The sequence below is a fragment of the Bryobacter aggregatus MPL3 genome (assembly GCF_000702445.1).
Classification (GTDB): Bacteria; Acidobacteriota; Terriglobia; order Bryobacterales; family Bryobacteraceae; genus Bryobacter; species Bryobacter aggregatus.
This window is the reverse complement of the sequence record NZ_JNIF01000003.1, coordinates 2,644,572-2,702,242: the sequence shown is the minus strand read 5'-3', so window position 1 is coordinate 2,702,242 and position 57,671 is coordinate 2,644,572. Positions and strand designations below refer to the sequence as shown.

The 57,671-nt window shown below is 58.2% G+C and carries 47 protein-coding genes (2 of these 47 cut by a window edge); 18 read left to right on the top strand and 29 right to left on the bottom strand.

Translation table 11 applies throughout. The features are described from left to right. The 3 genes from M017_RS0112665 to M017_RS0112655 form a co-directional block, all read right to left on the bottom strand. Positions 1 to 557 carry the 5' end (the start) of an amidohydrolase family protein gene (locus M017_RS0112665; RefSeq protein ID WP_031498347.1) on the bottom strand. Its footprint begins 736 nt before the window's first position, so only the first 557 of its 1,293 coding nucleotides appear in the window; it begins with the start codon at positions 555 to 557; the stop codon falls past the left edge of the window. A gap of 19 nt (positions 558 to 576) precedes the next feature. After that, complete coding sequence (locus M017_RS30425) at positions 577 to 3,525, bottom strand: TonB-dependent receptor (RefSeq protein WP_031498346.1); 2,949 nt, start codon at positions 3,523 to 3,525, stop codon at positions 577 to 579. Between the two features lie 107 nt (positions 3,526 to 3,632). Continuing rightward, entirely contained in the window at positions 3,633 to 4,028 is a 396-nt protein-coding gene (locus M017_RS0112655; protein ID WP_155121387.1) for a hypothetical protein, read from the bottom strand. Positions 4,029 to 4,147: 119 nt separating this feature from the next. Here M017_RS0112655 and M017_RS0112650 point away from each other — a divergent pair, with 119 nt between their 5' ends. Further along, positions 4,148 to 4,855, top strand: coding sequence for a response regulator transcription factor (locus M017_RS0112650; protein WP_031498344.1), 708 nt, complete (start codon positions 4,148 to 4,150; stop codon positions 4,853 to 4,855). After that, on the top strand, positions 4,855 to 6,351 hold the full coding sequence (locus M017_RS0112645; RefSeq protein ID WP_051669993.1) for a sensor histidine kinase: 1,497 nt from the start codon (positions 4,855 to 4,857) through the stop codon (positions 6,349 to 6,351). Before M017_RS0112650 ends, M017_RS0112645 begins: the two co-directional genes overlap by 1 nt. A gap of 2 nt (positions 6,352 to 6,353) precedes the next feature. Here M017_RS0112645 and M017_RS0112640 read toward each other — a convergent pair whose 3' ends face one another. Genes M017_RS0112640 through asnB form a run of 7 tightly spaced genes read right to left on the bottom strand, consistent with a single transcriptional unit; the run spans position 6,354 to position 14,292 of the window. Continuing rightward, positions 6,354 to 7,844 carry a S10 family peptidase gene (locus tag M017_RS0112640; protein ID WP_031498342.1) on the bottom strand — a complete coding sequence of 497 codons (1,491 nt, stop codon included), beginning with the start codon at positions 7,842 to 7,844 and terminating at the stop codon, positions 6,354 to 6,356. Between the two features lie 23 nt (positions 7,845 to 7,867). Beyond that, a complete protein-coding gene (locus tag M017_RS0112635; protein WP_031498341.1) occupies positions 7,868 to 8,326 on the bottom strand; it encodes an MgtC/SapB family protein in 459 nt (152 codons plus the stop codon). A gap of 22 nt (positions 8,327 to 8,348) precedes the next feature. After that, positions 8,349 to 9,002 (bottom strand): hypothetical protein, encoded by a 654-nt coding sequence (locus M017_RS0112630; protein ID WP_031498340.1) that lies wholly within the window; start codon positions 9,000 to 9,002, stop codon positions 8,349 to 8,351. Beyond that, positions 8,999 to 9,415 (bottom strand): hypothetical protein, encoded by a 417-nt coding sequence (locus M017_RS0112625; protein WP_031498339.1) that lies wholly within the window; start codon positions 9,413 to 9,415, stop codon positions 8,999 to 9,001. Before M017_RS0112625 ends, M017_RS0112630 begins: the two co-directional genes overlap by 4 nt. Further along, positions 9,412 to 10,629: a tetratricopeptide repeat protein gene (locus M017_RS0112620; protein WP_031498338.1), complete on the bottom strand. Its 1,218-nt coding sequence runs from the start codon at positions 10,627 to 10,629 to the stop codon at positions 9,412 to 9,414. Before M017_RS0112620 ends, M017_RS0112625 begins: the two co-directional genes overlap by 4 nt. A gap of 4 nt (positions 10,630 to 10,633) precedes the next feature. Further along, complete coding sequence (locus M017_RS0112615) at positions 10,634 to 12,439, bottom strand: ArnT family glycosyltransferase (protein ID WP_080507706.1); 1,806 nt, start codon at positions 12,437 to 12,439, stop codon at positions 10,634 to 10,636. After that, a complete protein-coding gene (gene asnB, locus M017_RS0112610) occupies positions 12,373 to 14,292 on the bottom strand; it encodes an asparagine synthase (glutamine-hydrolyzing) (protein ID WP_051669992.1) in 1,920 nt (639 codons plus the stop codon). The genes M017_RS0112615 and asnB overlap by 67 nt, the downstream gene beginning before the upstream one ends. Positions 14,293 to 14,346: 54 nt before the next feature. Between asnB and M017_RS26620 the strand changes: the two genes are divergently transcribed. Continuing rightward, complete coding sequence (locus M017_RS26620) at positions 14,347 to 15,531, top strand: DNA recombination protein RmuC (protein ID WP_051669990.1); 1,185 nt, start codon at positions 14,347 to 14,349, stop codon at positions 15,529 to 15,531. 5 nt (positions 15,532 to 15,536) lie between these two features. Here the strand turns inward: M017_RS26620 and M017_RS0112600 are convergent, their stop codons facing one another. Beyond that, positions 15,537 to 16,388, bottom strand: a complete 852-nt coding sequence (locus tag M017_RS0112600) for a glycerophosphodiester phosphodiesterase family protein (RefSeq protein WP_031498332.1) — start codon at positions 16,386 to 16,388, stop codon at positions 15,537 to 15,539. A 56-nt stretch (positions 16,389 to 16,444) separates the two neighbouring features. Here M017_RS0112600 and M017_RS0112595 point away from each other — a divergent pair, with 56 nt between their 5' ends. Continuing rightward, positions 16,445 to 17,308: a M55 family metallopeptidase gene (locus tag M017_RS0112595; protein WP_051669988.1), complete on the top strand. Its 864-nt coding sequence runs from the start codon at positions 16,445 to 16,447 to the stop codon at positions 17,306 to 17,308. Here the strand turns inward: M017_RS0112595 and mqnE are convergent. Both mqnE and M017_RS0112585 read right to left on the bottom strand, forming a co-directional pair. Then, positions 17,305 to 18,432 (bottom strand): aminofutalosine synthase MqnE, encoded by a 1,128-nt coding sequence (gene mqnE / locus M017_RS0112590; protein ID WP_031498330.1) that lies wholly within the window; start codon positions 18,430 to 18,432, stop codon positions 17,305 to 17,307. The two genes, M017_RS0112595 and mqnE, sit on opposite strands and share 4 nt — an antisense overlap. Then, positions 18,425 to 19,321 (bottom strand): UbiA-like polyprenyltransferase, encoded by an 897-nt coding sequence (locus M017_RS0112585; protein WP_031498329.1) that lies wholly within the window; start codon positions 19,319 to 19,321, stop codon positions 18,425 to 18,427. Before M017_RS0112585 ends, mqnE begins: the two co-directional genes overlap by 8 nt. A gap of 52 nt (positions 19,322 to 19,373) precedes the next feature. Between M017_RS0112585 and M017_RS0112580 the strand changes: the two genes are divergently transcribed. From M017_RS0112580 to dgoD, 4 genes are read left to right on the top strand one after another with little or no spacing between them, the layout of a single operon-like run. Beyond that, the gene (locus M017_RS0112580; RefSeq protein ID WP_162179912.1) at positions 19,374 to 19,799 is read left to right on the top strand and encodes a DUF192 domain-containing protein; all 426 of its coding nucleotides are present in this window, start codon (positions 19,374 to 19,376) and stop codon (positions 19,797 to 19,799) included. A gap of 3 nt (positions 19,800 to 19,802) precedes the next feature. Further along, complete coding sequence (larB, locus tag M017_RS0112575; RefSeq protein ID WP_031498327.1) at positions 19,803 to 20,549, top strand: nickel pincer cofactor biosynthesis protein LarB; 747 nt, start codon at positions 19,803 to 19,805, stop codon at positions 20,547 to 20,549. A gap of 3 nt (positions 20,550 to 20,552) precedes the next feature. Continuing rightward, positions 20,553 to 21,539: a tetratricopeptide repeat protein gene (locus M017_RS0112570; RefSeq protein WP_031498326.1), complete on the top strand. Its 987-nt coding sequence runs from the start codon at positions 20,553 to 20,555 to the stop codon at positions 21,537 to 21,539. A gap of 10 nt (positions 21,540 to 21,549) precedes the next feature. Then, positions 21,550 to 22,713 (top strand): galactonate dehydratase, encoded by a 1,164-nt coding sequence (gene dgoD / locus M017_RS0112565; RefSeq protein ID WP_031498325.1) that lies wholly within the window; start codon positions 21,550 to 21,552, stop codon positions 22,711 to 22,713. A gap of 7 nt (positions 22,714 to 22,720) precedes the next feature. On the opposite strand, the gene M017_RS0112560 is transcribed toward dgoD, so the two are convergent. Next, the gene (locus M017_RS0112560) at positions 22,721 to 23,797 is read right to left on the bottom strand and encodes a M24 family metallopeptidase (RefSeq protein WP_031498324.1); all 1,077 of its coding nucleotides are present in this window, start codon (positions 23,795 to 23,797) and stop codon (positions 22,721 to 22,723) included. A 158-nt stretch (positions 23,798 to 23,955) separates the two neighbouring features. On the opposite strand from M017_RS0112560, the gene M017_RS0112555 reads away from it, so the two are divergent. From M017_RS0112555 to M017_RS0112535, 4 genes are all read left to right on the top strand, one after another. Beyond that, positions 23,956 to 24,735 (top strand): IclR family transcriptional regulator, encoded by a 780-nt coding sequence (locus M017_RS0112555; RefSeq protein WP_031498323.1) that lies wholly within the window; start codon positions 23,956 to 23,958, stop codon positions 24,733 to 24,735. Between the two features lie 18 nt (positions 24,736 to 24,753). Next, on the top strand, positions 24,754 to 25,551 hold the full coding sequence (locus M017_RS0112550) for a creatininase family protein (protein ID WP_051669984.1): 798 nt from the start codon (positions 24,754 to 24,756) through the stop codon (positions 25,549 to 25,551). 38 nt (positions 25,552 to 25,589) lie between these two features. Then, on the top strand, positions 25,590 to 26,096 hold the full coding sequence (locus tag M017_RS27690; protein ID WP_031498320.1) for a hypothetical protein: 507 nt from the start codon (positions 25,590 to 25,592) through the stop codon (positions 26,094 to 26,096). Positions 26,097 to 26,468: 372 nt separating this feature from the next. After that, a complete protein-coding gene (locus tag M017_RS0112535) occupies positions 26,469 to 26,888 on the top strand; it encodes a nuclear transport factor 2 family protein (RefSeq protein WP_238325875.1) in 420 nt (139 codons plus the stop codon). Here the strand turns inward: M017_RS0112535 and M017_RS0112530 are convergent, their stop codons facing one another. The 8 genes from M017_RS0112530 to M017_RS0112495 form a co-directional block, all read right to left on the bottom strand. Further along, the gene (locus tag M017_RS0112530) at positions 26,889 to 28,982 is read right to left on the bottom strand and encodes an alpha/beta hydrolase (protein ID WP_031498316.1); all 2,094 of its coding nucleotides are present in this window, start codon (positions 28,980 to 28,982) and stop codon (positions 26,889 to 26,891) included. Then, the gene (locus M017_RS0112525) at positions 28,979 to 30,880 is read right to left on the bottom strand and encodes a hypothetical protein (protein WP_031498315.1); all 1,902 of its coding nucleotides are present in this window, start codon (positions 30,878 to 30,880) and stop codon (positions 28,979 to 28,981) included. Before M017_RS0112525 ends, M017_RS0112530 begins: the two co-directional genes overlap by 4 nt. Positions 30,881 to 30,944: 64 nt before the next feature. Further along, the gene (locus M017_RS0112520) at positions 30,945 to 34,409 is read right to left on the bottom strand and encodes a TonB-dependent receptor (protein WP_031498314.1); all 3,465 of its coding nucleotides are present in this window, start codon (positions 34,407 to 34,409) and stop codon (positions 30,945 to 30,947) included. A 63-nt stretch (positions 34,410 to 34,472) separates the two neighbouring features. Further along, positions 34,473 to 36,407, bottom strand: coding sequence for an alpha/beta hydrolase (locus M017_RS0112515; RefSeq protein WP_031498313.1), 1,935 nt, complete (start codon positions 36,405 to 36,407; stop codon positions 34,473 to 34,475). Continuing rightward, positions 36,404 to 36,955 carry a hypothetical protein gene (locus M017_RS0112510; RefSeq protein WP_031498312.1) on the bottom strand — a complete coding sequence of 184 codons (552 nt, stop codon included), beginning with the start codon at positions 36,953 to 36,955 and terminating at the stop codon, positions 36,404 to 36,406. Before M017_RS0112510 ends, M017_RS0112515 begins: the two co-directional genes overlap by 4 nt. After that, on the bottom strand, positions 36,952 to 38,679 hold the full coding sequence (locus M017_RS0112505) for a glycoside hydrolase domain-containing protein (protein WP_162179910.1): 1,728 nt from the start codon (positions 38,677 to 38,679) through the stop codon (positions 36,952 to 36,954). The genes M017_RS0112510 and M017_RS0112505 overlap by 4 nt, the downstream gene beginning before the upstream one ends. Continuing rightward, on the bottom strand, positions 38,669 to 40,588 hold the full coding sequence (locus M017_RS0112500; RefSeq protein WP_031498310.1) for a DUF4910 domain-containing protein: 1,920 nt from the start codon (positions 40,586 to 40,588) through the stop codon (positions 38,669 to 38,671). Before M017_RS0112500 ends, M017_RS0112505 begins: the two co-directional genes overlap by 11 nt. A 78-nt stretch (positions 40,589 to 40,666) precedes the next feature. Beyond that, positions 40,667 to 41,878: an ROK family transcriptional regulator gene (locus tag M017_RS0112495; protein ID WP_031498309.1), complete on the bottom strand. Its 1,212-nt coding sequence runs from the start codon at positions 41,876 to 41,878 to the stop codon at positions 40,667 to 40,669. 95 nt (positions 41,879 to 41,973) lie between these two features. Between M017_RS0112495 and M017_RS0112490 the strand changes: the two genes are divergently transcribed. Genes M017_RS0112490 through M017_RS0112470 form a run of 5 tightly spaced genes read left to right on the top strand, consistent with a single transcriptional unit; the run spans position 41,974 to position 46,435 of the window. After that, positions 41,974 to 43,287, top strand: coding sequence for an APC family permease (locus M017_RS0112490; RefSeq protein WP_051669980.1), 1,314 nt, complete (start codon positions 41,974 to 41,976; stop codon positions 43,285 to 43,287). After that, a complete protein-coding gene (locus M017_RS27685; protein WP_162179909.1) occupies positions 43,284 to 44,576 on the top strand; it encodes a M20/M25/M40 family metallo-hydrolase in 1,293 nt (430 codons plus the stop codon). The genes M017_RS0112490 and M017_RS27685 overlap by 4 nt, the downstream gene beginning before the upstream one ends. Then, entirely contained in the window at positions 44,573 to 45,187 is a 615-nt protein-coding gene (locus tag M017_RS0112480) for a 3-keto-disaccharide hydrolase (protein WP_031498306.1), read from the top strand. Before M017_RS27685 ends, M017_RS0112480 begins: the two co-directional genes overlap by 4 nt. Continuing rightward, positions 45,184 to 46,074: a sugar phosphate isomerase/epimerase family protein gene (locus M017_RS0112475; protein WP_080507699.1), complete on the top strand. Its 891-nt coding sequence runs from the start codon at positions 45,184 to 45,186 to the stop codon at positions 46,072 to 46,074. Before M017_RS0112480 ends, M017_RS0112475 begins: the two co-directional genes overlap by 4 nt. Before the next feature lie 49 nt (positions 46,075 to 46,123). Next, positions 46,124 to 46,435 carry a hypothetical protein gene (locus M017_RS0112470; protein WP_031498304.1) on the top strand — a complete coding sequence of 104 codons (312 nt, stop codon included), beginning with the start codon at positions 46,124 to 46,126 and terminating at the stop codon, positions 46,433 to 46,435. Between the two features lie 87 nt (positions 46,436 to 46,522). Here the strand turns inward: M017_RS0112470 and M017_RS0112465 are convergent, their stop codons facing one another. Further along, positions 46,523 to 46,891: a four-helix bundle copper-binding protein gene (locus M017_RS0112465; protein WP_031498303.1), complete on the bottom strand. Its 369-nt coding sequence runs from the start codon at positions 46,889 to 46,891 to the stop codon at positions 46,523 to 46,525. Positions 46,892 to 47,028: 137 nt separating this feature from the next. Here M017_RS0112465 and M017_RS0112460 point away from each other — a divergent pair, with 137 nt between their 5' ends. Beyond that, positions 47,029 to 47,487, top strand: a complete 459-nt coding sequence (locus tag M017_RS0112460) for an RrF2 family transcriptional regulator (protein WP_051669976.1) — start codon at positions 47,029 to 47,031, stop codon at positions 47,485 to 47,487. On the opposite strand, the gene msrP is transcribed toward M017_RS0112460, so the two are convergent. The 6 genes from msrP to M017_RS0112430 all read right to left on the bottom strand — a co-directional run. Next, positions 47,484 to 48,368 carry a protein-methionine-sulfoxide reductase catalytic subunit MsrP gene (gene msrP, locus M017_RS0112455; protein WP_051670605.1) on the bottom strand — a complete coding sequence of 295 codons (885 nt, stop codon included), beginning with the start codon at positions 48,366 to 48,368 and terminating at the stop codon, positions 47,484 to 47,486. The two genes, M017_RS0112460 and msrP, sit on opposite strands and share 4 nt — an antisense overlap. Positions 48,369 to 48,418: 50 nt before the next feature. Next, positions 48,419 to 51,613: a TonB-dependent receptor gene (locus M017_RS0112450; RefSeq protein WP_031498300.1), complete on the bottom strand. Its 3,195-nt coding sequence runs from the start codon at positions 51,611 to 51,613 to the stop codon at positions 48,419 to 48,421. A 62-nt stretch (positions 51,614 to 51,675) separates the two neighbouring features. Next, positions 51,676 to 52,812: a hypothetical protein gene (locus M017_RS0112445; protein ID WP_051669973.1), complete on the bottom strand. Its 1,137-nt coding sequence runs from the start codon at positions 52,810 to 52,812 to the stop codon at positions 51,676 to 51,678. After that, entirely contained in the window at positions 52,812 to 54,470 is a 1,659-nt protein-coding gene (locus M017_RS0112440; protein ID WP_080507698.1) for an ankyrin repeat domain-containing protein, read from the bottom strand. Before M017_RS0112440 ends, M017_RS0112445 begins: the two co-directional genes overlap by 1 nt. Continuing rightward, entirely contained in the window at positions 54,451 to 55,821 is a 1,371-nt protein-coding gene (locus M017_RS0112435; RefSeq protein ID WP_031498295.1) for a DUF1552 domain-containing protein, read from the bottom strand. The genes M017_RS0112440 and M017_RS0112435 overlap by 20 nt, the downstream gene beginning before the upstream one ends. Before the next feature lie 2 nt (positions 55,822 to 55,823). Continuing rightward, positions 55,824 to 57,671, bottom strand: the 3' portion of a protein-coding gene (locus M017_RS0112430) for a DUF1592 domain-containing protein (protein WP_031498293.1). 387 nt of this gene lie beyond the right edge of the window; 1,848 of the gene's 2,235 nt are visible here — the last part of the coding sequence; its start codon lies off the right edge, out of view; it ends in the stop codon at positions 55,824 to 55,826.

Sequence of the window (57,671 nt, the reverse complement as noted above, 5' to 3'; positions counted from 1 at the left end):
TTGCCGACGGCGGGGTTCTCTTGATCGGCGGCAAGGACGTCCGGGAGATAACCGTTGGTGCTGTCACAATGGCCACCGGTGGTGCCGATCGAGTTCACCACAGTCAACATGCGCGGCCCTTCGATATAGCCTTTCTGGATCGCATCGCGCAGACCGATGTTGAGGAACTGACTGCCGCCCAGATCGCGAATCGTCGTAAAACCGGCGCGGAGCGTAACGCGAGCCATGGGCACGGCAGACAGCGCCCGCTCGGGCAGGCTCTGGGTGAGGCCGGAGAGCTGCCTTGCGTTGGAATCGCCGGGAGTGAGGCCGCGCAGGTGCGTGTGCGCGTCCATGAAGCCGGGCAACAGCGTGGCGTCGCCCAGATCGATGATGCGCGCCTCGGCTGGGATGCTGGCGTTAGGGCCAACGGCCTCAATGCGGCCTTGATTGACGACCACTAAGCCAGGCTGGACGAGTGCGTCCGAGCGGCCATCAAAGAGCCTTGCCGCCCGGATCGCAATCACCTCCGCGTGGAGGCAGAGCTGGATCAAAAACAAGGCGGCGAGCAATCGCATTCGATGAGTATAGCGGCAGCTAGAAGCTGAAGCGGACGGAGAGATCGATACGGCGATTGGCTGCCGCGCCGCCTCCCCCGCCCCCGCCAAAACCGCCGCCGTTTGCAGTGGAAGTTGAGATCCCAAAGAAAGGACTGGTGAGGTTGCCGTTGGGCGTCGCAAGGTTAACGGTGTTCAAAATGTTGCGGCCACTGGCGGAGAAGGTGAGCGAGTACTTGCGCGTGGTGGTTGAGCCGCCACCGCCGTCGGGCCCCATGCCCATGCCGCCTCCCATTCCTCCCATGCCTCCGCCACGTCCACCTCGCCCTCCACCGCCACGAGCACCACCCCCACCACCACCGCCGCCGCGCGTGGGTCGAGCAGTCGTCGATTCAGGCCCGAAGGCCCAGGTCTTGGCAAGGCGCAGGTTCAGCGAGTAGTTGACCGGACCACGGCCATAGTTGCGGGGAATGATGCGATCGTGCGGACCGGGATTCACATTGAAGTTGCCCCAGGGAGTGCGCACGACATCCGGTCCATTGAGGTCTGTGGCGAAGGCTGGACGTTCGTTGAACAGCGTGTCGCCATTGGTGTCGCGGCCTGTCGTGATGTTGAAGGGCGCGCCGGAATTGACCGTGAAATTCGGGCTCAAGCTGATGCCCCATTTGGCGGCGATCGAGCCCTGAAGCGTAAAACGATGGCGGATGTCCTGCCGGGCAGGACCGTATTCGCCGTGCAGATCGTAAGGATTCGCCGGGCCGCCACCATCCGTATCGGCACGCGCGAAGTTCAACGAGTAGTAACCGAACAGATTCACGCGCGAGGAGAAGCGCGTTCGAAAGTTCGTCATGAGTTGATTTTGGCGGCTGAAGCCCGTCGCCTCGTTCAGGAAGATGTTTCCCACGTTGCCATAGGGACGGAAGCCGTCGAAGTAGGGCGTATTGATATTGCGCTGGCGGAGCAGATGGACGCCACGCGAAAAGATATAGGTCACTGCAAGGTTCGTGTTGCGCGGCAAACTGCGCTCGATGCCCGCCGAACTCTGGATGAGATAGGGCGTACGCAGGCCAGAGTAGAGTTCGCGGATGGTGAGTGCATTGCGGGAAGGCGCCAGCGCTTCTGGAGACGGGATATTGGGGAAGTAATCTGGATCGCGCACCGTATAGCTCACCTGATTAACGCCATTGAAGCGAATCGCACTGAGGGTCAGACTGTCATCGATGCGGTCATAGAAGATGCCGGTGCCGAGGCGAAGCACGGTCTTGGTGACCTTCTTGGCGCCGCCGTCCAAGGCATAGGCAAGCCCGATGCGCGGGGCAATGTTGTTGTGATTGCTGATGTTGGTCTGATCTTCCCAGCGCAGTCCCGCAGAGAAGGTGGCGCGGGTGTTGATGCGCCAGTCCCAGGCGGTGAAGAGCCCGACGTCATATTGCTTCACGCCGGCAAAGGGATTGCCGAGATTGATGCTGAACTGGCTGGCGCCGCCGCCGAGACTGCGGATCTGCTCAGGTGAGTAACCAAGGCCTTGGAAGAGCAGAGTCCGGCGGTAGCGTTCGAGAGAAGTGGTCTGCTCGAATCTCTTGCTGCCATCGGGGTTGAGGATGGGATTATTGTTTGCATCGAGCACCGGCGCGAGACCACCCGCGAAGGTATAAGAGCCGCCAAAGTTATTGGGCGCCGTGCTTTCCTGATTAGAACGCCGCGCCCGGCCACCAAACTTGATGGTGTGAGAGCCCTTGACCCAGGTGGTGATGTTGGTCAGCTCATAGTGGATATCAATGGTTTTTGAAACACCGTTCTGCGGTCCACCGCCGGTGAAGGCGTCCTGCACACTGAGCGCGTAGAGCGCGTTGTTTCCAAGCTGCTCGGTATTCGAGTGGAGGTACTGGAAGCGCGTCTCGTTGATGGCGCGTGTCGAGAGAACGGCTGTCTCGGTGAGCTGGACGGTGTGGTCTGTATCTTTGGAATTGTAAGCACGCGAGAGCAGCGAGAACTGGCCGACGCCTTGGTTGTCGGAACTTGTCGGACTGAAGGTGTAACGGCCGACTAGTGTGTTCTTGTCGTTGATTGCGTAGTCGATGCGATTGGTAATGGTGAAGCGGCGCTGCGGGGTGACAACGGTTTGCTGGAAGGGTGTGGGGAGGAGAGAGGTGTTGAGAATGGTGGCGTTGATGATCGCGTTCTCATTGACGTTGCGGCCTTCGATGTCGATCGAAAAGGAGGCTTTCTTTGCCGTGAGGGGGCCTGAGAGCCGGCCGCCCCAGAGCTGCGAGCGGAAGGGCGCGCGGGTGGGAGAAAAAGGATTGCGCGAGTTCAGCGAACTGTCGGAGAAGTTATAGTGCGCATCACCACGGAAGCGATCGGTGCCGGGCTTGGTGAGAATCTCAATGCGGCCGAAACCGATGCGATCGTACTCGGCAGAATAAGGATTGCTGTTCACGCGAACTTCGCGAATGGAGGACTTGGGCGGCAGCTTGCCTCCTGAGAAACCATCGATAAAGAGCTGGCCGCCGTTGGGCCCAGCCCCGGGCCCGGCAAGAGCCATCAGTTCGTCGGCAAGCAGATCGGGATCGTCGGAGAAGGAGGCCAGGTCTTCTTCTTTGAGCACAAGCGCACCGGCGTTCTGGAGAGGGTCTGTCGTGACGCCCTGCACTTCGCTCTGGACATCAACAACCTGAGCCTGCGCGTTGAGCGACAACTGGATGTTGAACTGCGTCGCCCCTGAGACTTGCAGCTCATCCACCTGATACATCGAGAATCCAGGCTTTTCGACACGAATGGTGTACTTCCCCGCGACTAAGTTGCGGAACTCGAAGTTTCCACTCGCATCTGTATTCTTACGCTGCTCTTTGCCGCCGACAGGAGCGATGCGCACCACAGCACCCGGAACTGACGCAGACGAAGGATCCGTCACCTGCCCGCGAAAAGTGTTCAGATTCTGGGCCATGAGAGCTGCCGTGAAGGCAAGGAGTAACAAGAAAATCGGCATGGAAGAAGTCCTCAGAAAATAGGTCAGGAGTGCAGGGCGCGGGGGTGAGCGTCTTGCACTCCATCGTAGACCCTCCTAGGGGGGAAGGAGGGGAGCTTGAAAAAGTCTTAGTTATTGGGCGGGGGCGGGCCACCGGGACCGCGGCGCCGGCTCATGCGTTCCGCTTCGAACTTGTCATACTTCTCCAACTGGTCGTCCTTGAGAACTTTCTTGACCTTGTCTTTGGTCGCAGCCTGCAGCTTCTGCATCTCGGCGCGGGTTTCGTCGCTCATTCCATTGGCCATGAGCTCGCGCTGCTTCTTCTGCTGCTCCGCGAGAATCGGACGGATTGCTTTCTCCTGATCGTCCGTGAGACCAACAGCCTCTTTCATCATGTTGAGCTGACGAGTGAGCATCTGCTCGGGATCGCCGCCACGGCCACCGCCCGGAGGCTGTGCGTAGCTGAGAGCCGGAAGCAAAGTGATTGCCGCGGCCACTACCAATTGAGGAATGGAGTTTCGCATGAGTTGATTGTGAAGACCGCTCGTAAAGAGAGTGTGTCGATCTGGCATCAAAGTGTAAAGGTTGCGTAAAAGTGCCGAATTGCAATCGCTGGAGTGCTTAAGCTTATGCTTGGAAGTCGATGAGCGAAACTCCGCTGCTAATTATCGATGACGACGTCAAACTGGCCCGGCTCCTGAAGGACTATCTCACTCCCCTCGGCTACGAGGTGGATGTCGTGCACAACGGATCGGCCGGACTGAAAAAAGCTCTCGAAATGCCCTATGCCGCAGTGATCCTCGACGTGATGCTGCCGGGAATGAACGGGATGGAAGTGTTGCGCGAACTGCGCAAAGAGAGCACCGTCCCCGTGCTGATGTTAACGGCATTGGGAGATGAACCGGACCGGATTGCCGGGCTCGAAGTGGGCGCCGACGACTATGTTCCAAAGACCTTCTCCACCCGCGAGTTGCTGGCGCGGTTGCGAGCGGTACTGCGCCGCAGCCAGATGAATGCCCGCGTGCGGATGGAGGCAGAGAGCATGGTCACCGTCGGAGAGCTCAAAATCGACGTCGAAGCGCGCGCCGCAGAGCTGCGCGGCGAAGCGTTGCTGCTGACTCCGATTGAGTTCGACATGCTGCTCAGCCTGGGCCGTGCGGCGGGCCGGGTGAAGTCGCGAGAGCAGTTGTTGCTCGAGGTGGCGGAGCGGGATTTTGAGGTGTTCGACCGTTCGATCGATGTCCATATCTCCTCCCTCCGGCGTAAGCTGGGCGACGATGCGAAAGCGCCCCGGTGGATTGAGACGGTGCGCGGCGCGGGGTACCGCATTCGGAAGTCAGGGGGAGATTGATGCGAATTGAACCGCGTTTCCGGTTGACCACCAAGATTCTTCTGCTTGCCTTGTGCAATGTGGCGGTGTTGGGCATGATGTGCCTGGCCTTGCTTCGCTGGCAACTGGGGCAGGAGTTTGAGAGCTTCCTGATGGCGACGGCGCGCGAACGGATCGTATCGCAGACACGCAGCATTGCGCTCGAAATGCGCGATGTCGAACGTAGCACCTGGACGCAGATTTTGAGCGAGCACAGTGCACGCAATGGAGTGACTTTTGCGTTGTACAAAGGCGACGGCGAGTGGATTGCGGGGCCGGCGCTCAGTCTTCCCCATGAAGTGAAAGAGCGGATGTTTGTCCCGGGTGGCCGGGAAGGCGGACGCGAAGGGGGCTGGCCGCGCGAGGGCCCACCGCCGATGCTGCGCAAGGACGATCCGCGCAAAGAGGGTCCAGGACGTGGGTTGAACGCTTATGGTGGCGGGCCGTTTCTGATCAGTGCAAAGTCCGATTCAAAGTACAACTTCTGGGTGGCAATGCGTACCTTTGTGCCGCCTGGCGGGGAGGGCGAACGCCCGTCGCGAGGCATTCTGATCATCGCCTCGCCAACCTTGTTGACGAACCCATTCTTCTTTCAACTGCGGCCCTGGATTCTGATTGGGCTTGCCGCCGTCATTGTGAGCGTCCTATGCTGGGTCCCCCTGGTACGGGGATTGACGCGTTCGATCCATCAGATGACGAGTGCGACGGCCCGCATTGCCGAAGGCGATTTCGATGCCCAGGTTTCGGTGAAGCGGCATGATGAGCTTGGCTTGCTCGGTGCGTCGATCAACCGAATGGCCGCGCGGCTGGGCGCCTTTACTCATGGCCAGAAGCGATTTCTGGGAGATGTGGCTCATGAGTTGCGCTCGCCACTCGGACGCATGCAACTGGCCTTGGGAATTCTTGATCGCAAAGTGGACGAGAGTGGCGAAGCCTATGTGAAAGACCTGGCAGAAGACGTCCGCATCATGAGCGGATTGACCGATGGTCTGCTTGAATTCGCAAAAGCAGAGATGCGTCCAGAAACGATAGCCCTGGGTCCAGTGAACGTTGCAGATGTGGTGTGGCGAGCCGTACGCGCAGAGCAGCGGCCAGGCATTGCCATGGAGGTCAAAGTGGACCCGCTGCTGATGGTGAAGGGCGAGACCGAGTATCTGTTCCGTGCCTTGGCGAACGTCATTCGGAACGCGGTTCGCTATGCCGGACCGGAAGGGCCCATCGCCGTCGGAGCCAATAGCGCAAGAGGCGAAGTGAGCGTGGTGGTGACCGATGCAGGGCCGGGAGTTCCGGACGAGTCTGTCGACCGGATCTTCGAGCCGTTCTTCCGGATCGATGATGCCCGCGACCGGGAAAGTGGCGGCGCCGGCTTGGGGCTCGCCATCGTCAAGAGTTGCGTCGAGGCCTGCGGCGGGCGCGTCAGTTGCCGCAACCGGAAGCCCAGAGGGCTCGAGGTGAGCCTGGTGTTTGAGGCCGCGTGATCTTAGTGGCTGGCCTCATCGAGAAAGGCAGCGACATCCGACTTGAGTTTCATCAATGAGGGAACGCTGATGTACATCATGTGCCCCGCCTCATACTCCTTCATCGTGATGTTTTGCCGCAGCTTCGGCGACAGCCTCATGTGGGAAAAGGTATATTCGGTAGCAAAAAAGGGAGTGGCCAGATCGTAGTAGCCGTTCGCAACAAAAACCTTCATGAAGGGGTTGCGATCCATCGCGGAGCGGAGCGCGTCGCTCGTATCCACATAGCGATTCTGCACCATGGAATAGTCCCAGGGCATGATGCCGCCACCGAGCGCAAAGTACATGGCATCGGTTTTGTAGTTGAGCTCTTCGCGTACATACTGGTTCATCGCATGCGAGTAAGGCGGCATGATCGCCGACATGCTGGGATCGAACTCCGGATTGGTTGCGCCCTGGTCTCCATCGGTTCCGATGAGCCGCGAGTCGAGCCGGCCCACCGTGATGTCTTGATCGCGGCGCAGTTCCTTGGTGAAGCGCTGGATCTCGATGCGCAGATTGTTATTGAGCAGGAAGGTCTTCGAGAGGCCCGTTAACTTGGAGAGCTTTGTCGCAATGTTGTCGCGCTCGGCTGCGGTGAGCCGGTCCCCTTTCATGAGCGCAAGTGCGTACTCGCCTTCAGCAAAGGCGCGGGCTTCTTTGAGCGTGGCTTTCAGGTCTTTCTGGTAAACCGGGTCGATCTTCTTGTGGTACCAGGCGGTAGCGACGTACGTGGGGAGGAAGAGGGCAAAGGGCAGGTCGTTCGCTTTGTCGAAACGAGCCGTCTGGAAGTTCAGAATCGAGCTGATGAGAATGACCCCATTGAGCGCATAGCCACGAGTAGTCAGCGCGCCGGCAAGACCGGCAGCGCGCGTGGTGCCATAGGATTCCCCAGCAAGAAAGAGCGGCGACGAGAATCGATTGTTCCGCGCCAGATAGAGGCGGATGAATTCACCAACCGAATCGATGTCTCCAGTGAGTCCGTTAAACTTCCGAGCTGTTTCTGGCTTGGTGGCACGCGAAAAGCCGGTGCCCACCGGGTCGATAAAAACGAGATCGCACTTATCGAGCCAGGTGCCTGGATTGTCCTCTAGTCGATAGGGAGCCGGAGGCATGGAGCCGTCATCATTCATGCGAATGCGGCGAGGGCCAATGGCGCCGAGTTGCAGCCACAAAGTGCCGGCACCCGGACCGCCATTGAATGCAAAGCAAAGGGGACGCTTAGCCGTCGCATCTGTGGCCTCGACCGTGTAGGCAACGTAGAACATTCCTGCTTCGGGTTCTCCAAGAGCATTCTTAATGGGCAACATGCCAGCAGCCGCTTTGTACTTGAGAGGCTTGCCGTTCAAGGTGATTTCGTGAGCAGTGACAATCGGCGCTTCCTCGTGAAACGCCTGGGTAGGAACACCGGCGCCACCACCACTTTGCGCAAGGCTGAGGAGGGCCGCAAGGACAAAGAGAAAGACCAGCTTCATTGGGGCCAGCTTAGCAAAGGCGATCAGTCATCGGCCAAGGGAGTCCCGCGGTCGAGCGGCGACAGGATGCGGGTCTTGAAACGCCGGGAGTAAACCAGACTGATGTAGTTGAAGAGGCTCAGCCCGACAGCAACGTGATAGGCTCCCAACCCGACGGCAGCACCGACGATGCCGATGGACCAGACGCTTGCCGCCGTTGCCGTACCAGAAACCATGCCCCGATCTTTCAGGATGGCTCCGCCACCGACAAAGCCAATGCCCGTCACAAGCCCCTGGAGCACGCGGGAATAGGCGTCGGAAGTGCCACCGATATTCTTGACCAAAAGTGTCAGGCCACAGCAGGCGATCGCAACAATGGGAAAGGTGCGAACGCCTGCAGAGTGCTCTTCCCGCTCCCGGTCGAGGCCAATGGGAATCGCGAGTAGATAAGCAATCGTCAGACTGACAAGGTCCATGGCGTAGCCGCTCAGGGAAGTGGGCATTTGGAATTAGGCCGCTTTCGTTTTACTTTTTGGTTGGATCGTCTGGTACGACTTCACCCTTCTTACGAAGGGTGGGCGGCTTGCGTGTTTTCAACTTGGGATCGGCTTCAGCAGATTTTGCTGCAGCAGGATTGGCCGCTTTCTCGCCCGGTTCTACCGGGGCGACACTGGCTTCGCGCTCCTGCTTGTCGCGCTTGAACTCCTCAGCAACACGCTTCCCTCGGGCGGACATGTCTTCTTCGCCAGAACTGATGGAGTCCCGCGTGGTTTCAAGCGCCGTGGTCAGGACAAATTCATAACGGGAGCGATCCCGTGCTTCCGCGGCTTCGAATTTCTCCAGCTTGACGAGCATCGCCTTTTCAGCCTTGATGACAGCCTGAATGCCTTCTTCGAGCACAGCATTCCGGCGGAGCGCATCATCCGAAACAGTATCAATGGCTTCAATGATTTTGGAGTATTCCTCGAGTAAATTATGAATGAGAATCGAGCGGCCGGCTTTCTCCTTGGCAAAGAGTTGCTCCAGTTGATCGATCCGCTGGCGCGCGAAGAGCGTATAGAGCTTGAGCCGTTCATTCGGCTCCTGCGTCAGGCGGACGCGGTCCACCTCATCCTCTGTGAGGAAGTCCTTTTGCGCCTGCAAGAGGAGGGGGAGAAAGAAGAGCCAGCGTCGGGTCATTTTTTCTTACTCATCACTCCTTCGATTAGTGCTTCATGAACGGCATTCACACGCTCATGGGCCGATTGGAGAGCATCGCGGTCCTCCACGCTCGCATCTTTCAACAAAGTGTCGATACGGCGGAGGAACTCGCGGGTGCGAAGCTCTGCCCTCTTGTAGTTTCTGGTGTTCTGATAAGGCCGTTTCCCCATCGCCTCCAAAGACTTGAGGGAAAGCTCGGTCGCCTCAGCAGCCATCTCCAATTTTTCCTTTGTTACAGCGGTGGTTCCATTGGTAGAGGACAGGCGCGCCTCATCCAGGTTGGCAGACGCAAGAGCGAGCGCCGCCTGATAACGCTTCTCCGCATCCGGCAGATTCCGGATCTCCTCAAGAGATTGCGCAGCGAAGATGAGGAAGAGGAGAGAAAGGATCATCGGTTGACTTCTCGTTCGAGGATTTTGATTCGCTGGCGCGACTTGAACTCTTCATCCGGAAACTTGCCACCCGCGACGCTCAGGAAGTCCTGGTAGGCGGCCAGCGCGAGCTTAGCTTGGTTCCGATTCTGCTTGATCTTGTCTAAAGTGATCGCCCGGAGATACTTGTGGCCCGGTTTCTCGGCATGGAGCTCCTTCACTTTGTCGAGTGCGGTGAGTGCGATGTCGTAGCGATCCATCAGGACGGTGACCATCGCCAGATCCGACCAAGCTTCGGAAGACTTCGGGTCCAGCTTCACTGCCAGCGCAAACTGATTCGCAGCCAGATCGAACTTGCGGAGTTCGCGCAAGAGCCGTCCATAGAGCAGACGCAGTTCGCCGTTGTTCGGATCGAGGCGCAACGCTTGATCCATAATCGGCTGGCACTTCTCCGGCTGCTTGTTCTGCAGGTAGGCTGTGGCCAGCGCAGTGAGGTTCGCAAGGCTGGGGCTTTGCTGGACGGCTGCCTCCAATTCTGGAATCGCGCTGGCGGACTTTCCGGATTCAATCAGGAGTTCGCCGAGCCGTTCGCGCGTGCCGGGTTCATTCGGAAAGCGGCGATAAATCTTGATCGCTTCCTCGTAGTTTTTGTCGGCCTCGTAGACACTCGCCAGTTGGAGGAGCGCGGGTTGGAAGCTGGGATCGAGACTCGCAGCTTTCTCGATCCATACCGCGCCTTCAGCAGTCTTGCGCTGGTTGAGGAGAGACTGGCCAAGACCCTGTGCGGCTTCTGCCGAGTTCGAGTTGATTTGGAAAGCAGCGCGGAAGGCGGTCTCGGCCTCGACTCCGCGGCCGGCGTTCAAAAGCGCATCGCCGAGATAGTAATTGGGCCGGTACTGATCGGGCTTCGCTTTGGCAGCAGCCTCAAGATAAGGAATTGCATCTTGAGACAGCTTCTGGCGCAGCAGCAGAATCCCCAGATTCAATTCCGCTTCGTAAAGACCAGGCTTGAGCGCGAGGACTTTGCGGTAATTCGCAGTGGCCGCGGAATCCTTATTCAGGACCGACTGGGCAAAGGCCAGGTTAAAGAAGGCAGAGTAGTCTGCCGGGTCCGCCAGCGTAGCCTTGGTAAAAAGCAGTTCTGCTTCCGCAGGCTTGCCGGCATCAAGCGCTTTGATGCCATCCTCGACAGGGGATTGCATGGCAAGCGCGAGTAAGAGAAGCGGCCCGATCACGCCTTCAGGATAGCGGCAAATTCGTATAAAGGTGCTTGCCGCCGGACTCCTTCACCTCAATCAGATGCCCAGGCCCAAGAAGCTTTTCAATCCGCTCGACGGCCGGGTGCTCGATGGTCAAATAATAGCGGCCGGAACTGAGCCAGCGCTGCTTGAACTGCTGGTCGTCGATGAAGACCTGCGCCGCATTGGGGGCATAGCTGCCGTACTCGAGATTATTGACACGGCCGTTGAGCAGAAGCGCTGTTTTATTGGTGTAAAAGAAGATGCTCGAGAAAGCGTAGTACTGATTGTCCGCAATCCATTGGCCCGGAGGGGCCTGTACCAAAGCCGTGGCTAAGGAGCGCGACCCGAGGAAGGGATCAAAGGTGATGAGCGCGATGCGCGCCGCGTTGAGAAAGGTGACACTCATCAGCGCCAACGCCAAGACGGCAACGCGAGGCGGCAGCCAGGCGCCAATGCTTCCGATCAAGAAAGCAATGCCCGCGATGACGAGAGGCGTACGGAGATAGGCGAAAGCCGGGATCGTGAGGTCGCCCATGTGGCCGAGAGAGAGCGTATAGGCGTCCGGATTCTGTGCCGCAAGCGCACGCGAGATGTCGCCTGGAGTGGAAAGATTCCAGACCTGCGAAAGCAGAAAGAGGATCGCGAAAAGGGCGAGCGCAGAAACAATTCCGATGGCGCGCGTGGGCCATCGCGGAGGGTTGTGTTCGCGAGTCATCGCCGAGGCGATCAGAATCGCCAGCGCTGGGTAGCACGGCATCGAATAGTACTCTTGCGTGGTCGAGAAGGTGAAGAAGATGAGCAGGAAGCCCGCCCAGCAGAGGCAAAGCAGCGTCAGCCGGCGATGCCGTTCGGAATTCGCTCCGCGGAAGGCAAAAAGATTCAGAGACCAAGGGAAGAGCCAGGCCAGGTGGAGCAGCCAGAAATCGAGCCGCGGCACAGTATTGTAGTCACGCGGGTGGCGCATGTTCAGGAATCGGAAAACATGCTCATTGAGAAAGTAGAACCAGAAGAAGCCATGGTATTCGCCGGGAACGCTGCGCATGGTGAGGTCGAAGTAAGGCGGATTCGCCAGAGTGGCCGCGATGTGCCACGGGGCGGCGATGAGCAGAAGAATGGCGAGCCCTTCGACAATGCGGAGGCGGCGCCAGGTTTCTACCGCAAAGAGTTGGTTGGTGAAGACAAGAAAGAGGACCGCAGCAGCGCCAGGAAACAGAAAGGCAATGAGGCCTTTGAGCAACAGTCCGATCGCAATCGAGGCCGAGAAGACATTCGACCAGAGGCGCGGCGAGCGTTCCTCCCGATCCAAAACCCGCAGGAAGGCCCAGAGAGCGAGCGCAATAAAAAAGGTGAGGATGACGTCTGGAATGAGGATGCGCGTGAACAGCCAGAGGCCGAGGCTAGTAGCCATGACGAGGCCTGCGGTGAGGCCAAGACGCGGGTTGGCGGCCCAGGCGGCAATCCGCGCGGTCAGAAGAGAGAGCGCAATGCAAGAGAGGCCGATGGGGATCCGGGCGGCCCAGTCGTGGACGCCAAAGATCGCAAAGCTTACGGCCATGAGCCAATAGACCAGCGGTGACTTTTCCAGATAGGCAATGCCGTTCAGGCGCGCAGTGACCCAGTCGCCGGAGTCGAGCATGTTGCGTGCGATCTGTGCCTGCACCGCATCGACGTCATCCATCAAGCCTGGGGGGCTGACAATGGCGGGAATGTAAATGAGCGCTGCGAAGAGCAGGACGATCAGTAAGTAATTGCGGTCTGATGCCGAACGGGACTGGTAGGAACGCCCGTAGGTTGAATCTTCCATCGTTTCATCCAAAGGAACAGAGTCAGCAGGCCCCAAAGTTGGTAGCCGGCATTGGTGCGACGGGCCAGGTGACGCGCGATCAGTTGTTCTATCTCAGGCCAGGAGAAGATGCCGGTGTCGCGAACAGCCCGCTCCGTAACGGTGTCGAGCAGCAGCGGCTTGAGCACGGTGCGGAACCAGTGGTGGGTTGGAATATCGAAGCCTTGCTTGGGCCGCGACAAGACACTGGGCGGAATTTTATCGCGCACCAGTTCACGCAGAACGTGCTTTAGAGAGGAACCATTCCGTTTGAGGTGCTGCGGGAGCCGCCCGGCAAACTCGACAATGCGATGGTCCAGAAACGGCGGCCGCACTTCGAGAGAGTGGGCCATCGACATGCGATCACACTTGTAGAGAATGTCGTCCGGCAGGTAATAGAGTTGATCGAGCCAGAGATTGCGATTGAGCGCACCCACCGTACCGGATTCGGTGGGAAGGCGGCGATACAAGTCCGAGGCGGGACGATGTGCCATGCCAGGGGCGATCGCTCGCTTTTCGGCAAGCGAGTTGGTGCCGTTCCAATAGAGATGCGCGTCTTCTCGAGATTGCAACGACCCTTCCAGAAAACGCTTCGCCTTGTACTCCAGACTGATCTTGTCGTTGGAGGCCGGGTAGAGATTCGCGAGCGCCAGAGCAGACTTGCGCAGGAAGCGAGGTACAGTCTGAGACTGCGCGGCATACTCGTCTGCCAGATAGGTTTGATAGCCCGCAAACAATTCATCTGCGCCCTCTCCGCTAAGCGCCACAGTGACATGCTGCCGTGTCATGCGCGAGAGGAACCAGACAGGAAGAGCGCCAGCATCGGCACTGGGTTCGTCTGAGTAAAACGCGAGTTGTTCGATCGCATCAACAAGGCCCGATTCCGGGTTGACGTCGAACTCGTGGTGATCGGTGTTGTAGACCTTGGCGACTTCGCGGAACCAGGGCGATTCATCAAAATTGCGGCCAGTGAAGGAAACCGAGAAGGTCTTCAACTGACGGTCTGCCTGCTGCGCGGCGTAATGGAGAACCGTGGTGGAGTCGACGCCTCCCGAAGCCCATATGCCGAGAGGAACGTCAGAGACCAGATGTTCCTTGAGCGAAAGTTGCATCAGGTGGTCGAGTTCGGCCTTTGCGTCGGCGAGGGTCATCTGCTCGTCGGGACGCATCTGGAGAGTCCAGTAGGGCTCCTGGGTGAGCGTGCCGTCTTTCCAGCGGAGGAAGCAGCCAGGACGGAGCTTGTTAATGCCCGCGGCCAGGGTGTAGGGCTGGGGGACGTAGTTCAGGGAGAGATAGTAAGTGAGACCGTCACGATCGAGGGTGCGTGGGACTTCCGGATGCTCGAAGATCGTCTTGAGTTCAGAGCCGAAGTAGAGGTCTTCGCCTTGCTCGTGGAAGTAAAGGGGCTTGATGCCGAGGCGGTCGCGGACGACGTAGAGCTCCCGCGAGGGCTTGTGCCAGATCGCAAAGGCGAACATACCACGAAGCCGCTTGAAGCTGGCGATGCCCCAGGCCCGGAAGGCTTCGAGCACGACTTCGGTGTCGCAATGCGAGGTGAAGCGATGGCCGAGCGATTCGAGCTCGGAGCGCAACTCCATGAAGTTGTAGACTTCGCCGTTGAAGACGATGACGGTGTTGCGGTCCTGGGAATGAAAGGGCTGCGCACCGGCGCTGAGGTCGATGATCTTCAGCCGCACCGCGCCAAGAGAGACGGTTTCATCCTCGAAAACACCTTGCTGGTCGGGTCCCCGATGGGTGATGGAAGCAGTACACGCAGCAATGCGGCCCAGAGGAGGGGCCGTGTTGAGATGTGTAAAGCCTGCGATCCCGCACATCCTTCTATTGTCGCAGGGAAGCGTAGAAACGACGAAGTCTACAGTAAAGGAAGCATGGATTCCAATGTATGGCTGCTCGCCCTGCTGGCAGCAGGGCTGATTTCGACGCTTTTACTCCTGATCTTGCGCGGAAGTCGCGGGAGCGGGGGGATGCTCGACGAATTTTCGCGGATGCGGAAGGAATTCAGTGACTTGGGAGCCGGGCTGCGCTCGGATCTGCAGCAAGGATTGCGCACCCAACTCGAGCAGCAACGAGAGGAAGCCCGTGCGCTCGAGAGCCGGCTGTTCGACCTCCGGAGCGAGATGGAGAAGCGGCTCGGCGCGATCGAAGCCATGAATGCAAAGAAGCTGGAAGAGATGCGGGCCACCGTCGACGAGAAGTTGCAAGGGACGCTGGAAAAACGGTTGGGAGAGAGTTTTCGCTTGGTCAGCGAGCGGCTCGAACAAGTGCATCAGGGCCTGGGAGAGATGCAGACACTTGCCAGCGGTGTGGGTGATCTGAAGAAGGTGCTGAGTAACGTAAAGACGCGCGGCACCTGGGGCGAGGTGCAGTTAGGAGCGTTGCTCGAGCAGGTGTTGACCGCCGATCAATTCGAGAAGAATGTGGCGGTGACAGGGACGCAGGAGCGGGTCGAGTTTGCCGTAAAGCTTCCGGGCCAGGAGTTGCACGGCTTGCCGGTCTGGCTGCCAATCGATGCGAAGTTTCCGATGGAGGATTACCAGCGGCTGGTGGAGGCGAGCGAGAGCGGCGATGTTGCGGGAATTGAGTGGGCCATTCGCGAGATGGAGAAGCGAGTGCTTCATTTTGCCAAAACAATTCGAGAGAAGTATGTTTCGCCGCCGCTGACCACGGATTTCGGAATTCTTTATTTGCCCACCGAGGGCTTGTACGCCGAGATGATGCGGCGGACGGCATTTGTGGAACAGGTGCAGCGCGAGCAGCGGATTCTGATGGCGGGGCCAAGTACGCTGCTTGCCCTGCTGAATAGCTTGCAGATGGGCTTCCGCACGCTGGCGATCCAGAAGCGTTCGGGTGAGGTGTGGGAGTTGCTCGGCGTCGTCAAGGGCGAGTTTCTGAAGTATCACGATGTGCTTGGTAAGGTGCGGGAGAAGCTCGATCAGGCCTCAAAGACGATTGACCTGGCCGAGCAGCGGACACGGGTGATCCAGCGACGCCTGCGCAACGTGGAAGAAAGTGGGGAAAGAGTGGCACTCGGCGGGGAGATCAGCGACGAGTAGCAGCTTCAGATTGCCGGTTTCGCCTTCAGGAATTCCTGCAAGCCGGCCGGATCGTCCGTGAGAATACCATCCACACCCAAGGCCGTGAGACGCTTCCATTCTTGCCGGTCATTGGTAGTGCCACTAAAGACACGAATGCCTGCGCCATGCAGCGTTTTCACATCCCCAGGCTCAATCACGCGGAAGTTGACAAACTGGATGGCTCCGCCCAGAGCACGGGAGGGATCCACATAATTGTCGAGGTGCTTTGCCGGGTTCAAGAGGCACAGGGTGACGTCGGGGTTGATGCGGTGCATGACGGCGAGAGTCCGGTGATCGAAGGATTGCAGGATGATCTGCTTCGAGACCCCATAGCGGCGCAGTTGCCGATCAATCAGCGCAACAATGTGTTCCGGATTCACAAAAGTTGGCGAAGCATCGCGATCCATTTTCGTCTCCAGCATCAACTGCACATTCTGGCCTTGGACTAGTTCGAGTACTTCTTCGAGAGCAGGCATGCGCGCACCAGGAGCGAGCACTTGCCGCGGGAAGGCAGGATTTCTGGTGGAGCCGCAATCGTAGCGTTGGAGTTCAGCGAAAGTCAGTGACCGAATCGGGATGTCCTTCGCGACAGGCTTGCCGTCCAGAGAGCAAATCGCGCTGTCGATATTGAGATCGTGATTGATGATCACCCGATCATCTTTGGTCGCAATGGCATCGGCTTCGATTACGGTTACTCCCGCCTGTATGGCGTGCCGGAAGGCCGCCATCGTGTTCTCTGGCCGTTCTGTACGGCAGCCACGGTGCCCAATCGGAATCGGGGGAGCCGCGAAACCAGCGAGCGCAAGAGTGAAAGCCAATAAGCTACGGTGCAGCATGCGTCTTTTCAGTTTGCCGCAGCCGGGGCTGGCCTTGTGGTGTTAAGCTCTGCCTGATGTTGCTCAATTCCAGATGGATTCCCGTCCTGGCGCTCAGCGCCTTTGGCCTCTTCAGCGAGACTGCGATCGCACAAAAGCGCGTGTTTGTGATCACCGATGCAGAAGGCGTGGCTGGAGTTTGCCACCAGGACCAGACCGATCCCAAGGGAACCGACATGCCCGCATTGCTCACCGGAGAAATCAACGCGGCAGTGGAGGGATTTCTTGCCGGGGGTGCGACCGAAGTGATCGTCTGGGACGGCCACAGCATGGCACACAACCTCTCGGCGCTCACCATCCATCCGAAGGCGCGGCTGATCATGGGGGCGCTCCCCGCTGCGATGACCCTGGAACGGAAGTATGCCGCTATCGCCTTTGTGGGACAGCATGCCATGGGAAATGTCCCCGATGCGATCATGGCGCATAGCTTCAGCTCCCTGGGCATCCAGACGATGAAGGTGAATGGAAAGCCAGTCGGCGAAATCGATGTGCGGGCCGCGATGGCCGGACATTTCGGCACACCGGTGATCTTTTTGTCAGGCGATCATGCCGCAGCCGACGAGTTGAAGGCGATTGTCCCCAAGGCCGTCACCGCGGTAGTGAAGCAGGGCCTGCTGCGTAATAGCTGCGAGACGATGTCGGCCGTTGCCGCTCGCGAGCTCATTCAAGCCAAAGCCAAAGAGTCGATGAGCCAACTGACCTCGATCGCCCCTTATACGGTAAAAGGCCCGGTGACCCTTGAAATTGAGTACACCACTCGCAATTCACTGAACCCTGATGCCAAATACTGGCCCAATGCGAAGGTGCTGGGCGACCGCACGGTGCAGTTCTTCGGCAAAGACATCATCGAAGCCTGGACCAATTCCCGCATCTTCCGCTAAACCAGAATCGTGAACGCCGCCTCAGGGCTGGCGGCCATCTGGCTGCGATCAACCTTACGGTACAGCGTGTCGCGCTCGACAGGCTCGCGCCCCGCTTCGCGGATCAGGCGGGTGAGTTCTTCGCGGCGGAGGCTCTGGCTCGTTGTCGCACCAGCATCGTGGTAGATCTTTTCTTCCACCACGGTGCCATCGAGATCGTCTGCGCCAAAACGCTGGGCAATTTGCGCCATGCGCGGCGTCATCATGATCCAGTAGGCCTTGATGTGCGGGATGTTGTCGAGCATCAGCCGCGAGATGGCGATGTTCTTGATGTCGTCAAAGCCAGATGTCACCGGCACATGATGGAGCGGCGTGTTCGCCGGATGGAAGGCGAGCGGGATAAAGGTCTGGAAGCCGCCAGTCTCGTCCTGGAGCTCACGGAGCTTGAGAAGATGGTCCACTCGATCTTCTTCAGATTCCACGTGCCCATAGAGCATCGTGCAGTTGGAGTGCAGGCCGAGCTTGTGCGCTTCGCGCGCGGTATCAATCCACTGGCTGCCGTCGATCTTGTGGTCGCAAATGATGCGCCGCACCCGCTCTGAGAAGACCTCGGCTCCACCACCAGGCATCGAATCCATCCCAGCGTCCTTCAGCTTCTCGAGCACTTGACGGATGCTGAGCTTCGTACGCGTCGAGAAATAGCCGATCTCCACCATCGTGAAGGCCTTCAAGTGCACGGCGGGAAAGCGCTGCTTCAGGCCACGCAACAGATCGCAATACCAATCGAGGGTGAGAGTGGGATGGAGTCCACCAACGATGTGGAACTCCGTTACTGCCTCGGTGTATCCTTTGCCCGCGACTTCCCAGGCCTGCTCGTGCGACATCGTATAGCCATCGGGATCGCGCACCTGCTTGCCAAAGGCGCAGAGCTTACATTGCGCCACACAGACATCCGTTGGGTTGATGTGGCGATTGACGTTGTAGAAAGTCTGGTTGCCGTTGATGCGCTCGCGCACGAGGTTCGCCATCTGACCAAGGGCCAGGATGTCGGACGAGCGGTACAGCGTGACACCCTCGTCAAAGTTGAGCCGTTGTCCGGCAGCGACCTTCTCGCCAATGGGCCGCAGTCTGGGGTCACTAAACATTTCGATACACCTCGATTGCCATGGAAAGAAAGTAAGACATCCCGATGAAGCCGTTGACGGTAAAGAAGGCGATGTTCACCTTACTGAGATCGTGTGCTCGCACCAGCGACTGCTCATAGAGCAGCAGCGCGGCCACCGGGATGACGGGCCAGATGCTGAGCTGGAATTGCTGCGACAGGAGTGCGAGCAAAATCACCGTGAGGACATGAAAAACGCGGCTGACAAGCAGCGCGTTTGCGATTCCGATGCGGGCAGGAATGCTGTGAAGCCCTTCTTGCTGGTCGAAGTCTGTATCCTGGCAGGCGTAGATGATGTCGAAGCCGGCAGTCCAGAACAGCACCGCTAGCGTGAGCAGGCCAATGCGCCAGTCGAGCGTGCCGGTAATCGCAATCCAGGCCGCGCTGGGCGCAATGCCAAGACTGAGCCCGAGGACCAGATGAGCCAGCGAGGTAAAGCGCTTGGTGTAGCTGTAGAACAGCACGACGATCAGTGCCACCGGCGACAACAGAAAACAGAGAGGATTCAACAGGTAGCTGACGACGGCGAAGAGAACGCAATTGGCGACAAGAAAGCCAAGCGCAAAACTGCGGCTGAGCAGCCCGGCAGGAAGGTGGCGTGTCGCCGTGCGCGGGTTCTTCGCGTCGATCCGCTCGTCCAGGATACGATTGAAGGTCATGCCTGCACTGCGGGCCGTCACCATCGCACAAACAATGAGGAAGAGCTTGTACCAGGGCGACTCAAGATTGAAGTGGTTTTCCCGCACGGCCAGCAGCGCACCGGTGAGCGCAAACGGCATCGCAAAGATGGAATGCTCAAACTTGATCATGTCGAGCGTGCGGCGAAGGCGCTCGAAAAATCCGAAGTCAGCGACGGGTGCGATGTGGGCCATGCGTGGGATCTACTACCATTTTAGTTTGATGCGCCTTTTTGTAGTGTGTTGCATGATTGCAACTCTTTTGATGTCCTGCCGCCAGTCCGACGAGGCAGAGCGATTTGGTTTGCGAGCCGTGACGATGCCCAATGGCAAGTCGATCTATGCCGAGATGGCAGTGGATAATATGGAACTGCTGCGCGGAATGATGTTTCGCGATTCGCTGGCGCCCGATCGAGGGATGCTCTTTCTCCATAATAAGCTGGGCAAGTATCCCTATTGGATGTTCCAAGTGAGGATTCCGCTGGACATCATCTGGCTGGACAACAAGAAGAATGTGGTGGAAGTGATCCCGAATGTGCCGCCCTGCCCTGCCACCAGTTCAACCGGCTGTCCCACTTTCGGCGGGACCAAAGAGGCGCAATTCGTGTTGGAACTCGCGGCCGGCATGGCGGCCAAGTACGGCGTAGAGCCAGGAACCAAGGTCGATTTTTAGCTCATGAATCAGGAACAAGTCCGGGAACTGTTTGAGAAGGTGCGCACGGGCGAAGTGAGTCCGGAAGTAGCAACCGAACGGCTCAAGCATATGCCGTTTGAAGATCTCGACTTCGCCAAGGTGGATCATCATCGATCGTTGCGGCATGGCATGCCGGAAGTGATCTTTGGACAAGGTAAAACACCCGAGCAGATTGCGTCGATTGCAGCGAGCCTCGCCGCGCGAGGCCAGAATGTGTTGGCCACTCGCGTCGTCCCTGAAGGGGCGGCAGCCGTACAGGCGATGCTCCCCGAAGCGGAATATTATCCGCTCAGCCGCGTGCTGATCCTGCGCCGCGAAGTGAAAATGATGGGCAAGGGGAAGATCGTGGTGATGTGCGCCGGCACAGCAGACCTGCCCGTGGCCGAGGAAGCACGGCTGGTCGCAGAACTGATGGGCAATGAGGTGGATGCGATTAGCGACGTTGGCGTCGCGGGGATCCATCGCCTGCTCGAACAGCGGGAAAGGCTGTGGGCGGCGCGAGTCATCATCTGTTGCGCGGGGATGGAAGCTGCGCTGCCGAGCGCGGTGGGTGGGTTGGTAGGTTGCCCGGTGATCGGAGTGCCCACCAGTGTGGGATATGGGGCACACTTCAATGGCCTGGCGTCGTTGCTATCGATGTTGAACTCTTGTGCGTCCAATGTTACGACCGTGAATATCGATAACGGATTTGGCGCGGCTTATGTCGCTGCCTTGATCAACCGGATTTAAAATATGTACCTTTTTGCGATTTTGATTTTCACTCTGAGTGCCTCGGCGCAGTTGTTGCCTACCGACCAAGCAAAGCCGCCGGTCGCCACAGAGACAGTAGCCGGGTCTGCACAACCACAGGCCGCAAGCCTGGGTGGGAACGCACTGTTCGCCCCGAAAGACCCGGATGGCCGGATTGCAAAAGCCTATGAGGCTCTGGCCAAGGCGCCCAACGACCCCGAAGAGTATGTGAAGGCAGGCAGAGTGATGGAGTCGGTGCTGCACTTTCGAGATGCAGTGACCCTCTATACCAATGCCATTGAGAAATTCCCCAAGGATTATCGCTTCTATCGGCTCCGTGGACAGCGCTACATTACCACACGGCAATTTGACCTTGCCATTGCAGACCTGAAGACGGCGACGAGCCATGGGACCGGCTCCTTTGAGCCTGCCTACTATCTGGGTCTGGCCTATTATTTCAATGGCGATCACGAGAAAGCGGCGGAGGAATTCGGACGCTGCGAGGCGCAGATGAAGAAGCCGGTGCCCGGCGCCACTCACATTGCGGGGAACCGGACCTGTGAATCCATGCGCGATGACCTGAACTGGCTGATTCCTCTACAGTATTGGCACTATCTGGCGCTGCGCCGGGCAGGAAAAATGGAGGAAGCAAAGGCTTATCTCGACACGGTGAGCCCGCTGCTCGAGATCAAGGCGTCGAAGGCTTTCTACGATACGCTGCTCTTCTTCAAAGGCATCAAAGAGATCAACGAGATGCTTCAGGGCGCCAATGAAGGCTCGCGGGAGTTTTTAACGCGCGCCGCCGGGACGGCCACTTTCCTGTTTACCGAAGGCGAAAGGGCCAAGGCCTGCTCGCTCTGGAGGCGCGACTCGATGGACCAGAACTGGGATCACCTTGGTGTGATCAACGCCGAAAGCGAGTACTTCCGCAACAGCAAAGCGGCTTGTGCGCTCTACGCCCCTGCAGCCACCCCAGCGCCGAAGCAATAAAGGAACTGCCATGAAGATCACAGCGATTCGCACGCTGGTTGTGAATGCGCGGATGCGCAATTGGATTCTCGTAAAAGTGGAGACCGATCAGCCCGGCTTGTATGGATGGGGTGAGGCAACGCTGGAGTGGAAGACTCGATCGGTAGTGGGGGCCATTGAAGATCTGGCGGTCCTGTTGATCGGCCGGAATCCGCTGCAGGTGGAGCGATGCTGGCAGATCATGCACCGGCAATACTTCTGGCGCGGCGGCATCACCAACATGAGCGCGATCAGCGGGATCGATCAGGCGCTCTGGGATATCAAGGGGAAGGATGCGGGCAAGCCAGTCTGCGAATTGCTGGGCGGCCCGGTTCGTGATTCCCTTCGCCTTTACGATCATCTCGGAGGCGGCAATCTCGAGGGCATGTACACCACTGGTTCTCCTGAGAATTTCGCCGAGTTGGCGCGGCAAAGTGTCGCGAAGGGATTTACCGCGTTTAAGGCGATGCCCATTCCGGTGTGCGAAATGATCGAAAGCCCCGCAGTGCTGAAGAAAGCCGCAAAGTGCGTCCAGGCGATGCGCGAAGCGGTGGGCGACGAGATTGACATCATGGTGGACCTGCATGCCCGCACCTCACCGGCAGCGGCAATTCAGTTTGGACGGCTGCTCGGTGACTACAACCTCTACTGGTACGAAGAACCCTGCTGGCCCGAGGATGTCGATGCGCTGAAGGAAGTGAAGGACGCGTTGCCAATGCCAATTGCCACCGGAGAACGCCTCACCGGACGTTGGGAATTCATGGAGCTGTTTGAGAAGCGCGCCGTCCACATCATCCAGCCCGACGTTTCCCATTGCGGAGGCATCAGTGAAGTACGGCGCATCGCGGCGATGGCGGAAGCCTATCTCATGCCTGTCGCCTGCCACAATCCACAAGGCCCGGTGAGCACCGCCTCGTCTATCCATGTTGGCTTTGCGACCCCGAATTATTTGATTCAGGAGGTCGTTCGCAATGACGTTCCATGGAGGAATGACATCCTCGGAGCACCCCTTGCGATTGAAGGCGGGAGCGTACTCCCGCCAACCGCGCCTGGGCTCGGCATCGACATTAACGAGAAAGAAGCGGCAAAGTATCCGTTCCAACCGGAAGTGACCATGGCGTTTGAGCGCAAGGATGGTTCGGTCGCCGATTGGTAGGCAGCACTCAGAGCTCTGTCGGGTAATCGAATAGATTTTGCAGGCCACTCGCACGGACAACATAGTTGTCTTCGATGCGGATGCCACCCTGGAGCGCCGCCGTGTAGACGCCGGGCTCGAGCGTGATGACGTCCCCTTCAACAAAGCGCTCCTCGGAACCTGGAATGATGCGCGGCTCATCGTGGCCATCTCCACCTATGCCGTGGCCCAGATGATGCCAGAAGCTGCCTTCTGTCACCCCTTTTGCATCGAGAAGTTCCTTCGCAGCCCGATAGACATCTTTGACCAGCACGCCCGGACGAACGAGCGATTCCGCAAGCCGTTTTGCTTCAAGAACCGCCTCCCAGGCGCTGTATTGCTCGTCCGTCGCGGCGCCCGCGCAGAAGGTGCGGCAGGTGTCGGCAAAGTACATTTCCGGCGCAGGGAACAGGTCGACGGGGCAAAGGTCCCCTTGCTGGATCTTCCGGCGCGTGGGCGGGCCTCCGCCCCGGATGGCTCTCTCGCCAACCGCAAAATCGCCCTTCATCACAAAGCTGGTTCCCAGATGCTGCGCCATCACCGCATTCACTTCGGTATAGAGGTCCAGTTCTGTTGCTCCCGGTTGGATGACGCGGCGCGCGGCATCATAAGCAGCCCGGTGCAGGGGAAGACAGGCGGCAATTGCCGCAATTTCATCTTCGTCTTTGCTGCGGCGCAGTTCCCGCACCACAGCATCGGCAGGCACCGAATGCATGTTCAACCGGTTGTCGAAAGCGGCAGCCAGGCGGCTGGGAATCGAGGCCTGTTCCACGGCCCAGGAACCGAAGCCACTCGTCCATTTCACCAGATGCTCTTTCAGCAGATCAGCGAGATCCCCCACCGGATCCACAATCGAGCGAGCAATCGAATAGCTCTCCGTGCGCAAGGTAAACCGGTCTCCGTTTCCGCGCAAGGCAAAGATCACGGGTTCTTCGGCCGGGACAATTTCGCCCGTCAGACGATAGATCGTGCAGCGATTGGCAGTGACAAAAAGGTCCCATCTTTCGGTGCTCATGCGGTCGAGCATGCGCTTGACGCGGACTTCACAAAAGGCGGCATTTAGCATGTTTGATCTCAGTATGAAGCCAGCATGGGTCTCTGTTGGTTGCAAGCAAAGCATCAGCAACAGGCTCAGTAGTTAGATTTCTCGAAATAAGGTTGATCCAACAGATCCCCTAAGAGTGAATGTGTTCTATTGGTTAGAACTGCATTCCATTCCGACCCATGGCCGCCAAAAATCATATCGATCTTGTCATCAAGACGCTCCACGTGTTGGAATCTCTCTCTTCGAGCGATTTCGGAAAACCGCTCAAGCAGATTGTCGAAGAAGTGGGTCTGGTGAAGAGTTCCGTCTTTCGCATTCTCTTCACCTTGAAAGAGGCAGGCTATGTGGAGCAACCGGAGAGCAATGGAGTGTACCGGCTCACCCTCAAGACTGCCGGCTTGTCACGTAAGAACTCAGAGAAGCTGAACTTTATCTCCATCGCCCGCCCCTGGCTGCATGGATTGTTCCAGGAGCTCAATGAATCCGTTGCGCTGGCCGAGAGACGAGAGACTGCGGTGATTCTGGTGGATGTGATTGAGGCGCTCCATCCCTTGCGTCTGACTTTTCATATTGGCGACAACTGCCCGATCCACGCCACAGCGCTCGGCAAGGCGGTAGCAGCCTTTGTCGATGAGGCGGAACTGAAGAGTTTACTCGACCAGGCAGAACTGGCGCCGTTTACACCGCGCACCAAGACATCCCGGAAAGTGCTGAAGGCAGAACTGCAGGCAGTGCGCGAAGCGGGATACTCCGTCAACGATGGCGAAACGCTGAGCGGCGCCTTGCTGGTGGGTGCGCCTGTCTTCGACTCGCTCCAGGCCGTCTGTGGCGCCATCAGCGTCAATATCCCTACGGTACGCTGCCCAGACGGGCGGAAAGAGCAATTGGTGCGGTCGGTTACACACGCAGCCGCAAGGATTAGCGAGGATCTGGCGCGAGTCGGCTTCCAAAGAAGATAGCCTGAAGAAAGTATCCTCATGCGCCTTTATCGCCTGCTTGTCCTATGTCTTTTCTTCCCTCTGTTGAGTTCCGCCGCCGAAGATCTGGTGGAAATGGAGAAGATGACTTGGCCGGAGATCAAGCAAGCGATCCAGGCCGGCAAGACCACCGCCTTGCTTTTCAATGGCGGCACCGAGCAACGGGGGCCACAGAATACAACCGGGGGCCACAATCTGATTGCTAAGTATTTGAGCGCCACCATTGCCCGCCAGTTGGGAAACGCCTTGGCCGCTCCCGTCATTCCCTACTCCGTTAACCATGCCGACCCGGCCCATCCGGGCACCCTTGGGCTCAGTCCCCAGACCTTCGCCGCGGTCAATAGCGATGTCGTGGAACAACTGATCCAGAACGGATTCCGGAATGTTGTTCTCCTGGGCGATCATGGCGGCGGCCAGAAAGAGTTGAAACTGGTGGCCGATCGCTTGCAGCTCAAGTACCGGGCCAAAGGAGTTCGTGTCGTGTATTGTGACGATGTCTATCGCCTCGCCACAGACCGCTTTGATCAGTGGCTCCAGGCCAATGGATACCCGCTGAGCACCCACGCGGGCATTCCCGACACTTCGGAAATGCTGTATCTCGGAGGCAATGACGGCTGGGTGCGCAAAGAACTGGTAGCAAACGCTTTGGGAGACCCGGTCGGGAAAACCAAGCGCATCGATAATGGCATTACCGGCGATGCCCGGCGCGCAACCGCAGAATTGGGCAAGCGTTTTCTCGACTTAAGAATTGAGCTTGCAGTGAAGCAGATCCGCCAGATGCTACGTAGCGCCCGTTAACAATTTGGGAATGGAAACAAACGTGCTGATGCTGTTTCATGAAGAAAAGCGGCACAATCCAAGCGATGAACCTGAGCCCGAAGGGCAGATATCGAGGATTTCTCCTCAAAACAAGCAAGGGAACTGTTCAAATCAACCTACCGAAGGGGAAAACGAATGATCTCCTCAAGCCGGGAGTAGAGATTGCGGCGGAGGTGGAGGAAGAGGAAAGCCGTGGGAAGCGAGGCCATCGCGTCTTCCGTCTTCTGCATCTGCTTAAGGAGAATGGTGGCAACGGTCACTCTCAATTCTCTGGCAAAGTGCTCAGTCTCAACTACGCACGGCACGGAGAGGTGAACGGTGGCATTCTCGATTCTGGAGACTTTCTCCATCTGAAACCGGAAGCGGCACGGGCGGTTGCGCTCAAAGTGGGGATGGAGGTCACAGGCGTCGGCCACACCAAACCGATGGCCGGGGACCATGCCGGGGATCATCTTGTCATTGAGGCGGAAGAAGTGAACGGCATCCAGATGGACCTCCCTCGCAAGGCCACCAAGCAGGCATAAGCTCCCGCAATCCGCGGAACAGATTCAGATGCCCGGTCGCCTCCGTCGGGGCCGTGACAGCAGCGCGGAGTTGCGCTTTAACCTTTGGCGACACCCTCTCCCATCATCATCTTGTCCCTGCATCAGGACCATGTCATTCTCTCCTTGGATCTGATCCGGAATCTCAGCCTTCCCCATGTGCCAATCTGCATCGAGTTGACCGCCGGGTGATCACTGACGGGCCCCTAACGAGGTCTCGAGCTTCTGAGATCATTCATTCCGGTCACGATTACTGAGCAGGTCGCTCCCCTCAGAAGCACCACAGGCACCTTCTGCGATATATCTATGAGATCTCACAGCAAGCCCAGAGTTCAGGGAACGGAAAGAGTTTGTATGAAAATGTGTTGGATGATCGTGGCAGCAAGCATCGCCCTCGCTGCAGACCCGGCTGCAGACGGAACAAGCCAGGTGATCGCGGCCATGGAATCCTTCAAGCAAGCAATGCTGCATCGGGATCGGGCCGCACTCGACCGCATCCTGAGCGACGATCTGCTGTACACGCATTCTGCCGGCGCCCTTGAGACAAAAGCCCAGTTTCTGGAAGCAATTGTCTCAGGCAAATCCGTCACCGAAAAACTGGAATTCGGAAAACCAACCGTGCGCATCTACGGGAACACCGCACTCGTAAAACTTCGAGTGGATCTCTGGCACAGCCCGACGAATCTCGTACAAATGGACGTGCTGCATGCCTGGGTCAAGCGGGGAAACGAATGGAAGATGGTCGCCCGGCAAGCCACACGACTGGCGAAATAGTCAGGGCCGATCAAATCCGTAGAGCGTGGCGGCACTGTCCCCAGGGTGACGACGCAGAACCACCGACTGCGGATAAGCAGCCTTCACCAGAGCAAGCGGGGATGCGAAGCCGAGCGGATCAGTCGCATCGACAATCACAACCGAACGAGGGGCCATCGCAGAGACCAGCTCCGGAAGATCGTAGTGGCTTAAGACTCCGGGAATCACCTGCTCAACGACACGCTTGTGCATCGGTTGCTCGACCACTGCAAGGTAACTTTGAAGCGTCTCGTCGAGCACGACGCGGCGCAGGCGGGGGTCGAGCACCGCAGCATGCAACATCGGGACGCCACCGGCCTGCTTCCCGACTCCATAGATTCGCTGCGGGTCCACGTCCGGCCGGGCAGCGAGCAGACTTACGCCGCGCGAAATATCAGCAGCACGGCTCCCGACCAAGGTCTTCCCGGAAAGAAGCGCGGTCATCGCGTTATTGTAATCTCCAAAGTAGCGAGTCCAGTCCGAGCTGCCCTCGGCATGAGGGTCGCGCGTTTCTCCGAAGCCTCGGGCGTCGATCGATAACACGATGAGCCCTTGCCGCAGCAGGGATTCAATCTCTTTCGTATCAGCGGCCTTGCCCTGTCCATTTGCAAAGAGAACTGCCGCCTTCCGCGCAGCGCCGCCCTGCGGCAGAAACAGAAGTGCGGGAATCTCAATCCCCGGTTCACTCTCGTAGACCAGTTTTTCGATCCGGTATCCATCCCGCTGGAGAGTGCCAAAGGGCTTGGCGATTGGCGCTCCATTCGCGGGTTCGTAGCCAATCAGATTGCGGACCAAAGAGGCTGAGGGCTTAGACCGCGGCAGGGAGCGAGCCCGCGCGAGATTCAAGGAAGTTACGGTTTCGCCGTCCAGCGAGGTCTGCACCTGGCCCGTTGCGGTGCCCCATAGTTCTTCTTCGAGATGAACGGTGACAGGCGAGTCCGGAGTGGTCTCCTCCACACCCTTCAGCCATTTATCGAACCAGCGGTAGGCGGCGAGGCGCCGTGGGCTGGTGTAACCATGTCCGTCATCAGCCTCCGTCATGGCCAGTTTGTCAGAAGCGCCATACAGTTCATAGACTCGCTTCGCTTCGGCAAAAGTCTCACGCGCGCCAGAGATCGAGAAGAAGTCCTGAATGGCGGAAAGCACCAGATAGGGCTTCGGAGCAAAGGAATGGAGGTAGTCGCCAAAGTCCAATCCATCGGCAATCATCGGCGGAATCACCTGCTCCGCATCCTGGGGCCCAATGCTGCGGAGAAGTCTGCTGAAAGATGTGATGTAACAAGAGGGAGCGGCCACCTGGATGCGATCGTCGAGGGCCGCAAGATAGGCCGTATGCGTTCCACCGCCGGAGTTCCCGGTCACGCCAATGCGCTTCGGATCCACCTCCGAACGCGAGACGAGATAGTCGAGTGCACGAATCCCATCCCAGATCGTATAACGCGCCAGCGGATTGCCCGTAAGAAGAGTCTGCGTGCCGAGGAGGACGTGCTCCGTTGTGGCAGCGACGCCTTGCGACTGCTTTGTGTCCCTGTTATAAAGCTGAACTCGTTCTCCCTGCCCCACCATCTCCCAGGCGAGACAAACATAGCCCTTCCGCGCAAAGGTGCCCAGGATTTGCTGCCACACGTCATTTGACTTCGCGCCAGGCTCATGGCCCAAGGGAAAGAGGATCGCCGGATAGGGCCCCTTACCTTTCTTGGGGACATACAGGTTGGCAGTCACAAAGAAACGAGGCTGACTCTCGAAAACAATCTTCTCGATCCGGTAATCATCGTGCTCGATCACACCGGTGACTTTCGCATGGAGAGGGGTTCGCTCCGGAAAGCCTCCCAGTGCACGAGTCAGGCGTTCCCGGACATAAGCTTTGCGGCTCTGGACATCAGCGAGGGTCCATTGAGCGACGCGCTGCTTGCGCTGCTCCAGCAAGCTGAGCGCACGATTCCGCTCCAAGTTGGCCAGTTGGTTTCGCAGTTCGCGATAGTCCGTATGGTTGGTCAGAAACTGTAGATCTCGATCCTGCGCATACAGGCCACTCGCAAGCAGAAAAAGAATCAGACAGAGGACAGATTGCTTCACTTCACAGGCTCCTGGCGGGGGCATTCAAGGAGGATTGCTACGTTTTCGATGGCGCCTTCCGGCACATCAATCGAGTAGCTTCCTTTGCCGTTCCCAATTTGTTTTTGTTCCCGCTTCTCCTGTCCATTCTCCTTCCAAACATGCGTCACCAGAAAAGGCGAAGGCTGCTTTGCCGCTGCAGAGTAGCGGGCCAGACGGAAATCATCGATTGCCATGCCATCGAACTCATAGCGCAGATAGACCTCCTCCGTGCTGTTTGGCAGATCGCGGACATGCCGGTCGACTTCGGGCCAGCGGAGGGTGCGATCGATCGGATCGCCATCCAACCACTGCAGCTTGGGCTCATGCCTCCAGAGAGTCCTCCAGGGCCCTCTGAGACTGGTGGCCCAGGAGATGGTGGCCGACGGCGTGCCGGTCTTTGGCCAGGGCGATATCTTGCGAAGCTCCGCGGTGAACTTGTCCGGAGCAAGGCCATCGCGCAGATCGAGAAAGCGGCCCCCGGCGTCGAATCCAGTCAATGACGATAGACGGAAAGTGACGCTCCCCGGCCCGGGCTTTTCATTGCGAACAAAGCCTTGTCCGGCCTCTTCGACATAAACAGCATTCGAGAGTGTTGCGATCTCGGCAACTTGCGAGGGCGTCACTGGAATCGGATGCCGCGCGACACCTGCAGTGCGCACATGGATTTCATTGTGACCAGACACGAGCGCTGGCAGCGTCCGGGGATTCAGCGCGAAGTCTGTGGCCAGAACAAGATCTCGGATCTGAGCGGCCTTCGAAGTGAAGCGCACGAGATAGCTATAGTGGCCCGACACCGCCGATTGCTTACCGTGCTCCCCGCGCGCGAGCAGAGCAGGCGACACGGTCCAAGGTCCATTGTGGGGCCCGGCAATCGTGCCGGCGCGCAGCCATCGAGAGCCACCATCGGTCGACGTTTCAATGTGGAGCGAATCGCCAGCCTGGACCTCCAAGTTCATCTGAAACTGAGCATCGATCATCACATACGGAGAGTGCATGGCAACCGTGAAAGAACTCTTGGCCTCCGGGCGATACTCCATGCGCCCGGTGCCCCAGACACGGCTGTCTTTCTGGCTGCGCGGCCCATCCTGAGTCCGGATTTTGTACTCGGCGATCTCCTGTGGAAATTCGCGGCCATCGGCAAAAGGTAAGTAATAGAGATGGTCTGCAACAGGCCGGAAAGAACGGATCATCCGTTCGCCAGGGCGCAACACGAAATCCATCGTATGGCCTTCGGAATAGCGCTGGTAGGGATAGACCCAGTTGTCCTGAGCAGTTGTAAATAGTTCAGCAAGTCCCCCGATCGCATTCGCGCGGACATCGGCGGGATACCAGGGCGAATCGGGTGGCTTCGCCAAATGCCGACTGAGAATCGAGCCATCCTTCTCGAGTTGACGGACAGAAGCAACAAGACCGCCGCCTGTGGTGTTGTAACCCATCATGTCGGAATCAAAGTAATGGTAGGCGCCGTCATAGAAGACTTCAGCAACAGTGTGGCCAGTGAGGAACCAGACACGGGCATCGACAAAACCACCCGCTTCAAATGTCGCCTCCAGCAGAGGGGCAATGTGATAACAGAGGCCGAAGCCGTAAGAGTTGAGGAGCTTGAGAGGATCGAGCACTTCGCCTTTTGGCTCTTCATAAGCCCAACCGGCGATGTGATAGATCATGCCTGGTTGAACGAAACGTCCATCGGTGAGAAAGAACCGCCAGATCGCTTCCGCCTTCTCTCGCGGCGTCCGGGCATGGGCCTCCGCATAAATGTCACGAACCAGCGTCGGCAGGCTACTGGTGTCTGCCTGTCCTGCCTTGGTGACAATCGGCGAATACACTTGCGCCTGGCTCAGGAGAACGAAGAGGAAAGGAAGGAAGCGTTTCATATTCAGACTCAGATGAAAAAAGCCCGGCGCCGCAAGGGATCGGCACCGGGCTTCGAGTGGCAGCTTAGAAGTCGAGACGACCCTGGAACTGCACGAGTCGCGGCAATCCCACTCCAGCGGTAATGACACCGGCGGTGTTCGGAAGACCGAGATTCTTATGATTGAGCAGGTTAAAGATCTGCGCTTCCAGACGGAACTTGACGCGTTCCGTAATTGGCGTGATCTTGTAGAACGAGGTATCGATGTTGTAGAACCCAGGACCCGTCATGTAAGAGCGCGGGATGTAGTTCAGATAATCGTTCTCGAGTGTGTTGGCACGGCGAATGTAGGTTTCGCCGTTGTAGGCGACACCTTGATCGGCGCGATTGATACTGGGGTTAAACCAACGCTCGGCAGCGCGCTGATCCTTCGGCAAGATGCCGTCTTTCCCCGGAGCAAGAATCGTACTCGAACCGCCGACGCTGTAATAAGGCGAGAAGAATAGACCGCTGCGCTTATAGAAGAAGCCAGAGGCGTTCCAACCCGAGACAAGACGATCGACGACGCCATTCGCATTCCCCAGGAACTTCTTGCCCTTCCCAAACGGCAACTCGTAGTTCGAGTTGAAGCTCAGCGTATGGCGAGGTAGTGCGCTGTCATTTCCGTAGATCGAACGGAGACGGCTATCCATCGACGCGTTTTTGGTAAGTGCGGCAGGCAGCAACTGGAGATTCGAGAACGAGTTATTGCTGCCTTCTGAAGTGGTGAGGGTCTTCTGGTAGGTATAGAAACCCTGGATTACAAAACCGTTCTCAAAACGGCGCTTCACTTCGGCCTGGAACTGATTCGAGTTCGCATAGCCCACAAAGCGAAGCAGGTTCATCGCGCTGGCGCTGCCAAGCGAGGAGGTGGCGAAATCCGCATAGGCGCGGCGTTCCGGCGTGGTGGCGCCGGCAGGCGAAAGCAGACGCGGCACCAGTGCATTGATCGGATCGTAGTTCGGCAGGTTGCTGCTGTGCGTTCCTACGTAGGAAAGACGAGAGCCAAAGCGGCCCGGCAGTTCCCGTTCGATCGTGACGTTCCATTCCTGCGCCATCTGAGCCTTATAGTTCTGCTCCCAGGGAAGGAAGGAGAAGCCGTTGTTCTTCTGGATGTTCAGAGCACTCGGATTGAGGAAGGCATTCCCGAGGTTGCGAGCATTCGGAGACTGGTTCTGGTAACCCGCGGCAGCGCCAGCCGGAAAGGCCAACGAGGCAGCAACGGAATCATTGTTATCGACAAAGCTCTGGAAGCTATAGCTATACGGAGCATTGCGGCGGGTGTTCTGGTGATACTGCACAAGCGGCATCGCCCAGTAGTAGATGCCATAGGCGCCACGGACGACGGTCTTGCCCATGGAGTAGGCGACGCCGAGACGCGGAGCGAAGTTTGCCTTTGGCATGTTCCACAAGCTGCTGGCAAAGCCTGCCTGCTCAGCGGATTGCAACTTTAACCCGGCGCGGAGATAACCATCGACAACATTCTGAGGAAAGCCCTGCTTCGTGATCGAGCCGCCACCGGGGTAGACAACCGTTGGGCCACCCGGCGTGTTGAGATTCAGATTCGAGATCTGGTCGCGCTTATCGGCGAAGGGAGTCCAATACTCATAACGGAGGCCGAGATTCAAGGTCAGACGGCGGCTAACGCGCCAGTTGTCCTGGGCGAAGAAAGAGTAGTTCGTCTGGCGCGTATAGAAACGCGGGTATTGGTTGAGTGTGGAAGAATCCGTATACCCCAGAAGCAGGTCGGCAAGACCGGCGCCGGTGTTGGGGATTCTCTGGTTCATGATTCCCTTGGATGCGGCAGACGGATCCATCAAGGAGGTGAAGTTCCCGGAGAAATTGTAGTCGCCACCGGGCTGTCCGGTCTCATAAGAGTTCGCCGCGCTCCGTTGCACGAAAACGCCAAACTTCATCTCATGCTTGCCACGAGTCCAGGAGAGGTTATCGGCGAAGTTCAGAGTGAGAACAGGCGCATCTTGCGGGTTGTCGCGATCGATGCACTCGAAGTAGCCGGAACTCGTCCAATCATCGCCAAAGCAGAAGGAGGGCCATGCCACCGATCCCGGATAGGTGGGCAGACCCAGAGTCTGGGTGATTGGCGGGTCGAGGACTTGGGGACCGCGATAGGCGCGGAAGCGCTGCACGCCGCCACGGATTTCATTCACGATGGCCGGGGAGATCAATTGCGTGAAGGAGAGCGCTGCGTTGTGCCCCCCAATTTTACGAGTGTTCGGATTCAGGAAATAACCGACGCCGAAATTGTCGTTGTCTGTGTTGGTATAGCGGCCAGAGAGGCGATTGGTGCCGAATACCTGATCGAGCTTAGAGGTCAGCATCCGCTTGTCATCCCGCAGACGGGCATTCGGATTCTGATAGTTCCAACCCTGGTAATACAGAACATTGTTCGTAGGATCGGGCAGATAGCCAACCACCTTACGGCCAGCGGCATTCATCCGATCCGTAGGAACCCGATTGCCGGCAAACGGAGTGCGGACATAGCTTCCAGTGGCTGGATCGAGACGAGTGCTGAGTGGATCGTAGAGGCGGATCTGGTTGCCGGCTTCATCGGTATAACCCGAGAAGTCGCCTTGCTTCATCGCAGCGGTCGGAACCGTATAGCGCTCATTCTGGGCCGAGCGTTGCCGAATCCCTTCCAAGTCGAAAAAGAAGAAGGTCTTGTTGCGGCCGTCGTAGAGTTTCGGAATCCACACAGGGCCAGAAAAGTTCCCGCCGAACTCATTTCGGACCAGGAAGTTCACCTGCTGTTGGCGATAGCTTTTCGCTGCGAACTTGCTGTTCTGGATCAGCTCAAAAAGCTGGCCATGGAACTGATTGCCACCGCTCTTGGTCACCACCTCCACCATGCCAGGACGGCTGTATTCCGCATTCGCGTTCGAGGTGCTGACCTTGATTTCCTGGATTGTGGGAATCGACTGCGGCAAGCGCTGCAGTTCGTTCGTATAACGCTCCGTGGCGGTCATGCCATCGACAAGATAGTCGACAGAGCCTCCGGGAATCCCATTCACGCGCGTATACGCCGCGCCCTGTCCAGCAAAGCCACCGGCAACCACACCAGGAGTGAAGTTCAGAATATTCTGAAAGTTGCGATTCTGGAGCGGCAGCGCTGAGATCCGAGAGGCTTCTTTGACGTCCGACAGATCGGACGATTCGGCACTGATTACCGGAGTGACGTCCTCGACCAGAACAGAAGTACTGACGCTACCGGTCTGCAGCACCTGGTCGACGACTGCCTCCTGCGCAACGCGTAGAGTGAGTTTACCCGCCCACTCGGCAAAGCCTGCCGCGGTAGTCTTAACTCGATATTCGCCGGGGGGCAGCGCTACAAATTCGTAGCGGCCATCGGCCCGGGTGATCGATTGTCTCTTCTCCCCGGTTCCACTGTTTGTGAGTTCTACATTCGCCTGTGGCACACTGCCACCCGACGAATCTGCTACCGTTCCTTTAATCGACGCGTTCGACAACTGGGCGGGCGCCTTGCCGACGGTCATCCATATCAATAGACATGTGACGAGTCGACAGAATAGTTTTCCCTTCGCCATAATTTGGCCTCCTTAGAAAGCTGGTTTTCTTCCACTCCACGTGGAGCGGAACAGATGATGCTTGTGAATTTGAAACGCCTGATAGAGAGCTTCACTTCCATAGCGAAGATCAGGCGTAAAGTGATAAGTCCAGGATTCGCAATCGAGAATCAGCGGGATTTCGACATTGCTGGGTGTACTGCCTGCAACTTCGATGAGGCTGGTCCGATTCTTCGCACCTGTCCATTCGAGTTGCTTCTGCTCCTGAATGTCTGCGACTTCCGTCAACCAAGGGGAATCGCTATAGACCTTGGCGCGGCACCAGTTGCCACGGTCCAGGCCATCGATGCCTGCAGGCAGTTTCAGCCAGATGGTCGCGCGTTCCCCCGGTTGGAGGATGCCATCACCATTGCCTGAGCCTTCTGTCACCGTACGTGTCACAGGCCCACCGCCCCCCTGATTACCTTTTTGCCGAAAGACATGAAAGCTTTGTGTACGGCCATCAAGAACCCGCATCTCAATCGGCTCAGTCAGCCCATCGGGAGCGATCTCGACATCGATCGGAGAGACCTTGTCATCAACTTTCAGGTGCAGACGGGCATGCGCCCATTCGCTGGAACCGGAGTTGAAGACCACAGGAAAGATCAACGTGGCCGTGCCGTCCACGGTTGCCGCAACCACGCCCTGCTCGATCTTGACGGTCGGATACTCAGAGCGCAGTTCCGCGCTGAGTGTCCGGGATGCGCCCGGATTCCAGATCCGGACTTTCAGTTGAACAGGCTCACCAGCGACAAAGCGACGTATCTCCGGTAGAACAATCAGCTCATTCCCTTGGATATGAATCTGGCTCCCATCACAACCGGTCCGGATGGTGAGCCGACCCTCCGCGCTGGCCTTGATTTCATTGCGCCGGATTGCGCCGCTGGCAATGGATAGTTCTGAAACCCCATAGGTCTTGCCAGCAACATAGAGCGGGGCTGTCGTGACCGTCACCGCACGACAGGAGGCCGCAGGGCCGTCGGGCGCCCAACGGCGGGTTCGCAACCGGAAACCATCGGCAGTCGCGTCTTCGATCGATACCAGGGCAGCCTCTCGAATGTCCGTCGACACCTGATAACCACGAACTTCAAAACTGCGATAAGGGCTCGTGTAAGTCCAGTGATCGGCTAGCTGATCGCGGCGTGGATCGTTGAAAGCGCGCAGGTGAAACTCGAAGGTCTCTCCAATCGAAGTGGCCCAGTGCCGGTGGTATTCGTCCTGGCGGAACTCGAAGTCGACAGAGGGAGTTCTCGCATAGGCGGCTCTCGTTTCCTCGTGATACTGGCTGATGTAATCGCCAGAGGCACGTACCAGGCGCACGCTTGCGGACTCATGCAATGCGACATGATCCTTGGGACGCCAGAGCGAGCGGCGTCCGGACTCACCCAGAAAGAACTCGGGGCCTGGATTAAAAGCAGATGCGCTCCCAACCAGTTCCGGATAGCGAGCGCTGAGCCATAAGCTCATAAAACCGCCCATGCTCAAGCCGGAAGTAGCACGATAGCGCCGCCCCGTTTGCGTCCGATACTTCCCATCGATATGTGCGATGAGTTCCTGGAAGGCTTCCCCAAAGTCGAAGTCTCCACCCTGTTCGCTTACGTCATAAGGCGTTCCAGCGTAAAAAGACGTGTAGTGCTTGGCGACAAAGCCATCCGGCGCAACCACAATGGCATCGTGATCTTTGACAAACTTCGCGATCTTCGGAACCGTATCTTGGCCCTTGTCATAGGCCTCTAGCGTGTACCGATCGCTGTGACCATGGAAGTAGTAAATGACGGGATAGCGCTTTTGCGATTGCTGATATCCAGCAGGCAGAAACACGCGATAGTTGCGCTCCCCGGCAAAGACCCGCGAGGAATAAGTCGCATCCTGAAACGAAGGCGCCTCCACTCCCAGCAACAAGATCGGCAACAGGAGCGCAGAGATCACTTGACGTTCTCCCTGGCATCGAGAGGAGCCTTCGTGACCACCTCAACCAGTCCAACGATCTCATCGAGACTATTGCGAACCGGCGCCAGGACGGAGACAAATCCGTTCTGCCCTGTAACCGTCACTCGCTTCCCTTCCCGCAACACAGCAAGCATCGGCTCCGGCGTATCCTGAAACAATTTGCCCCAGGGCCAGAACTGGCTCATCTCGTGACGGTTGCGGATCACAACATGCACCCGCGTCAGATCCGGTTGGATCGGCATCCACAGGTTGACATCCACGGGAAAGTCGGCCAGTCTCGCCAAACGCATGAGCGTCTTCTTCGTGGCGACAAAAGCAGCTTCGTTTACCTCATAGTTGTCCGCATCGGCCCAGCGGTCTCTGGAAGGATTGCGCAGCATATACTCGAGCGCCCGAGGCGTCACAATGCGTTGGCAAAGATCGCCATCCACCATCACGGTGGCAGTCTTCGCAATCAATTCCATCTCTCCCCGCATCTGCGGAGCCGGAAGCTGAGCCAGGGTCAACAAGGCCAGTAGAAATTTCATTGCAAGGACTCCCGCACGCGCATCCAGGCATCAGAACGAATCGTGGCAAAGCGCGATTCAAAAGGCTGCTGTGCCTCTTCGAGCGAGACGTTGTTCCAATTGAGTACCGGTGTCGAGGCCATTGCCGGACGCGTATTCTGCCAGTCCTTAAGTGTCGTTCCGTTGAAGCGTTGCACCACTTCTTCCTGCACGCTGGCTCTCGACCCGTGGCCTGCCTTTGCTTCGAGCCGCGCCAAATCCTGCATGCAGTTGCGCTGCAGCTTGAGCCGGACACTCGAGAGTGGGGCTCCGATGCCGAAACGATCCCCCGGATACACTAAAGTTTCCCCGCCGCCCTCCAAGGCGAACCAGGGGTCTGGCCCGGGATCGACAGTCTGCCAGCGAACAAATCCTTGCACTCCGGTGATCCAGGATCGCAGCGCATTGAGCGTGATCGATGCCGACGGCTTGTTCACCGCAGGCGTACCGCCGTAGGCCCAGATCTGATCCCCGCGCGCCTTCAACTTCTCCACGGAACCGGGGTACCAACTCAACATGCCCTCCCCGGCAACCCAGAAGTTCACCGTACCGTGCAAGCGCTCAAACTGATCTTCCATGCTCCAGCTCGTATCCGAGCGCGTCACAAACCGAACGGGCGTATCCCGCGGAATCGCTTGATCAAACATTTTGCGGAACGCAATCACCGCATCGTTGTCTGCGACGAAGCGGACCTCGTCGCCATCCCAAGAGAATCCCTTGTAGCGTTTCTTGTGGTTGAAGAACAACTCAAAGTAGGTCGAAGTCCAACCCTTCTCGCGGAAGTGCTTCTCCATCGCGGAAACCACGTTGGTCAGCTCCACCTGATAGCCCGGCTCTCCCCACCAAAGAAAGGACGCCGGCCATTCCGGGTTGATCGGCAAATAAGCATAAGGGATTGGCTTCGCTCCCCGGCGAGTCCCCCGGAAAGCAGATCCATCAAGAAGTGGTCCATAGTGGCGGTCAAAACGATCCCAACTGGAGATACGTTTGTTGCGTCCAGAACCGCTCAGTTCGGGCGCAAACTCCGGTCCCACCTTGCCCGCATGACCGTAACCCAGTTGATGGAAGGCGCCGCGATGCTCATAGAAGACCCGGTGATAGGAATGGATCATCGCAAAGAGCGCGTCCTCGTTCCCCTTCGGCAGCGTATTGGGATACTGACCGAACATCCAGGAACTGCCGTAAGAATTATGGTCCAGGGTCAGGACATCGGCACTGGGAATCTTCTCCGGCAATACACGCACCGTCAGCTTCACCAGCTTCGTATCCGCACCATCAGCAACCGTAATCTGCACCGGATACACACCCACGGGCGTATCCGCAGCAATCCAGAAATCCAACCAGAAGGCTCGTACTTTTTGCCCGGCGATCCGGTTCTCAAGTCCAGCCGGTGTCGCATCGTAGGGAATCAAGGCATCGGGATAGTAACGTCCATCTTCCTGATTGCGATGGAACCATTCGCGATAGATTTCAACGGCGAGTTTGGACCTCGGAGTCACCGTCACCGCAGGCCCTCCCGTCACCGCAAGATGCGCGGAAACATAGCCCCCACGCGCGGCGCGAATCTCCGTCAGATCCGTTGCGGCCATCCCCTGGTCCACCGCAACGATCCCCGCAAAGGGATCCGGGCGCAAGTGCTCCGGCAGAATCCGCACCTCCATGGCACAGCAAGCCGCCACACCGAGCAGGAGGAGACTAGTTCGCAATGTCCACATACCCGTGACGCTCCAGAAATCGGAAATAAGAAACAAAATCAAAGGAGAGTGGCCGCCCCATCTCCATCTCGGTTAGATAGGCCGCTTCCCCAACGGTCCGCTTGCCGTCGCACCAGTAGAGGGCAACGGTAACAACTTTGTCCCAAGCACCTGAAGGGAATCCCTCACGCTGTTCCGGGGCAAGATCGTCCAAAGGAATCGTGCCAATGCGCTTGCGGCGCACCACAAACTGAGCTGGATTCGCAGTCCTGACATACGGATGCACCCCGGCATCGCGGAGACGGGAAGTCTGTAGATCACGAAACTGCTTGAGTTTGTGGAGCATCGGCGACAATACCGCTGGCGATGCGCCGAGCCGGGCCAGCCCTCGCAAGGCATCTTCATTGCGATCCGCAATATAGTCCAGACGTGAAAGCGAAAAAGAGGCAGCGCGAGCATCACCTGTGCCCACTGCATCAAGACCACGCGAAGCCACGCTGCGCAGATCCTCCATCGCCGCATCGAGCGTAATGTTCGCCAGCCACGGCACATCCTTCTCGCCAGCAGAAGCGGTGTAGTACAGATACTCGGCCACCAGTGCCACCAGGTCTCGCATAGAGCGGAGATCCACGGTCTGCGGCTTGTCGGCACTGTTGTGATGAGTCACATCTCCCGTGCCGCTGTAGATCCATACATTCGGAACTCCGATCGCCGGCTCACTCAGATAGGCATCGGTACCAGTGGCATGCTCGGCCACATGCGAAGGACGCTGGCGGGGCAACACCGCCTTCGCAATCCGCGGCATCAACGCATCAGTCCAGGCCTTGCCCACATGGGGGGCACGATAGACCGTGTACTCGGTGCCTGCCAGCTCATAGGAGGCGGCCGGAGTATCCACAGTAATCGACGCAATAGTCCGCTTCATTCGCTCACGATGCGCCTCAATGTAATGCAGAGAACCGTACATCTCCGGCATCAGCAAAATGCGAATCCCTCGCCGCGGTTTCGGCAAGGTCCCAGACGCAATCAGCGTCTGTAAGGTGTTCATCGCTTCAATGCTGGCCGCAACTCCGGTTGCGTTATCCTGGGCCCCCTGCTCCGCCGTGTGAGCCAGGACAAGCACTTCTTCCTCCGTAGTCCCAGGGATCAATCCAGTCAGCCAAGGGTAGACACCTTCATAGAAACGCGTGGAAACATCGGCATGAACCATCACTTTGCCCGCGGCCAGAAGTTGCTGCAGATGCTGCACCTGACGGGGCGTTGCCGAGAAAGAAAGCAAAGGAGTGCTGGTCTTGAGAAAGCCCCAACCATAATCGCCCCAGGCATTGATCCATTGGCGATCGTCGCCCAGTTTCGGATTTTCGCTAAAGCCATTCAAGGCGCCGGCCGCGCCATGCTGCACAAGCTTCGACTTGAGATTCGCCGAGTTTTCGTGGGTCAGAACGAGCTTGCCCTTGACGTCTTTCCAGTCCGTGGTCTCGAGATCAACCAGTTCCAGATCCAGCCCTCCGGCCGGAGTGGCCCCACTCCACATCCCAAGACAGGCAGGGCTCGCCTGATAGTCGCAAAGAGAAGCGCGCTCAGGACCAATCAAATCCAGACGCGCATGCGCCACGTCCCATGCCAGCGGCATCGTCCAGAAACCGACTTGTGTATGACCATCAGCAGGCGCGGCGCCTCTCGCCAACTGCTGCACTCCGCTCTCGTCTAGACGCACCTGCAAGTATTGCGCGGTCTCCTGAAATTTCGGAAAGCGGAACCACCGGTCGTTGGCGTAAACCCGGACTACCGTCTCGAGTGCACGCTCCGCATTCACCGCCGCAAAGATTGTGCGCGACAAAGTCGACAGGGGTGAGGATTGGGCAAGCAGTGCTCCGCCCACTGCAACCGCGAGGACGGCAGCCCGGGAAAATGGCGGCATGTGAAAGAACCCTGAACCCATTCGTGCGACTTGCAAGAAAGTCTAGCCCGATTCTCTCGGCTGCGTCAAGAGAGACCCTTAGTCGGGACGAAATAGCGGGGCAAAGGCAAGTGTGGCAGCCCCAACCAGAGCGCCTTGATCTGCCAGAGCAGAGCGTTGCACGCTCAGTCCACGGAAACCAGGCCAGTCCGCATGATCGGGAAACTGTCCCAGAATCGCTTCATGCAGAATGGGCCAAGCCATGTTCAACGTTGAGCTCACCACAACCACTTCCGGGTCGAGCCCCCAAACGACATTGACAACGCCCAGCGCCAGGTAGCGGGCCGTATCTTGCACCACCTGCATCGCGATGGCATCGCCATCCAGCGCCTTTTGACAGATGCGCCGCACTTTCGCGCCGCTGTCTGAAGTGGTGGCGGCTCCATGCCCAAGAGCGGCGCGGTAGCGATCGCAGACCGCTGTATTGGAAACCAGCTTCTCCAAACAACCCGGCCGGTCATGCCGCAGGTTGCCGCCATCGTCAACGATCACCATCTGCCCAAACTCACCCGCGCTCATCGAACGGCCCGCATAGAGTTCGCCATTCAGAATCGAGCTCACACCCACGCCCTCATCCACACGCACATACAGAAGACAGGTGGGCGCATGCTCACCCGCCGTCGTGTAATCATACTCAGCCGTTGCGGCAGCGCGGACGTCATTTTCGACAGAAACCGGCAGGCCCGTAGCATCTGCCAGCATCTCGCGAAGCGGCACATGGACCCATCCCGGATCGTTGCCCATCTCGACCACACCCGTCCTGCTATTGACAATGCCACGCGCGCAGACGCCAATGCCATGCAATGCCTTGCGTCCATGAGTTGCGCAGTAATGCTTCACATGCTCTGCAATCAACTTCACCGTTTGCTGCGGTGTGGCGGGTGTGCGGGCTGAGGTTGTCTCGCTCAAGGTGCCGCGCATCGTCGCCACCGCGAAACGAGTCTCCCAGTTCTGGATCTCGACCCCAATGGCCTTCGGGCCATCAGACAACTGCAGTCGCGTCGCCGGACGCCCGCCAGTCGAGTTTTCCGCGCCTTCTTCAGTCACCAGATTCTGCTCGAGCAGACCTGCAACAATGCGCGACACCGTTCCTTCGGAAAGACTGCTGCGCCGCGCCAGTTCCGCGCGCGACATCCGGTTCGCCCGGCGGAGCAACTGCAGCACCACTGCGCTATTGGCGCCACGAACTTGCTTCGGCCGCAAGACGCCTCGGCTAGGAGAGGGAGTGTGCGTCACGCTGCGGCTTGCCATTCTGATTTTCGATCAACCATGGACCATATCCCCCTGAATCCATGATATGTTGTCTGTTTCGACTTTTGTGCGCACCACAAGGAAGTGAGAATAGCATGACCGGCCTCAAGAAAAGCTTAGGCCGCAAAGATCTCATCATATACGGCCTGGCAATCCTCACCCCCACTGCGGTTTATGCCGTTTACGGCGTGGTGCAACAAGTCTCAAGAGGTCATGCGGTCCTCAGCTACCTGGCGGCAATGGTCGCAATGCTGTTCACCGCTGTGAGTTATGGCCGGATGGCCTCAGCCTTTCCCCAGGCAGGTTCCACTTATACCTATGCGCGAAAGTCGCTGCATCCTTCCATCGGCTTTCTCGCCGGCTGGGCCATGATTCTCGACTATGTGCTCATCCCGCTCCTGAGTTCGATCTTTGTTTCGCTCACCGCCCACCGGCTCATGCCAGAGATCCCCTTTGCCGCCTGGTCCTTTCTGTTCTGCGCGATCATCACCGTTACGAATGTCTTCGGCATTGAGGTCACCAAGCGGGCGAATGAAATCATGCTCGCCATCATGTGTGTCTCGGCAGCTTGGTTTGTGGGTGCAGCCCTATTCCATGGTGCGCCGGCACGCGCAGATGCGATCTACAATCCTGCTACTTTCGCGCTGCAGCCCTTGATGCTCGGCACCGGAATCGCGACGCTCTCCTATCTCGGCTTTGACGCCGTCTCGACGCTAGCCGAAGACACCCGAGATCCACGGCGTGACATCGCCTTTGCCACAGTGATGGTATGTCTCCTGCAAACCGCCATCTGTGTCGCCATTGCTTATCTCGCCACTCTCGTTTGGCCGGCAGAGCGCCCTGTCGCCGATGTTGAAACCGTGATCCTGGACATCAGCCGTCTCATTGGCGGCCAGTCTTTGTTTGGTTTCAATACCTTCGTCGTCATCGTCGCCGGAGTCGCGAGTTCGCTGGCCAGTCTGGCAGGCGCCTCGAGACTTCTCTATGGCATGGGGCGCGATCGAGTACTACCGGCCTCGATCTTTGCGCATCTGCACCCGCGCTATGCCACCCCAGTCCGTAGCGTCCTCCTCATGGGAGTCCTGTCCTTTATTGGTTCGCTGCTGATCAGCTTCCAGCAGGTCGTGGAACTGGTCAACTTTGGAGCATTCGCCGGCTTTGTTCTGGTCAACTGCAGCGTCATCGCGCATTACTATCTGCGCCGCGGACATCGCTCCGGCCTGCATTTTCTCACCAACCTCGTGTTCCCGGCCATTGGCGCATTGGTCTGTATCTACATTTGGCTGAGCTTGTCGAAGGACGCCAAGACAACGGGCTTTCTTTGGCTTGGAATTGGCGTAATCTATCTTGCCTTCCTGACGAAAGGCTTCCGGAAACCGCTCGAGAAAACATGGGAGTTGCCATCATGAAGTCTGTCCTCGAACGGGAGCTTGCCTCCTATGTCCGCCAGCGTGCCGATCGATTGACGGCGATCCTGAGTGACCTCGTTCGCATTCCCTCCGAGAACACCGCTCCCACCGGGGCTGAACAAGCCTGCCAGAACTATGTCGCCGCAACCTTGCGTGCCGCGGACTGGCAGCCCCATTCCTATTCCCCACTCGATGCGCCTGGGATCACAGAACATCCCGCCTATTGGCCGGGCCGCGACTACACCGAACGGCCCAACATTGCGGCGAGACGCACAGGCCGGGGAGGAGGCAAGTCGCTGATCCTGAGTGGACATATCGACACCGTTCCTGCAGGAGCCGCCTCCTGGGCGCACTCACCATTCAGCGCTCACATCGAGGGCAATCGACTCTACGGCCGCGGTGCGTTTGACATGAAAGCCGGGATCGCCGCAAACCTTTTTGTTGCGGAAGCACTGACAGACCTGGACCTCCGGCTGGCCGGGGATCTCACCATCGAATCCGTCGTCGACGAAGAGTTCGGAGGCGTCAACGGAACTCTGGCCGGACGGCTGATGGGCTATCGGGCCGATGCCGCCGTGATCTCCGAACCCAGCCTGCAGCGCATCTGTCCAGCACAGCGCGGAGGCCGCACGGTGCAAATCACATTTGCAGCGCCAAACGCGGGAGTGCTCTCCGCAGCAGCAGGGGCCAATGTTGCCGAGCAACTGCGGCTCTTCCTGAATGCCCTTCCGGACTTTGAACGACAACGGAAAGAACAAGCCCCCCGCCATTCGATGTACCGGCATCTCGCGCACCCGGTGCCCGTAACGGTGGCGCGAATCTTCACCGCAGCCTGGGGCACTTCAGAACCACCCAACGTACCGCCCCTGTGCCGGGTCGAGCTCTTCTGGCAGACCATGCCGGGTGAAGAGTGCTCCTCCATCGATCACCACTTTCACAATTGGTTCGACGCTTTCCTGCGCGCGCACGCAGCGTCATTCGCCATCCGTCCGCAGCTCGAGCATCCCATCCGCTGGCTTCCGGGCTCATCCTTGCCGAGCGATGCCCCATTGATTGGAGCTTTTGCGGCTTCCGCCCAATCGGTTCTGGGGGACACGCCGCAAGTATGTGGCATCGAAGGCCCCTGCGACATGTATATCTTTCATGACTTTGAGATCCCCACTCTGCTCTGGGGCGCGAAAGGAGCAAACGCTCATATGGCCGACGAATATGTGGAACTCGACTCGCTTATCGAATCCACCCAAGTCTTACTCAACTTTGTCTGCGACTGGTGCGGAGTAGCCCAATGAGAATACTGATCGTTGTCGCCTTCTGCCTCAGCCTCTGCGCGAAAGATGGCTTCGTTTCGCTCATGCCCAAACACGATCTCAGTGAGCACTGGACCGTCGAAGGCGCAACTCCTCCAGAAGCCTGGATGCTCCGGGATGGCGTCATCGCCACCACAGGGCAACCCAACGGATTCCTGCGCAGCAAGAAGAAGTATCGAAACTTCATTCTGCGAGCGGACTGGCGCTTTCAAAAAGGTTGGAAGCAGAAGGAAGGGAGCGACGAAGAATGGCCGAACGCCGGCTTCTTCATCCACGCTGGCCCGATCCAAGACGGCTGGCCCACCTCCCTTGAAGTACAAGGTTATTTCGGCGAAGTCGGGAGTCTGTTCGGGGTGCGCGGCGGCAAGATCACAGGAGCCAAACGCGGTCCTTTTGTCAAAGAGGGGCGTCCGGCATTTGGTGAATGGGACCACTACGAGATTACCTCGCAGAATGGCCATATTCGGGTCGTCCTCAATGGCGTCCTGGTGAACGAAGGCACTGGCGCCTGGCCCGAGGCCGGCAACGTCTGCCTGCAGTCGGAAGGTTGGCCGGTCTACTATCGCAACGTGGAGATCAAGGAACTGCCATGATGTCGCGACGTCAACTCCTCGCAGCCGCTCCAGCCATGGCCGCATTTGCCCAAAGCGCCCCCACCCGTTTCCCACTGGCCTGCATGACGCTGCCCTACTCCGCTTTCCCATTGGAGCGGGCGCTCACCGGCATCAAGAGCGCTGGCTATCAGCACATCGCCTGGGGCGTCAACCACAAAGAGCGTGACGGACGCACCCGGCCCGTATTGGCCGTCGAGGCGCCCGCATCGGAGTCGGCAGCCCTGGCCAAGCGTTGCCGCAATCTGGGACTCGAGCCGGTGATGATGTTCTCAACGGTGAATCTCGAAGCACCGCAGGCCCTCGACGCGCATCTACGCCGCATCGAGCAAGCCGCTGCGGCAAAGATCCCATTTCTGCTGACCTTTGGCAAGACGACAGCAGGCGAGTACCAGACCTTCGTCAACAATCTCAAGCGCATGGCCCCTGCGGCAGCCCAGGCGGGAGTGATGGTGGTGATCAAGCAGCACGGCGGCAACACTGCAACCGGAGCGGATTGCGCCCGCATCGTGCAAGAAGTCGGGCATGACGCAGTGAAGGTCTGCTACGACGCGGGCAATGTATTGGATTATGAGAATCACGATCCGATTGCCGATATCCTCACCTGCTGGCAGGACATCCGCGCCTTCAACATCAAGGACCACCGCAACACACCGAAGGACGAAGACTGCGGCCCTGGCTTTGGGGAAATTGACCATTACCGGCTGCTGGCCCCCGTCATGAAAACCGGCCTCAGCATCCCACTCACCTTCGAGAACATCTTTGAGCCGCTGCTTCCCCGCCCCACGACGCCGGAAGAGATCGACAAGCTGGCCCAACGTGCGCGCGAGTACATCGAAACGGTGCTGCGCGGTTTGGCAGCGGCTTGACGAATCACCTTAATCCCTATATGCTTTATATAGATTTAGTTTGTGCCCCATGCCAGCAAGCTCCCTTCGATCCAATCTCGCCTCCTTCCCCACAACTGGAAGCACCACCGTCATTAGCCAGGAACAGTTGCAGCTTGGGCTGGAACTCCTGAAGCAGGAGTGGGAAGCGGTGCGCCGCCGGCAGGAGTTTCAGATGGACTTGATGCGTCAGTTGGGCGCGGGCGCGACCGTAGAGTCTGGGGAACTCAGCCTCGACGCGATCAGTGGGTTGATCGCGCCAAGCACAACGGCTCCTGTTGTTCCCACACGCCTTGCGAAGGTGCTTGAGATGCCCATCCGTGGCACAGCCCGGCAGGCCTAGGCAGGCGCCGTGTTCCGGCATCTTCAAAATCAAAAAAAGGCCGGGCGCACGCAGCGCACCGGCCCTTTTTGTAAAGCTTTGAAAGAATTAGGCGCTCTTCGCCATCTTCTTCGTTCCCATGCTCATCTTCATGCACTTGTCCGCACACATGCGGCAGGTCTTCGCGCATTCCATCATCTTCATGTTTCCGTGAGCCATCTTTTCGCACATCTCGGCGCAAGCCATGCACATGTCGCCACACATCTTGCACATCGCCATCGACATGTCGGAACCGCGCATCATGAAGTCGGCAGACATCTGGCACATCTGCGAACAATCCATCATCATGCGCATCATCTTGCCATCACAATTCCCCATCTGCATGCATTCCATCATCATCTCTGTACAGGAGCGGTAGCAGTCCATGCAGCTCTGCATGCAATCTTGCATTTCGGCGGTCATCATTGTGCTTGTCATTGTCGTTCTTCCCTCTTTCAAGAAGTATCACGTCCTAGCCGCCAACCACAAGCACAAAATATTGATTCTAAAAGACTTATATCCTATCGGAGAAATAGGAGTTTCATCTCTAGCATGACCAGGGCGATAAGAGTAACATGAGAACGCTGTCCAAACGGTGCCGCTACGCTCTGCGTGCGCTCTATCGCTTGAGCTTGCAGTCGCAAGGCGAAGCGCTCTCGATCGCCGCGATGGCCGAGGAAGCGCAGATCTCCCGCAAGTTCCTCGAAGCGATTCTGGTCCAGTTGCGCAATCAGAATCTGGTGACGGCGCAACATGGCAAAAATGGCGGCTATCTGCTGGCGCGCGCCCCGCATCAGATCTTTCTCGGACAGATCATTCGCGCGGTCGACGGCCCGATTGTGCCGCTGCCTTGTCTGGCGGGACCGGAAGCCAAACCCTGCCCCGAGTGCCATTCCGAGGCAGATTGCCAGACCCGCTCGATCGTCGCAGAAGCAATTGAGGCGTCCAACCGTGTGGTGGACGCCATCCATTTAGCCGAAATTGCCCGCCGCCGGAACGAAGCCAAACGCAACGTCCTCGACTTTGAGATCTAGAAGTTCTTCATCAGATCGAGATCACGATACAGATGCGCCACTTCCTTCTCGTAGCCATTGAAGAGTAGGGTTGGACGCTTGGAGAGTTCACCCAGCCGGCGCTCCGTCGCCTGGCTCCAGCGGGGATGAGGAACATTCGGATTCACATTCGAGTAGAAGCCGTATTCATTCGCCTTCTTGAGGTTCCATGAGGTTGCCGGTTGCTCGTTGGTGAGACGAATCCGCACCAGCGATTTCGCACTCTTGAAGCCATACTTCCAAGGGACAATCAGCCGCACCGGCGCGCCATTCTGTGGCGGCAGCGCTTCTCCATACATCCCCGTCGCCAGCAAGGTCAGCGGGTGCATCGCCTCATCGAGACGAAGTCCCTCGACATAGGGAAAGGCGAGGCGGCCTTGCTTTGCCAGCGGCATCTGGCCCTCGTCGAAATAAGTCTCAAAGGCAACAAAACGTGCGCCTGATCTCGGAGCAGCCTTCTCGATCAATTTCGACAACGAGTAGCCCGCCCAGGGGATTACCGCAGACCAGCCCTCCACACAGCGGAAGCGATAGACGCGCTCCTCGAGAGGCGCCAGCTTCAGGATCTCCGGCAAGCTCAATTGCAGTGGTTTCGAGACAAGCCCCTCCACCCGCAGTGTCCAGGGATCGGTGCGGAACGACTTCGCATTCACCACCGGATCTTTTTTGTTCGTACCGAACTCGTAATAGTTGTTGTAAGTAGTAACATCCTCGATGCGATTCGGCTTCTCAGCGAGGCTCAGCGGACTCGGGCGCAGCGAAGGAAAGGGAACGGCGCTCGCCACCGCACCACCACCCAGTGCCGCGAGAAAAGCGCGCCGGCCCAGCCAGGCATTCTTCGGAGTGATCTGTAGAGATTGCATGTTCTTCGTAATTCGGAAGAGCCGCGGTTGCGGCCCTTCCTTCCATTTCATTAATAGACGATCTTCAGCGCAAACTGGATACTGCGATTGGGGATCGCCGTCGAGTTGATCTGGCCACGATTCGCACTGTTGAGATCCGTAACCGGAACTGCGAAGTTCGCCCGGTTCAAGGCATTGAAGGCCTCGGCCCGGAACTGCAGGCCCAGACGCTCGGTCACTCGGAACGCTTTGAACAGTCCGAGGTCGAAGGTCTGAATCCCCGGAGCCCTGATGATGTTGCGTCCAGCGTTTCCGAAGGCGTAAGTGCCGGTGGGCAGAACGTCGGAGAAGGCGGCAGGGTTGTACCACTGACGCACCGTCGGATTGTCGAGAACCGGATTGCCCACGACATTGGGACGGTTGGTGCTGCCCGTGTTTGAGATGTCCTTGCTGGTCGTGATGGTCACCGGACGGCCGGTCTGGACCGTGACAATACCAGTGGTTTCCCAGCCTCCGGCAACCGCATCCAGCCAGCGCGGCGCGCTGTTGAGATAAGCACGACCCTTGCCGAAAGGCAGTTCATAGACATAGCTACCGACATAGCGGAACTTGGCATCAAAGCCCGAAGGCGCCCACTCGGCATTCAGGTTGCGTGTATCGCGGATGCCGCCGTCTCCCGTGTTGCCACTGGATTGAGTCGACTGCAGATCGAGCGACTTGGAGTAGACCAAGCTGGTGAGAAAAGTTAAGCCATGGGCATAGCGGCGCTCCAGTTTCGTCACAAGGCTATGGAAGCTGGAACGTCCCACCGCATCACGCCAGGTGACACTCGACCACTGCGAATAGGGCCGGCGAGCCTGGATGTTGCCCGCACCGGGCACCGCCTGATTGATGTCATAGCTGATCGGCAAAGCGGTTCCCTTCGAGCCCTGATAGGTAACATCAAGCAGCAGGTTATTGACGACTTCCCGCTGGATGCCAAAGCTCCACTGCTGCATGTAAGTGGTGGGGAAATCAGGATTGACTCCGCCCGGAGCAACGCTGCCCCCGGCAGTTCCGCGCGGGAAAGGATTGTCCCAGGTGGCAAAGACTTCAGACGCCGTATTGGTCGTTGTAAAGGACGACAAGTAGGGAGCACCCAGGCCAAAGAGAGGAAAGAGGCCGTTGCCCACAACCACCTGATCAAAGAAGATGCCGTAGCCGCCACGAACAACCGTCTTATTGTCCTGGGTCAGACGATAAGCAAAACCAAAGCGAGGTGCAAAATTCGTCTTCGGCATCCTGTAGAGCGTGTTGCCAATATCCTTCGTGCCCACCAGATTCAACAGGCCTGTCGAACGATTAACGTCATACACACCACCCCTTCCTGAGTTCAGAAGGCCGGTATTCAAATCAAACTGCGACGTTTTGTCGGTTCTTTCCTTTTGCGGCGAGTTCAGTTCGTAGCGGACGCCATAGTTCAGTGTGAGCCGAGGCAGAACCTTCCAATCGTCCTGCACATAGAAGTTGTAGGAGCGGGTGTAAGGATGCTGATTCGGATCACCGATCGCACGGCTGGTGCTGCGGAGGCGGCCAGTCAAGAAGTCTGCCAGCGCGTTGCTCGAGTATTGCCCGTTGAAGCTAAAACTGCCCTTCGCACTCGAATCAAAATAAGAGTGCTTATAGAAGTACTGGTAGTCGCCACCAAACTTGTAAGTGTGCTTATTACGCACCAGCGTCAAGGAGTTCACAAGATTGATCGTATTGTCGCCGCGCCACTGGGGAGTGCCGCCGCCGATTCCGGTGATGCCCGTGATGCTGATGCCGGGAAGGCCGCCATTCACGCCATTGGTGGGCTGCACGCCAAAATCACCGCCTTGCGGGATGCCGAGAGCTGCCACAAGGTTACCGAGCGCATTGTCTTCGTTATTCCGGAGACCGGAGTAGCGGTTGTACCCGATGCGGAAGTCGTTGATCAGGTTTGGCGAAAAGATATGAGTGTCGGTGATCACCGCATGATGCGAACGCTGCTTGTCGAGAGTGCTGAAACCGGCAATGGTGCTCGGGGTGTACACAAAATAATCAAAGAACTGATACGACACCGATAGATTGTTCTTTGCGCTCACCGCATGATCCACACGAACAGAGAACTGATCTTGTGGCGTACGCGACGGCGTCGAATTCACATAATTCAAGCTGCCGGCGGCAGCTGCCAGATTCGGCAGTGGATAGTACTGCAGGATCTTGAGTGAGGTGGCGCTGAGTTGCGACTGCGGAATGACATTGCCCACCACGCCGGGAAGATTCACCGTTCCATTGGACTTACTAAAATCGCCACGGCGCTCCAACTCTGTCGGCACCGTTCCCTGACTGACGGTTACCTGCTTATTGCGCAGCCCCTCGAAGGTGCCAAAGACAAAGGTGCGATTCTTCCGGATCGGTGCACCAATCGACAATCCATAGTTATGGCGATTGAACGGCGCCAGATCGCCAGGGCTAAAGAAGTTGCGTGCATCAAAGTTGTTATTGCGGAAAAACTCATACACCGTGCCGTGGATTTCGTTGCTGCCAGATTTTGTGGTGACCAGCACTTGGCCGCCCGACTGGCGGCCATACTCCGCGTTAAAGGTGCCGCTCAGAATACGAAACTCGCGAATGCCGTCAATGGATGGCCGCACGCTGGGTTGGCCCGTGGTGCGGTCGTTGTTGTCGGTGCCGTCGAGAAGAAAGTTATTTGAGGTCTCCGGGTTGCCCGCGACATTGAAGCCGCCGCGCGCAGCAAGCGTAGCGCCTTGCGGGGGATTGAACACATTCGGCACAAGACGAGCCAGATCATAAAAGACACGTCCATTCAGCGGTAGTTCTTTTACTTTCTTCTCATCAATCACACCGCTATTGCTGCCATCCTCAGACTGAATGACCGGCCCGACTTCCGAGACAATCATCTGCTCGCTGGAGGCACCGATATCCAATGTGAAATCAAGTCTTGCTTCCTGGCCCACTTGCAGAACAAAACTCTCGTAGACTTTCGTCTTAAAGCCGTTGGCACTGGCTTCTACCGAATACGATTGCGGCGGCAATTGCAGCGCGAAGTAATCGCCGGAGGCGCCGGTCTCAACTGGCCGCACGGTTCCTTTTTCCAGGTTCTTGATAATAATTTTCGCGCCGGCAATGACAGACCCCGTTTGATCTTTCACCGTCCCCCGCAAGCTTGCATTTACATTCTGTGCCCAAACGCCGGAGGCTGCCAGCAGCAGCAAAGATCCGGCGATCCAAAGTCGACTCATAAAAACTCCTCTCCGCTCCAGGCGGAAGATCACTGTATTGGCCGGGTTCGAAGAATCAGTGCTTACTGATTCCGGTCGGCGCGGCCTGCTTGCGTGGAGGCAACACCGTTTTCAATCTGGTTTTCACGCCACAAGCGAAAGTCTTCGCTGGTGCGTTGCAAAATATCGAGAGCGTCGCCCAGTCCCGGGGCTTCGCTCGTGGAGATCTTTTCGTAGATCTCGTGGCGTAGCGGACTGCGCAAACGCAAGAACACCCCGCTTGCGAGTAAGTAACTCAGCGGATAACGAAACACCTTTTCACGTAGATCAAAACTACGCAGCCCAGCAATTTCAAACTGAGCGCGAAAGGCAGAAGGAGCCGCCAGCGGCTGTGGCAAGCGGCGCTCTCCTGCATAACTCAAAACGGCGATCACCTCGCGCAAAGTGCGAGGATCAGGGTTGGCCATCGCATCTTCCCAAGCCAGGCGCGTCAACAGATTGGTTGCCGTGGTCTGGTGCTCGAGAGTCAGCAGCGCGATGGGATCGCTGCCTGGCCGCAGATAACGCGACGCCTCATAAACAGGCGAAAGCATCTTCGTCAACTGCGTCGTATCGCTCGGATCGATGGCCCAGGAGTTTGAACGATCTTCAAACTTATCCGGCACTCGATCCACATACCATCCGCCCCAGCGATCGCGAAAGGGCGTGTCTGGACTGGTGATGATCGATTGCTCGCCATGTGCCGGAACACCGTTCGCATTCGGCAGCACCGAACCAACAAAGACACCTGGAACGCCCATCGTGGCGGCCGTCTGATGACAGCTCAAGCACTGCGTCTGCCGCTCCAGCTTTCCTTCACGCACGGTATAGAAGGCCATCCCCAGCCTGGCATCCACCGTCGCAATTTCGATCGCAGCGGGTTGCGTCCAGGCCAGATAGGTATCGTCGTTGAAGTAGATCGCCCGGGGCGTTTTCGGCGAGACCTGCCGTGCCACAAAGCTGGTTTTCGAGAAGACCAGGGTCTGCGAATCGGGAGAGATCTCGAGCGCCGACAGAAGCGCAGCCAAGGTCTGGGGAACTGAGCCGCCAAGGGACTCCACACGATTGCTCGCGGCCTGATGCCGGTAGTCGATCGCAGGATGATCCAGCGGCAGATTGGAACGATAAGTTCCAGCATCCACCGCAAGCGACAGGAGTCTCCAGACCAAGAGAAGATGCATCAGCGGCCCTTGGTCTCTGCTTTCGCAGCTTCTGACCTGGCAGGCGCGGCCTTCGGTGGATCCACCTTCGGCGCCACCAGGCACTGGTCGGAGCGGCAGTTGTGAGAGTTCGGCGAACCAAGCTTTTCGAGCAGGGCTAAGGTCTCCGGATGCGGCAGGCCAAAGCGCGTCGGGCCATTTGCCATGTCGGCGGGCGAATCGCCCGTCTTCGTCTTGACATCCACCTTCGCGCCCTGCGCTACGAGGTAATTCACCATCTCGTTGTGTCCGATGTAGCCGGCGCCGTGCAGCGCCGTATAACCACGGCTATCGGCGGCCTGCACATACTCGGTCTTCTTGTCTCCAGCGCTAGCAACGCAGAGTTGCACTGCCTCAAGCCAACTGTCCGGAGCCACTGTCGAATGGTTTGCCATCCAGCCAATACCTGCGGCCACCATCAGCGGCGTGGCATTGGAAGCGGTGGCAAGAGTGGGGTCGGCGCCATGTTCGAGCAACACTTTCATCGCCGCCACATCAACCGATTGGGCCGCGCGCCAGAAGGCGGTAGCGCCTTTGCTGTCCACCCAGGTGGGGTCTTGTGAGAGTCCGCGGAACCACAGCTTCTTCTCCAGCCGCGCGTTGACGTTTGCGCCTTTTGCCAGCAGGATCCGCAAGAGGCTCAGATAGTCTGTTTCCTCAACCAGAACATCGGGCTGCGGATACCAGGCCTTCGGCGCCCAGCGGACGTCAATCAACGCAAAGAGTGGGCCAAGCCCTGCGTCATTCACCAGCTTCGGATCGGCACCCTTGTCAAGCAGAAACTTCGCGAGATCGAGATGCCCATTGATGATCGCCGTGATCAGCGGGGTGCTCTTGTCTGCCGCGCCGGCCTGATTCACATTGGCGCCGCCGTCGAGCAGCGCTTTCACCACGTCGAGATGACCATCGCGCGCCGCGATCAGCAGCGCCGTCTGTCCGCCGACTGTCGTCGTGCCGGTTTCGCGGGGCGAGAAGTTCGCGATGTCGGCAGCTCTAGCCGGCGCCCTCTCGGCTTCTCGCGGAGCAGCAGTTGCCGCATTATCCTTCACCGGCGTCACGTTGCCGTCCATGTCCATGCGCAGCCGTTCCAGCTTGCGCACCAGCGTGGTAATAGACGCATCCGCGCCGTGGCGCAGCAGCAGGCGCACAGCGGCGCCGCGGTTTAAGGCCGCGGCATAGAAGAGAGCCGTCTGGCCGCGCGCCGTATCCTTCGCATTCACATCAGCGCCTTGCTTGAGTAAGACCTCGAGCGCCGCTTCACTCCCCGAGGCAGCCGCAAACATCAACGGAGTGGCGCCCGTTAGATTCCGCGAATCGACAGGCGCGCCCGCCTGGAGCAGCAGTTCCAGACTCTTTGCGTTGCCGCTTGTGGCCGCAAGGAAGATGGGCGTCAGCCCGCCATTGCGCGTGGCCTGATTCCAACGCGCCCCCTTCTCCAGCAAGCGGGCCAGGAGATCCGTATCTTCGAGATAGGCAGCCCAATGCAAGGGCGTCATGCCGTCGCCCTGGACCTGATTCACATCAGCTCCCTCGTTCAGTAACTTCTCAATCGCCGCCTTCGACGTTGCGTCGCCAGCCAAGGAGGAGCAGGCCGCCAGCAAAAGCGAGGCGAGAAACTTTCTAGATGTCGAAAACGCCATTGCTGTCTCCGATCGATTTCTGATCTACGCCAACCTTCTGCAAGATGGTCAGCAGGATATTCGCCATCGGCGTCTCGTCCTTGGCAAGGATGTGTTGGCCGCCCTTCACTTGCCCCTTCGCGTGGCCGGCCAGCAGCATCGGTACGCGTTTGTGATTGTGCACATGCGAGTCGCCCATCGGGCTGCCGTACAGCACCAGGCTGTGGTCCAGCAGGCTGCCGTCGCCATCCGGCGTGTTCTTCAACTTGTCGAAGAAGTAAGGCAGCAAGCTGACGTGGTAACGGTTGATCTTTGCAAAATCGACAATGCGGGCAGGGCTTTCGTTGTGATGCGATGCCGAATGGAAGGGCACTTTGACACCACTTTCCGGGAACACGCGCTGGCTCACATCGCGGCTCATCTTGAAAGAGGAGACACGCGTGATCTCGGTGGAGAAGGCAAGCACTTGCAGATCGAACATCAGCTTGACGTGCTCTTCATAGGAATCGGGAACGCCTACCGGAGCAGACGGGATCGCCCGTTTCTCGCCGCTCGCATTGAACTTCTCAATGCGCTGGATACGGCGCTCCACCTCACGTACGTCGTCAAGATAGGAACCAAGACGCTGGCGATCGGAGGCGCTCAACTGCTTCTTCAACCGGGCCACGTCGGTCATCACGCCATCGAGAATGCTGCGCTCGAGACGCCGCCGGCGCATCCGCTCTGAAGCTTCCGCCCCATCACCGAAAAGACGCTCAAAGGCAGCGCGCGGGTCAAGGGTCATCGGCAAGGGTTGCGTCGGTGAACTCCAACTGATCGTGTCCGCGTAAACGCAGGCGTAGCCATAAGCACAGGCCCCGGTTGCATCGACGTTCTCGATACAGAGCTGGATTGAAGGCAGCGGCGTATCTTGCCCGAACGCCTTTGCGTAGATTTGATCGATCGTGATGCCCGCGCGGATGTCAGAACCTTCGGTCTGCTTCGGATGCGCAGCCGACAGATAGACGGCACTCGAGCGAAAGTGATCGGCGCCCTCTTCGGCCGCCTCCAAGGCAGAGGCCGGGTTCAGATCGGTATGGCTGATGATCGTCAGATGATCGCGAAAGGCTTCGAGCGGGCTGAGTGTCTGCGTGAACTCAAAATTCCGGCCGGTCTGACTCGGCGACCAGTAATGCTTGTTCGATCCGTCCAGCGTACTGCCAGCTGCTCCATGCACCATCTCGATGCAGGCCAGGCGTGGGCGGACATTCGCGGCAGTATTGGCAAGCGGCGTCTGCGCGGGCAGCATGGAATCGAGAAGCGGAAGACCGAGAGCGGCCCCCATGCCGCGTAAGGCCAGTCGCCGGGATAAATGTTTACGAGTCAGATACAAGCTCAATCTCCTTTAGGGTTTGTTTCGTCGCGGCGCATCTGGAAGGGCACGCTCGTCACAGTTGCCATGACGAAGGCCGAGAAGCGATTGCCCGCCAGCGCGGCGTCGCGAGCAATGGCGCGCACCACAGGCATGTCCTTGGGCGTCAGCACCCGCCCGCTTCCATAGGACAGAAGGCGTTCTGCAAAGTTCTCGAGAAAGACGTCGCTGTGGCGCAGGATCGCTGCGCGTAAGCTGACCGGACCATCCACCGGCGTGCCATCGAAGAACTTTGATTTCGTGTCGAGCGGAAAGCCCAGATCCTTCTGCCGCCAAAGCCCAACCGCATCGTAGTTGTCGAGAGCAAAACCAATCGGATCCATCAGCCGATGGCAGGACGCACAAGCGGGATTGGCGCGATGCTCCTCCAGCCGCTCTCGCACCGATTGGCGGCGGACGTTCTCCACCACTTCCTTCAGCGCTGGAATGTTTGGCGGCGGCGGAGGCGGGGGCGTGCCCAGAATCGTCTCGAGCACCCACTTGCCGCGCAGCACCGGCGAGGTGCGATTGGCAACCGAGGTCAAAGTCAAAATGCTGCCATGGCCCAGCAGCCCGCGCCGCGCGTCTTCCGTCACCGGAACACGGCGGAAGCGGTTGCCGAGAATATTCGGAATCCCGTAGTGCTTGGCCAGACGCTCGTCGACGTGCGTGTAGTCCGCGTTCAGCAGATCGAGGAGGTTGCGATCCTCGCGCACAATGCTGTCGAAGAGCAGCTCGGTTTCGCGGCGCATCGATTGCGCGACGTTGCGATCGAAGTTTGGAAACAGCAAGGGATCAGGCAGGGCGTGCGTCAGGTTCTGCAGCGTCAGCCACTGGCTCGCGAAGTTTGTCGAGAGAGTGTCTGCGCGCGGGTCGGCGAGCATCCGCCGTACCTGCGCCTCAAGGCGCTTCGGTTCATGCAACAGACCACGACTGGCAATCGAGATCAGCTCTTCGTCCGGAGTGCTGCTCCACAGGAAGTAGGACAGGCGAGTGGCCAGTTCCAGATCGGAGATTCGGTAGTTCCTGCCGGGCAGCCCTCCCTTCTCAAAACGAATCAGGAACTCGGGATTGGACAGGATGGCCTGCAAGCCAGCCTGGATGCCGGCTTCAAAGCCGCCATTGTTCCGTCCGGCCTGGAATTGGCTCAGCAGCCGGTCTACGTCGCCTTCTCCGATCGGGCGGCGGTAGGCCTTTACGGCCAGTTGCTTCAGGATCTGCTTCGCACAGCCGAGTTCTGCACTTTCGTTCTCGGGACGGCAACTGAGAATCCGCTGCCGAGCGGGAGTCTCCGAAACGCCTCCGGCCTTTAGCGGGCCGTCGATGATCAGATCGTGCAGATGAGGCAGCGCGGTGATACCCGGAATGTTCGCGACGTTCACATCGACGAGCGCCTGCTCCACCGGGCTGATCAGATCTTCTACCGCACCGTCAAAATCTTTCAGGAAGGCGGCGGCGATCCGGTGCGGGCCAGCGCTCACCCAGAGGGGCGGCGTTTTCAGTTCATCAAACTGCTTCATGGCCGGATCGATATCGAGCAGCGCGTGCCGCTTGCCGTCGATCGAAACTTCAATCTTCTGGCCCTTCCCCAGCGTGCGGCCAAACAGCGTTGTCCCCATCTGGTGGAAGTAGAAATGGAGCTTGAAGACATAGTCCCCATCCACCTGGAACAAGTGCTCGACGGCGGTGCCACCCCGGGTGCCAAAGGGAGTTCCTTCGACGTGGCGCGTTTGCGAGATCACACGGGGAATCGAATAAGTTGACTGCTGCCGTCCGGTGCTGGTGTCGCCTAGCGCCGCGCGGCTGATCTTGCCCGCTGCCCGCACCAGAGC

Coding starts and splice junctions, on each gene's coding strand:
- M017_RS30425 (WP_031498346.1), bottom strand. CDS start 3,525: ATGCCGATTTTCTTGTTACTCCTTGCCTTCACGGCAGCTCTCATGGCC.
- M017_RS0112655 (WP_155121387.1), bottom strand. CDS start 4,028: ATGCGAAACTCCATTCCTCAATTGGTAGTGGCCGCGGCAATCACTTTG.
- M017_RS0112650 (WP_031498344.1), top strand. CDS start 4,148: ATGAGCGAAACTCCGCTGCTAATTATCGATGACGACGTCAAACTGGCC.
- M017_RS0112645 (WP_051669993.1), top strand. CDS start 4,855: ATGCGAATTGAACCGCGTTTCCGGTTGACCACCAAGATTCTTCTGCTT.
- M017_RS0112640 (WP_031498342.1), bottom strand. CDS start 7,844: ATGAAGCTGGTCTTTCTCTTTGTCCTTGCGGCCCTCCTCAGCCTTGCG.
- M017_RS0112635 (WP_031498341.1), bottom strand. CDS start 8,326: ATGCCCACTTCCCTGAGCGGCTACGCCATGGACCTTGTCAGTCTGACG.
- M017_RS0112630 (WP_031498340.1), bottom strand. CDS start 9,002: ATGACCCGACGCTGGCTCTTCTTTCTCCCCCTCCTCTTGCAGGCGCAA.
- M017_RS0112625 (WP_031498339.1), bottom strand. CDS start 9,415: ATGATCCTTTCTCTCCTCTTCCTCATCTTCGCTGCGCAATCTCTTGAG.
- M017_RS0112615 (WP_080507706.1), bottom strand. CDS start 12,439: ATGGAAGATTCAACCTACGGGCGTTCCTACCAGTCCCGTTCGGCATCA.
- asnB (WP_051669992.1), bottom strand. CDS start 14,292: ATGTGCGGGATCGCAGGCTTTACACATCTCAACACGGCCCCTCCTCTG.
- M017_RS26620 (WP_051669990.1), top strand. CDS start 14,347: ATGGATTCCAATGTATGGCTGCTCGCCCTGCTGGCAGCAGGGCTGATT.
- M017_RS0112600 (WP_031498332.1), bottom strand. CDS start 16,388: ATGCTGCACCGTAGCTTATTGGCTTTCACTCTTGCGCTCGCTGGTTTC.
- M017_RS0112595 (WP_051669988.1), top strand. CDS start 16,445: ATGTTGCTCAATTCCAGATGGATTCCCGTCCTGGCGCTCAGCGCCTTT.
- mqnE (WP_031498330.1), bottom strand. CDS start 18,432: ATGTTTAGTGACCCCAGACTGCGGCCCATTGGCGAGAAGGTCGCTGCC.
- M017_RS0112585 (WP_031498329.1), bottom strand. CDS start 19,321: ATGGCCCACATCGCACCCGTCGCTGACTTCGGATTTTTCGAGCGCCTT.
- M017_RS0112580 (WP_162179912.1), top strand. CDS start 19,374: ATGATTGCAACTCTTTTGATGTCCTGCCGCCAGTCCGACGAGGCAGAG.
- larB (WP_031498327.1), top strand. CDS start 19,803: ATGAATCAGGAACAAGTCCGGGAACTGTTTGAGAAGGTGCGCACGGGC.
- M017_RS0112570 (WP_031498326.1), top strand. CDS start 20,553: ATGTACCTTTTTGCGATTTTGATTTTCACTCTGAGTGCCTCGGCGCAG.
- dgoD (WP_031498325.1), top strand. CDS start 21,550: ATGAAGATCACAGCGATTCGCACGCTGGTTGTGAATGCGCGGATGCGC.
- M017_RS0112560 (WP_031498324.1), bottom strand. CDS start 23,797: ATGCTAAATGCCGCCTTTTGTGAAGTCCGCGTCAAGCGCATGCTCGAC.
- M017_RS0112555 (WP_031498323.1), top strand. CDS start 23,956: ATGGCCGCCAAAAATCATATCGATCTTGTCATCAAGACGCTCCACGTG.
- M017_RS0112550 (WP_051669984.1), top strand. CDS start 24,754: ATGCGCCTTTATCGCCTGCTTGTCCTATGTCTTTTCTTCCCTCTGTTG.
- M017_RS27690 (WP_031498320.1), top strand. CDS start 25,590: ATGAAGAAAAGCGGCACAATCCAAGCGATGAACCTGAGCCCGAAGGGC.
- M017_RS0112535 (WP_238325875.1), top strand. CDS start 26,469: ATGAAAATGTGTTGGATGATCGTGGCAGCAAGCATCGCCCTCGCTGCA.
- M017_RS0112525 (WP_031498315.1), bottom strand. CDS start 30,880: ATGAAACGCTTCCTTCCTTTCCTCTTCGTTCTCCTGAGCCAGGCGCAA.
- M017_RS0112520 (WP_031498314.1), bottom strand. CDS start 34,409: ATGACCGTCGGCAAGGCGCCCGCCCAGTTGTCGAACGCGTCGATTAAA.
- M017_RS0112510 (WP_031498312.1), bottom strand. CDS start 36,955: ATGAAATTTCTACTGGCCTTGTTGACCCTGGCTCAGCTTCCGGCTCCG.
- M017_RS0112500 (WP_031498310.1), bottom strand. CDS start 40,588: ATGCCGCCATTTTCCCGGGCTGCCGTCCTCGCGGTTGCAGTGGGCGGA.
- M017_RS0112495 (WP_031498309.1), bottom strand. CDS start 41,878: ATGGCAAGCCGCAGCGTGACGCACACTCCCTCTCCTAGCCGAGGCGTC.
- M017_RS0112490 (WP_051669980.1), top strand. CDS start 41,974: ATGACCGGCCTCAAGAAAAGCTTAGGCCGCAAAGATCTCATCATATAC.
- M017_RS27685 (WP_162179909.1), top strand. CDS start 43,284: ATGAAGTCTGTCCTCGAACGGGAGCTTGCCTCCTATGTCCGCCAGCGT.
- M017_RS0112480 (WP_031498306.1), top strand. CDS start 44,573: ATGAGAATACTGATCGTTGTCGCCTTCTGCCTCAGCCTCTGCGCGAAA.
- M017_RS0112475 (WP_080507699.1), top strand. CDS start 45,184: ATGATGTCGCGACGTCAACTCCTCGCAGCCGCTCCAGCCATGGCCGCA.
- M017_RS0112470 (WP_031498304.1), top strand. CDS start 46,124: ATGCCAGCAAGCTCCCTTCGATCCAATCTCGCCTCCTTCCCCACAACT.
- M017_RS0112465 (WP_031498303.1), bottom strand. CDS start 46,891: ATGACAAGCACAATGATGACCGCCGAAATGCAAGATTGCATGCAGAGC.
- M017_RS0112460 (WP_051669976.1), top strand. CDS start 47,029: ATGAGAACGCTGTCCAAACGGTGCCGCTACGCTCTGCGTGCGCTCTAT.
- msrP (WP_051670605.1), bottom strand. CDS start 48,368: ATGCAATCTCTACAGATCACTCCGAAGAATGCCTGGCTGGGCCGGCGC.
- M017_RS0112450 (WP_031498300.1), bottom strand. CDS start 51,613: ATGAGTCGACTTTGGATCGCCGGATCTTTGCTGCTGCTGGCAGCCTCC.
- M017_RS0112445 (WP_051669973.1), bottom strand. CDS start 52,812: ATGCATCTTCTCTTGGTCTGGAGACTCCTGTCGCTTGCGGTGGATGCT.
- M017_RS0112440 (WP_080507698.1), bottom strand. CDS start 54,470: ATGGCGTTTTCGACATCTAGAAAGTTTCTCGCCTCGCTTTTGCTGGCG.